Below are 56,002 nucleotides of genomic sequence, written 5' to 3' on the forward strand. Positions count from 1 at the left end.
TTGACGCAACTCTTGTGGGACTATCAGCTTGCAACGTACAGAGATAGTCTGGCTCATGGGCTTATTGTAGTTTATCCAGACTTTTGACCAGCAAAACCTATATGGAGGAGGGCTTTCCTCCCGACACCAAGCCTGCGGCTATGGTGCGGGCCTCCAGCCCGAAAATTTGGTGAATGCGCTGGGGATTTTCTGGCTGAGGGCATTTCCTTCAAAAGCAAGGGGGCGCAGCCCCTAGTGTTCCAAGTCGCAAAAAATAGATATCTACCACTGCTGGCAGTGGCAAAGGGGAGCGTTTAGGGTTTATCCTATTCGCAACATCTGCAAGAGGGCAGGCTGCCATGAAGGGATTTGCGCGCGTACTTGGGGCTTGGGGGATCCTCACCCTGATCGCCGGGATCTCGCCCGGCAGCGCTGTGGGCCAATCGGCCTTGCCTCCTGTGCCCATCATGCCCTCGGATCCCCAAGGTTCGTTTCCCGATCCAGGGATCCCGGCAGCCCCTTCCCCTCCCCGTGAGCCGGTCGGGCTGGATCTCCGCCATCTGGTGGGATTGTTCATCAACGAGTCCTTGGGTGCAGGCAACCAAGCTGCCGCAGTCAGTTACAACGACCTCTACACCCGCCTGTTGGCCCGAAGCTACGGGGATCCCCGCCCCTCTATTGAGGTGGAGTACGAGTTCATTCAAGAGATCCTGCGGGAGTATGGGGATCCCGCCGATCGCTTCTGGGATCCGCAAGCTTTCAAGGACTTGCTCAACCGTCCCCGTCCTCCCGTACAAGCCCGCGGGATCGGCCCGCGCCAGGTTTACTTGGCTGTGCCGGATCTCACCCCGGCCACGGCTCAGCAGATCCGCCAAACCCTCTACACCCAAGACTACAGCCAGGGCATTGTCCTCGACCTGCGCGGAGCTGTGGGCTACGACCCCCAAGTGGTGGCCGATGTGGCGCGCCTGTTTTTGCCCCGCTCCGTCCAGCCGCTGCTGATTACCGAAGACCGATTTGGGCAGCCCACCCTCTGGAACAGCGAAAATCTGCCCATTGCCGCCGGGATCCCGTTGGCCGTTCTCGTGGATGGTAACACCCGCCAGGGGGCCACCCTCTTGGCTGCCCAGTTGGGAGCCAGCGGCAGCACCCTCATTTTGGGGCAGCCCACCCAAGGCAGCGAGCGACAAACCCGCTTCTTTGCTCTCCCCTCCGGCGCGGCGGTAGAACTGGCCGTGGCCACCTGGAAAACAGGGGATGGTCGCTCTTTGGAGCGGGGTCTGGTGCCTTTGCAGACGGTGGAAGGAGATGACAATGCTTGGCTGAATGCCGGCCTGCAAGCGCTGGCCTTGCCCCCCCGGCGACCTGCCCTGCCCCCACGGCCTACCGTGCTGGTGCAAGAGGGCCGAGTTGGCCGCTTTGAGCTGGGCATGGATACCCGCAACGTGGATACCCACCTGCTGGGCAATGTCGATCAGATCCCAGCGGCCTCTGGAGCTAATGTGTTTCAGCCCAACAGCGACCTGAAGATCTTTTACCTACAAGACTACATCCTCTTCACCTACCGTCATCCGGGCATTGTGGATAGCTTTTTCGCCAACCGCATCTACACCACCCACCCGGAAGCCATGACTGGCGAAGGGATCCGCATCGGCTCCACCTATTCGGAAGTGATCGCCGTTTACGGTGGGCCCGGCGAGAACGGCTACAACGAGGTGGTACCCTATCCCAAGGGAAGCCGAGAATATCTGCGCGACGACCGCTACTACGTCAACTACGATGCCCTGGGCCTGGCCTTTGCCTTTGAGGTGGGATCCAACCAGGTCACGGCCATTGGCCTGTTCAAGCCGGGGAGCTGAAGGCGAGGGCAACTGGGGAATCTCTGTTGGCTTGCCAGAGGGTTCGGGGATCCCGCCCATCTCCACGTTGTCCCCTGCCGGAGAAAAGTTAATCGATTGTTAATCTTTTTGTCCTGATCTCTCAACATCGCCCGGAGCGATGCGGTAGATTAGTGCAGCAACCCCCGCAAAGGGGATTTTTTGTGCCATCTACGGACTGTAGGAGAAGCTCTTGGCAAACGTCGTGGTTGTCGGTGCCCAGTGGGGCGATGAAGGAAAAGGGAAGATCACCGACCTCCTCAGTGAAAAGGCCCATGTGGTCGTCCGCTATCAAGGTGGGGTGAATGCAGGGCATACCCTGGTGGTGGGGGGCCAAACCTTCAAGCTACACTTGATCCCCTCTGGCATTCTCTACCCCGACAAACGCTGCATCATCGCCAGCGGCACGGTGATCGATCCCGAGGTTCTGCTGGCCGAGATCGACCAACTGCATCAATTGGGCATTTCCACCGACAACCTGTTCATTGCCGAAACGGCCCACGTCACCCTGCCCTACCACCGGGTCATTGACATCGCAGAAGAGGAGCGGCGTGGCATCTACAAGCTGGGCACCACCGGACGGGGTATTGGCCCCACCTATGCCGACAAGGCAGAGCGCATGGGCATTCGCGTTGTGGACTTGATGTACCCTGACCAGTTGCGGGAACGCCTCAGTTGGGCCATTCCCTACAAAAATGTCTTGCTGGAAAAGATCTATAACTTGCCGCCCTTGAATCCCGAGCCAATTATCGAGCAATACCTGGCCTATGCCGAGCGGCTGCGCCCCTATGTTACCGACGCTGCTCTGCTTCTCACCCAAGCCATCGAAGACCGGGAGAACATCCTGTTTGAAGGGGCTCAAGGCACCCTGTTGGATCTCGACTACGGCACCTACCCCTACGTCACCTCCTCCCATCCCATTGCCGGTGGCGCTTGTATTGGCGCTGGGATTGGCCCCACCAGCATTGACCGGGTGATCGGGGTGGCTAAAGCCTATACCACCCGCGTTGGGGAAGGCCCTTTCCCCACCGAGCTCAAAGATGAGATCGGGGCGTACCTGGGGGCAACCGGTGCTGAATTTGGCACCACCACAGGGCGACAACGGCGCTGCGGCTGGTTTGACGGGGTAATTGGGCGCTACGCGGTGCGGATCAATGGCCTAGACTGCCTGGCCATCACCAAACTGGATGTGCTGGATGGCTTGGATGAGATCAAGGTGTGCGTGGCCTACGAGTACCAGGGGCGGGAAATTCGTCACTTTCCCAGCGATGCCCGGGTTTTCGCCCAGTGCAAACCCATCTACGAAACCCTGCCGGGCTGGAAATGTTCCACCAAAGATTGCCGCTCCATCCAAGACTTGCCCCCCGAAGCCCATGATTACCTGAAGTTTTTGGCGCAGTTGATGCAGGTGCCGATTGCCATTGTTTCTCTGGGGGCCAGCCGCGACCAGACGATCATTGTCGAAGATCCCATCCACGGCCCCAAACGTGCCCTTCTCTATCCCAATGGTGGCAAGCGCGTCCACGCCCTCATGCCCGACTGAGTGGGCCTCAAGCACAATTGGGAACAAGGACAATACTGTAGTGATCAGTAAGTTATAGTCATTTCAGTTTAGGGTGAGACGCCTGAGCCACTGAGAAAGTCTTCCGCCCGAGGGTGGTTGCAGAAGCAGCGTGGAGCATTTTGAAAGCGTCTTAATCTAACTTGAAATAACTGCAATAGGTCAGAAAATCAATGGTTTAGCTAGTCCGCTGGGAAGCCTCGCCCTCTATGCATCAGCATGAGGGTCGGGATGAAAGGCGGTCTTTGTGCTGTGGTCAACCTAGCTGTACAGAACAGCTTTGTTGGAATCTGGTGCAGCTACGCGGTGGGACATCCTGTGTCTGCTCGCTGAGGGTTCTTGCGATAGCTACCCGTTGAGGCGAGAAGCCTGCTCCGTACTACCTAGCAGTCGGAGTCGGGAGTACGTCACGGAAAACAATATTGCCGCAGTTGGGCCAGTTCTGCCTCGCTGAGATCTTGCCACTGGCCGGGAGCAAGCCCCGCCAGAGAGAGGGGCCCCAGTCCAACCCGAACCAACCGCAAAGTTGGGATCCCAACGGCGGCAGTCATGCGGCGCACCTGGCGATTGCGACCCTCCCGCAGCGTCAGTTCCAGCCAGGTGGTGGGGATGGAGCGGCGAAAGCGGATGGGGGGATCCCGTGGCGGCAGGGTGGGTTCCTCAGCCAAGACCTTAACCTGGGCCGGGCGCGTTTTTCGCCCTTGGATGATCAGCCCCTGTTGCAACTGTTGCAGGGCTTGGGGGGTGGGGATCCCTTCCACCTGAACCCAGTAGGTGCGCTCATGGCCGAACTTGGGATCGATCAAGCGGGCATTGAGGCGACCATCATCGGTCAGCAGGAGCAGCCCTTCGCTGTCGCGATCCAGTCGCCCCACCGGATAAACTTTGGGCACCGGGATAAAAGACTGGAGGGTGGGCCGTCCCTCTCGGTCGGTGAATTGGGTGAGCACGCCATAAGGCTTGTAGAACTTGAGATAGCGCATGACACACAAAACAACAAAACTGTGAACCCAACCTTTCCAATCTTTAAGATTTGGCAGAAAGATTTGGCAGAGCGGCTTCAACGGTAAGATCAAGCCTTAAGGAGCAATATCCCTCCATCGCCAGCAGCGTTTGACGGAGCTCAACCCATGACCATAGACAACAACTTACTCTGGGTTTTGGTTGGAACAGCAGGGCTCTCTCTCCTCAGCCTGGTGTACGTGCTGGTGGATGAGGGCAACAAACGTCGCCGCTACGAACAGCAAAAGGAAAAAGAAGCTGCTCAGCCACCTGCGGTTGTTCCTGCAGAAGAAGCCGGGATCCCAGCTGCACCTCCTTCTGCTCCTGAACCTGTTGCTGCTCAGCCCGCTTCAGCGCCACACACTGCTGACGGGTTCCCAGAAGCGTCGCGTAGCGATGACGAGGAGCCAGAAACCTCCCCGGAAGCGGTTCGCGCCAGCAGGACAGAGTCCTTGCCCAGCCCTGAGGACTCTGCTCTCCCCAAGGAGCCGGATACAGGGCCTGACCCCGCAGAGGAAATGCCGAAAGATACCCCATAACAGTTTTTTTCGGTTCTGGGGAAGTTCTGGGGATAGATGGGATCCCCATCCCGCAAGAGGGGAGCTTCATGCCCTCATCAGGGTTTGCTCTCCGTAGCGCAGCATCATCTCCAAAGCCGCGAGACGGTTGCCCCAAACTTGAACTCGATAGGGGTTGCGCAGAGATTCCAGCCGCATCCAAGTGGCAAGATTGGTTTTCAAGTTGCCCAGTTGCTGACGGGCTTGTTCCAGGGCTTCCGGGGTGGGATCCGCTGCCAAGGCCGCCAGGGATCCCTGCACCCGCTCTATTTGCTCCATCCATTGGCTGTGCTCCCACAACCCCAACCGTTTCCGCTCGAGCAAAAACATCCACTCCTGCCGCAGCGCCTGGAAGCGATCCCGAACAGCCCCAAAGGGATCCCGATAGGGAATGCGAGTCGAGGCAATGGCGGAGGACCTGAGGATGGCTTCCAGCTCTGGGGTAAGCTGCCGCACCGAGAATAAAGCAAACCCCCCGGTGGGCAAATCCCGCACCACCTGCAGTTGATCCAAGAACTCGACGGGCGGCAAGTTCAACAAATTAAGGCTGGGGACGAAGAGGGTGGAGAAGCGGCTGACAATTTCCAAATTGGGCTGCACCAGTTGCGCCAAACGCCGTGTATTGCCCGCATAGGTGAGGGGGATCAACAGATCCAGCTCCCCTGCCTGGATCCACTCTTCCCAGTTCTGCTGCAGCCTTTGCAGGCGCTCCTGCTTGGGCAGAGCATAGACAGCTGCCGAGAGGATCACGCGCGGGTTGAGGGAGCGGGCGGTGCGGGCAATGGCCTCCACCACCTCGTTCACCTGCTGGGTGCGGTAGCGGGTCCACAACTGCCAGAGGGAGCGATCCCTCAAGGGATCCAACTCCAGCGGATCGACGCCGGACAACTGCTGAAACCCCTGACGAGCGGCCCGACCGAAGCCAAACACCTGGCGGCTGGCAGCGTTTTGGAAGGGATAGCGGATGTAGTCCAGGTGGATTCCGTCTACCTGGTAGTCTTGCACTAGCTCGCGGGTAAGAGCCAGGAGATAGCTGCGCACCTGCGGATTGGCTGGGTCTAGCCAGGTTTCCGGCTGCCCGCGCGGGAACAGACGGCCACGATTGTCCAGATTGGCCCAATCGGGGTGAGCCGTCAGCACCGGGCCGATGTAGTCTTGGGGCAAGTTGATCTCCGGCAGCAGATTGTGGCGGGTGTTGCCCACCGCAAGAGTCCAAATCCAAGTGTGCAATTCGAGGCCCCGCTCATGAGCCAAGCGCACCGCCGCCCGCAAGGGATCCCAGCCACGGGTGAGGGGGTTCTGTTGGGGGGCGACGCGGCTGGGATGAATGGCAAAGCCAGCATTCATCGTCTCGAAAAAGACGGTGTTGAGGCCAGCCTGAGCCAGGCGATCGAAAATCTGAGCCAGCCCTGCCTCAGAGCCTGCCTCGACAATGGTGCTCCGATCCAGCCAAATGGCCCGTACCTCAGACAAAGCCGTCAACCGATCCACCGGGTAGTGGGCCCACAGATCCGCCCGTGCCTGTTCAAAAGCCTGCCGCGCCTGCTCGTATTGCCCTGCCTCCACCCAGGCCGGTAGCTGTTGCAACACGCTGCGGGCTTGCTCCAAAATGGGCTTGTACTCGGCTGCTTCTACCCCCCCTTGAGTGGCCCGAGCCAGCAACAGGGATCCCTCTACCCGACCCAGCAAGCTCCCCAGCTCTTGGCGCATGGCCAGCAACTCCAGGGTGTTGATGGTGCTCCGCACCGCTGGCAAAGGGGATGGGGTGGCAGCAGCCTGTCTGAGGGCAGCGAAACGGCCTTGGGCCCGGCGCAGAGCCGCTTGCAACCACTCCCGATCCAACTGCGCCGTCTCCTCGGGAAACTCCCCCCAACGCCAACCCAGGTACACACTCTGGCGGCTGGCAATCACCGCATAGGCATTGTCCCCCATGTCCACCTCTTCCCAGACGGCCACCAGACGACTTTCCGGGCCGGTGGGCAAGAGGGCTCCCCCGGCAACCACAAAGTGCTCCGCACCGCTGGCGCGATCGGCCGCCTGAACGCTGCGGGCCCATGCTTCAGCAAACTCTGTCAGGCGCACCGTACTGGCCAGAGGAATATCTCCGCTCCAGTAGGCGCCAATCAGGCTGCGTAAGGGATCCCGTGCCTCAGCAGGGATTTCCAGCGGGCCGCTGACGATCAACTGACCCCCTTCCTGTTGCATCCATTCGGCGAGAGCATGGGCTTGAGCAACGGTTAGGCGATTCACGTTTGGCAAAAAGACTGTGCTGCGCCCCCGCAAACCTGCTGGCTCGATCCGGTCGATCACCTGGTAGCTGAGGCCGCTCTGCTGCAGTTGCCGCTCGATATTGGCCCAGTTCTGCCCTGGCAAGCGTACCACCGTCAGAAGGTGCTCCGCACCGTGGACAGCGCTTTGGCCGTGGGCAACCGGGGATCCCGTCCAAACCAGCAGACCCACCCAGAGGAAACCCAGACAAACTGCCGGGGGCTTGAAGGATCTTAAGATGAACCCCCAGAAACGATCCCTCACCATCCCAGACCAGCCTGCTTGAGGACTCCGTCCCGCCAAAGGACTGGGGAACCGAACCGCCAACAGCATTGGATCTCCTTTCTTTGAAGACCATCCGTCAGGAGCGCGGATATGAACCTGCACCCGCCCAGACCATTCAACATTATTCAATTCAACAATGATGTTGGTGAGGATCCCTGCCAGTGGAAGGGGGAAATCCCCAGGCGGCGCTAGGGCAGGCGAGGGATCCCGTTGCTTGTCCAGGTTGAGAAATAGGGCTTATTTTGGAGTGTGACATACTCCCGCACTCATGCTGACGCAAAGCGCTCCGCGCCGCTAACGCGAAAAGGACGTTTCCTGCGCTTGAGGACTACGTCCCGCTGACGCGAAAAGAACGGGATGCCCCACCGCCCTGTGCTTGATGTTGATGGCCGCATGGTGGTCGCGCTCTAGTTCTAGCCCACAATGGGAACAAGAATGCCACCTGTCTTGAATCGCTTTCGGTACTCTTTGACCGCACCGAGAGCAGTTTTGACTGCTGCCGTTGGGATTCACTGCAATCGCCCTCAGCCCAGCTCTTTCAGCCTTGACTGCCAGCATTTGCAGAAATTGTCCCCACCCAGCATCATAGGTAGATTTTGCTAGTCGGGTTCTAGCAACACCTTTGATATTCAGGGCTTCGTACCCAATATGCTTGCCTTTGCTTACCAGCCAGTTCGCTGTTTTGTCATGAAAATCTTTGCGCTGAGATAGTGGTTAGTGGATAGTCACTATTCACTATCCACTGGTCACTATCCACTAGTCACTAGCCATAGGCGGTTTGACCCTTTCTTCTTGCGAGACACTGCCCGCTGCAGTCTCTTTAACCGCTTTTGGGCTCTGCGGTAATACTGGGGAACTGGAACAGACTCCCCCGCGTCGGTCACCAAAAAGGAGTCCAGTCCCATGTCGATTCCTATGGTGTTCTCCAGTGTTGGCAGGTCAGGGGTAAATACGGGGACAGATGAATCTTGCAGGCTCAAGGTCACATACCACCCGTCTGCCTTGCGGGTGATGGCAGCGGTCTTAATCACAAAGCCCTCAGGCAAAGGACGGTGCTGAATTATCCGAACAGCACCGATTTTGGGCAGATGGATAAACTGCCCGCAAATGCAGTCCTGTTGCATCGGGGGGAAACTGAAGGAGCGATACCGCCCAACTCCCTTAAATCTGGGTTTCCCTGCCCGCTTGCCGTTACCGTCCCCCTTCAGCCACCGGTCGAATGCTTTGTGCACTCGCTCTATGCAGTTCTGGAGGACTTGCGAATGGACTGCTCTGTACTGCGGAAACAGGGCTTTCATCTTCACCAAATCCCGTTTCTGGGGGTAGAAATCGGGATTGTCTTTTAACTCAGGCAAGTGACAGATTAAGGGACAAGCATTGATAGCACAGCGATTGTGTTCCCACCACGCAAAGCGCTCTGCCAAGCGATAGTTATAGTGCTTCCGCAACAACTCTAGCTATTGCTCCATTAGAGCAACTTGGCTAGAGGTAGGGCGTAAGCGATATTGATAGGCAGTTCTCATGATGAGTTTATAAAAGTTCTCATGATGAGCGTATAAAATCCTGCTACGCCGGTCATAGCACCAGTAAGGACAAAGCATCGTGTCCTTGCCTCTCATCCCGACCCTCACCCTGGATAGTGGTGAGTGGATAGTGACTAGCCACTAGTCACTAACAGAGGGTGGGGCTTCCCGGCGGTCTAGCTAACTGCGACCAGGGCTTGATTAGCGCTCCTCCGCCAACCGCACCTGTACCGACTGGCCGTGGGCGGGCAACCCTTCCGCTTGTGTGAGAGCCTGAATGGCGCTGGCCACCTCCCGCAAAGCCGCTGAGCTGTATTGAATCAGACTGGAATGCTTTAGGAAAGTTTCCACCCCCAAAGCCGAGGCATAGCGGGCCGCACCGGCGGTGGGCAAGGTATGGTTGGGGCCAGCCAGGTAATCTCCTACCGCCTCCGGAGTATGGTGGCCCAAGAAAATGGCCCCCGCATGGCGAATGGGATCCAGCAAAGCCCAGGGATCTGCCACCTGCAGTTCCAAATGCTCTGGCGCAAACAGGTTGGACAAAGCCACCGCCGTTGACAGATCCGGCACCACCGCAATCAGCCCGTAATTCACCACCGACTTTTCCACCATCAGACGGTTGGGATGGGCCTCCATCTGGGTGGCCACCGCCTGCTGCACCTGCTGGGCCAGCTGGAGATCGGTGGTCAGAAGGATGGCCGCCGCCAGGGGATCATGCTCGGCTTGGGCCAGCAAATCGGCAGCCACATAAAGGGGGTTGGCGCTCTCGTCGGCGATGATCAACACCTCCGATGGCCCGGCCAGCGAGTCGATCCCCACCGTGCCGTACACCAGCTTTTTGGCCAAAGTTACGTAGATGTTGCCGGGGCCGGTGATCACGTCCACCTTGGGGATGGTCTCGGTGCCGTAGGCCAAAGCCCCTATTGCCTGAGCCCCTCCAACGCGATAGATGGTGTGGATGCCTACTTCTTGGGCGGCCACCAAAATGGCCGGGCTAATCCCCTTGCCCCCCGAGCCGTCGGATCCCGGTGGCGTCACCATCACAATCTCGGGCACCCCTGCCACCTGGGCCGGGATGGCGTTCATCAACACCGTGCTGGGATAGGCGGCCCGCCCCCCCGGAATGTAGAGGCCGGCGCGATCCACAGGGCGGTATTGCTTGCCCAAAACGATCTCAGGGCCGGGAAAGCTCACCCAACTGCTGGGCACCCGCTGCCGGTGAAAAGCCTCAATGCGCTGCTTGGCCAGCCGTAAGGCTGAAAGCAACTGCGGAGACACCGCCTGGTAAGCTGCCTCTAGCTCGGCCCCAGACACCTTCAGTTCGGCAACGCTCAGCTCCACCTGGTCAAACTCAGCCGTATAGGCCAGCAGGGCACGATCCCCCTGACGGCGTACCGCTTGCAGGATCTCCCGCACGGTTGCTTCACGGTGCAGGTTCTGGTCAGCCTGAGTGCGCTCCGAGATCCGTCTAAGCTCGGCTTCAGCCTCGGCTAGCTGGGTGACGATTCTCAGCATGGCAACTCCTTCGCATAGCGCGCCGTAACCCCATACTAACGAGGGATCCGGCGGCATCGCGGTAGCAAAGCGGATCTTTCGCTGGGTCGGCTTGCGGCGACAAGAAGGGACATCCCCAGGCAGGGATCTTGTCTGCACCTGGCGCGATCCGGGTTGATCATGGTCATAGCTTAGCCTGGATTTTCCTCGACCAAGAGCCGGGTAGAGTTCGCCGATAGCCCTACTTAGGAAAAAGCCTGCCCCTTTTTCATAGGCCCAGTTCTGTCGATTTGATCAAGTTGCGAAAATCGTGGATTACCTCTTCACAGCGACGGAAAAAAGCCAGCACCCAATCCCGTAGCACCCTTTGCTGAGATTCGTCCAGTTCCTTGAGGGATCCCCGGTAGTGGATCTGGCCGCTGCGCTCGATCTCGAACTGGTTCAGCCATTCTGCTTTGGATCCCTGGCGTTCCACCACTTCCTGCCGTGCTGCCTTCCAATAGTTGACGATCACCGCCTTGCCCAAATAGCCGGTTGTCATCTGGCAGAGACGGTTCAGAGATTGCACGAAGACATCCATCTCCATGCGCGGGCCCGCCGCAGGAGCGGAACTGGGCTGGGTAGCGTTCCGGCCTGCCTCCGCCTGGCTGGTAAATAGACGAAAGGTGGCCAAGCCCTTTGGCGTATCCTGCTGCAGCTCGGCTCGCAGGCGGTTCACGGCCAAGGTGTAAACCGGCATCACCAGCTCGTCATTCACCGCCACCAGCAGCGCCCATTCCGGCCCGAGGGGGTAAACGAAGACCCGCTGCTCGGCAAACTGAAAATCAAAATAGTCAAGTCCTGGGGGCATGGTCTGCAAAACTTGAAACAGCCCTTCGGTGAGGGCCTGTTGCTGTCGGCTATCCAAATCCTGAAAAGAGCGGTAGAAAAAAGGGCGACCTGTCCGACTCAAGAGCGCCACCCCCATCACCCCGCGGATGGACAAAAAACTGTCGAGCGTTTCCTTCTCCATGCCCACTCAACTTGGGTAACACTCTTATCCTGACTTAGATTGCCCGAGGATGGACGAGCACAACCAACCGCAGTTGCGAGAGGTGGATGCTCGATTTTGGGATTTAGGAAATTCACTGGGACAAAAACGCCTCGATCCGTCCCACCGCCTCCTCCAGACGGGATCCCTCGACCACCAAAGCAAAGCGGACATAGCCTTCCCCACTGGGGCCAAAGCCAGAACCCGGAGACAGGGCAACCCCTGTGGCTCTCACCAAGTCCAGACAAAACTGGGCAGAAGAGCCGCGATAAAACTCCGGCAGAGGCGCCCACAGATACATGGTGGCCTCCGGCAAAGGCACAGGCCAACCGATGCGGTGTAGAGCCGCCACAGCTATATCCCGTCGCTCTCGGTACACCTGCCGCCAGCGCTCCAAAAAACTATCGGGAACTGCCAAAGCCGCTGCTGCCCCCCGCAGAATGCCCTGGTACTGATGGAAGTCGATGGTGGATTTCACCCATCGCAGGGCTCGGATCAGCTCTCGGCTGCCAATGGCGTAGGCCACCCGGAACCCTCCCATGTGATAGGACTTGGAAAGAGAAAAAAACTCGATGGTGCGGGTTTTATCGGGATCCGCCTGCAGCGCGGAAGGGGCTACCTGGCCGTCGAAACGCCAGTCCACATAGGGAAAATCGTGGGCCAGAACGATGTCGTACTGCTGACAAAACTGCAGGGTTTCTTGCCAAAACTCCGGGGTGACGGTGGCAGTGGTGGGGTTGTGGGGGTAGTTCAGCACCAGCAACCGTGCCTGCCGGCAGATTGCCTCCGGGATCCGATCCCAGCGGGGCAAGAAGCGGTTTTCCGCCCGCAGGGGCAGGTAGTAGGGGATCCCGCCCGCCAGATGGATCCCGCCCACGTGAGAGGGATAGGCCGGATCCGCAACCAAAGCAACATCGCCGGGGTTGAGCAGGGCCAGGGGCAAGAGGGCCGTTCCCTGCTGGGATCCGATCAACGGCAGCACCTCTGTTTCCGGATCGATCTCCAGGCCGAACTTCCCCATGTACCACTTGGCGCAGGCAGACCGAAAGTCCGCCGTGTCGTGAAACAGCGTGTAGCCATAGGTAGAGGGATCCGACAGAGCCGATTGGATGGCCGCCAAGGAGTCTGAAGGTGGGGGCAGATCGGAGGATCCCAGAGACAGATCGATCACATCCAGGCCAGAGCGACGAGCCTCTCGCTTGGCTCGATCCATTTGGTCAAACACATTGCCGCCGAGGGGCTGAAGTCGCTGGGCGAGGGGAATCGACATGCAACAACTCTTGCAAAGCAGGGGGGTCTATCCTAGCTTGAGGATCCCCTCAGGGATTGTCGCCAGAAGTGGGGGAAGAAGGTGAGGTTGGACGCGTGCTGGCCGCCGGCCCCCGGTCGAAAATCTCGATGTGCCACTGTCCTTGGCCGTTGCTCTCAAAAGCGATAAACCGGCCATCGCCGCTGATGGTGGGGTTGCGCACATCTCCTGGCACCCGGCTGCTGATGTTTTCTATCCTGCGGGTTTCGCGGTCGTAGAGAAAAATCTCAGACTTGCCCAGAGCATTGGAGACATAGACGATGTAGCGACCATCGGCGCTGATGTCGGGCGAGGTGGCCGCCACGTCGCTGGAGTTGAGGCCGGGCAGATCCACCAAGCGACGTTCCACCGTGTCGTAGAGAAAAATATCCTGGCTGCCGCTGCGGGCCGAGGAAAACACCAGGTAGCGGCCATCTCCGTTGAAAGCAGGCTCCCCATCGGGGAAGATGCTGTTGAGGCCACTGTTGGTCAGGCTGGGACGCGGGGTGCGAAAACCTGCGGGGCTGCAGCCCAACAGCACCAAGCTCAATCCGGCCAGGCCCAGCTTTCTCGCCCACCGGGCCGCGCCAAACAGGATCCGGCCATCGGTCAGCATGGCATCGCCTCTCCAACCCACTTTTCCCATCATACCCAGTTGACAAACTCGGCTCCGGCTAGGGCTCCACCTTGACACCCTTCCAGAAGGCCACATAGCCCCGGATGTTGGCCGCAGCGGGTTTGGGATCCGGGTAGTACCAGGCGGCATCTTTGTTCTCCTGGCCGTTGACCACGAGGGTGTAGTAGCTGGCCTCCCCCTTCCAGGGGCAGGTGGTGTGGGTAGAGCTGGGCTGGAAGTATTCCCGGCGCAGAGATTCCGGCGGAAAATAGATGTTGCCTTCTACGGTTTCGTAGCGGTCTGTCTCCGCCACCACCACCCCATTCCAGATGGCCCTGGGCATGGAAAACCTCCTCTTGCCAAGTTTTGGATATCGGATTTTTGAGTTGCGGATCCCGGCGGCTGAGGCCGCCTTGCTTTGAGCTTAACTCTTCCCTTCCTCTTATGATCGTCTTGTATTGTCCCTTGTATTGTCCGATGAGAAGCTCTCTGTCCGGTGGGGAAGCCTGCCGATCCCGAGAGCAAAGTGGAGTCTTTTAAGGGCTGCTTCCTACCGCTATTGAGCGCTACGGCTATGGCTCGCCGCAACACCCTACAAGATGACCTCAACTACCAACAAGCCAAGCGCAGCCTGCGCCAGTGGGTGGCCCAACTGGATCTGCGCCCCCAAGAGGTCGCGGGCTTAGAAGGGGAGTTGGAGAGCTTGCAAGCGCTCTTGGACAAGCTGGAAACCGAGGTCATCCACATCGCCGCCTTTGGTCTGGTGGGGCGAGGCAAGTCTTCCCTGCTCAATGCCCTGCTGGGCGAGCCAGTCTTTGAGACGGGGCCCACCCATGGCATCACCCGTACCCAGCAAGCGGCAACTTGGAACATCAGCTGGGAAACCCGCCCCCAGTCCTCCTTCTCTGGCACATCCCTGCAGGGATCCCGCCTCCCCCCTTCCTCGGTGCAGTCGGTACAGGTCGCCCATTGGCAGGGATCCCGTCTGGAGCTGATCGACACTCCCGGCCTGGATGAAGTAGACGGCGAAGAGCGGGCGCGGCTGGCCCGAGAAGTGGCGCAGCGGGCGGATTTGATCCTGTTTGTCGTCTGCGGGGATCTGACGCGGGTGGAGTTTGAGGCTCTGGCCACCCTGCGGGAGGCGGGCAAGCCTATGCTGCTGGTGTTCAACAAGATCGACCAGTACCCAGAGGCAGATCGCCAGGCCATCTACGACAAGATCCGCAACGAACGGGTGCGGCAGCTCCTTTCTCCCAACGAGATCGTCATGGTGGCGGCCTCCCCTCGCGTACCCCGCCTGGTGCAAAGGCCGGATGGGAGCTTTGCTGCCCAGATGGAAGTGGGATCCCCGCAGGTGGACGAGCTGCGCCTGAAAATCCTGGAAGTCCTGCATCGGGAGGGGCGTTCGCTGCTGGCCTTGAATGCCCTCCTGTTTGCCGATCGGGTTAACCAGCAGGTAATTGAGCGCAAGCTGCAAACCCGTGCCCAGCAAGCCCAAGACCTCATCGCCTCAGCCGCCCGCACCAAAGCGCTGGCGGTTGCCCTCAACCCCATCACCCTGCTCGATACCTTGGGAGGGCTGGCCATCGATGTCACCCTGATCCTGCGCCTGGCCCGCCTGTACGGCTGGCCCATGAGCACTGCAGGAGCCACACAACTGCTGCAGAAGATCATCCTCAGCATGCTCAGCCTGGGCGCCGGCGAGTGGGTGGCGCTGTTGGGCCTGGGATCCCTGAAAACCTTGCTGGGGGGATTCTCTCTGGGAGCCTACGGTTCCGTGGCCCTGACGCAGGCGGTGTTGGCCGGGTTTTCCTGCTATGCCATCGGCGAGTCCGCCCGCCGCTACCTGGCCCAGGGAGCCAGTTGGGGGCCAGAGGGGCCCAAAGCCGCCATAGCCCAGATTTTGGCCGATTTGGACGAAGCCTCGATTACCGCCCGCCTGCGAGAGGAAATCCGCCACAAAATCGGATTTGCTTTCTCCTGAACCTCTACAATCGCCTCTACCATCAGAGAGCCGAGCCGCATCGTTCGCATGACCTACTGCCTTGGCATCATCACCCGCTTTGGCTTGGTGATGGCGGCAGATTCCCGCACCAACGCCGGGGTGGACTACGTCTCCACCTACCAAAAGCTGTTCGATTTTTCCGTGCCCGAAGAGCGGGTGATCTTGATCTGCACCTCCGGCAACCTGTCCATCACCCAGGGCGTTTTGACCGAAGTGCAGCGGGATCTGCGCCAACCGGAAAGTTCCAATCTCCACACCTTCCCCCATCTCTACGACGTGGCCCGCTACCTGGGATCCAAAATTCGTTACATCCAGGAGCAAGACCGACCCTGGCTGGAAAAGGACGGTATCGACGCCCAGTGCAGCCTGTTGTTGGGGGGACAGATCCGAGGCGAGGAGCCGGCCCTCTTTTTGATCTACAGCCAGGGCAACTGCATCCAGGCCACCCCGGAAACCCCTTTTTTGCAGGTGGGGGAAACCAAATACGGCAAGCCAATCTTGGATCGCACCCTCTCCTACGAAACCTCGCTAGCAGATGCGGCCAAATGCGCTCTCCTCTCCATCGACTCCACCATGAAATCCAACATCTCCGTCGGCCCCCCCATCGATTTGGTGATGGTGCAAGCGGATCAGTTCAAGGTCACCCACCGTCTGCGCCTGCGCACCGGGGATCCCTACCTGGCCAAGATGCGCAAACTGTGGGAGAGCGCCCTCAAACAAGCCTTCGACCAAATGCCCCCCATCGAGTGGGACTACTCGGATCCAGCTGATCGGGAAGAGCTGCTCGACTGAGAAGAGGAGATTGGTAGGATAGGGGTTAATCCATCTCTGCCCAACCCCTGCCATGTCAGCCCACACCTTTCAAGACTTGATCTTTCGCCTGCAACAGTTTTGGGGGGAGCAGGGCTGCTTGATCCTACAACCCTACGACCTGGAAAAAGGCGCCGGCACCATGAGCCCCCACACGTTTTTGCGCGCCTTGGGGCCGGATCCCTGGCGAGTGGCCTATGTCGAACCCTGTCGCCGCCCCACCGATGGACGCTACGGTCAAAACCCCAATCGCCTGCAGCACTATTTTCAATACCAAGTGTTGATCAAGCCCTCCCCCGATGACATTCAAGATGTGTACCTAAATAGCCTGCAAGCTTTGGGCGTGAACCCGGCAGAACACGATGTTCGCTTTGTGGAAGATGACTGGGAATCTCCCACCTTGGGGGCTTGGGGCGTGGGCTGGGAAGTGTGGCTGGACGGCATGGAAGTAACCCAGTTCACCTACTTTCAGCAGGTGGGCGGACAAGATTGTCGCCCGGTTTCTGTAGAAATTACCTATGGGCTAGAGCGCCTGGCCATGTATCTGCAGGGGGTGGATTCGGTTTTCGATCTCTGCTGGAATGAGCATCCTTCTCTGGGACGGATTACCTATGGACAAATCTATTTCCAAAATGAGGTCGAGCAATCTTATTACAACTTCGAGTATTCCGATCCGGAGATGCTACTGGAATTGTTCCGGCTCTACGAAGCCGAGGCCAAGCGTTTGATCGAAACCACCCAACAGAAACTGCAGAAACAGGTGTTGCCGGATCGGTTGGCCGTGTCTCTGCTCCTGCCCGCCTACGACTATGTGCTCAAGTGCTCCCACACCTTTAACCTGCTCGACGCTCGTGGTGTCATTGCTGTAGCCGAGCGCACCCTCTACATTGGGCGCATCCGTAACCTGGCTCGACAATTGGCGGAGCTGTACGTTAGCCAAGCCGATCGACCGGGATCCAGCTATGCCCTGCGGCAACCGGAACCCGCTTTGGTTTACAGGGGTGCCTCTCCCCAGAGTTAATTCTTGAGAAAGGGATCCCACCTTTGGCTATGATAAGAGATTGGTGTCAGCAAGGTGCTGGCTGCCCAAATGGCTCTTGTGGAAAGTCAGTGACCTCGTTTTCATCCTCTTTTTCTGACCAGTTCACCTTACTTTTTCGGAAAAGCTTTATGTTTTACCATCATCCCGTCACTCGGGTTTCCATCTTTATTGATGGCAATAATATGTTTTATGCTCAACAGAAAAATGGCTGGTTTTTTGACCCACGCCGGGTGTTGGATTATTTTGTTAGATCACAGCCAAATGTTGAATTGGTCAACGCATTTTGGTACACCGGCATCAAGGATCCCCATGATCAGAGGGCCTTTCGAGACGCTCTGATCAGCATGGGCTTCACTGTGCGCACCAAGATCCTCAAAGAATATCGAGATGAAGACTCCGGTCGGTACTCCCAAAAAGCAAATCTGGATATCGAAATAGTAATCGATATGTTCAACACCGTTGGCCAGTACGATAGGATCATTCTATTTAGCGGCGATGGAGATTTTGAGCGGGCCGTCGAGCTGTTGCGTTCCAAAAACACGCTGATTACAGTTGTCTCCACCGAAGGGATGATCGCCCGCGAGCTGCGCAACGCCACCGACCGCTACATCGACCTCAATGACATTCGCCCCTACATTGAGAAGTTAGACAAGTAGTGCTTTGGGCAGGGTTCTGGACTGCTTCCTCTGCCGTCGGGTCAGACCCATAGCCTCCTGGCGAGCTGGCGACAACACCGCCCGAGTTCGTTCTGGCTTTTTCCATCTTCACGGATCCCATCCCTGCCACACAAGCGGCACGTCTGTTGTACCGGCTCTAGTCAGCGCTGCCGGAAAGGAGCTGTCCCGGCCAATTCCAGTAGGGTGCTCTGGTGTCCGGCAGAAGGGCTGTGTCTTCTCCCCTTGGCAGCCAACTTCTGGGCAACCTTAGTTCAGGCAGGGGAGCAGAGAGGCTAGCATTGTAAAAAATCTTTGCCCTGATCAGGTTTTTATGACCGGCGTTCCTGTCTCCCGTATTCGCAACTTTTCCATCATCGCCCACATCGACCACGGCAAATCCACCCTCGCCGATCGCCTCCTGCAGGAAACGGGCACCGTTTCAGCCCGCGAGATGAGGCCACAACTGCTGGACAGCATGGAACTGGAGCGGGAACGGGGCATTACCATCAAGCTGCAAGCGGCCCGCATGAACTACCGTGCCCAAGACGGCCAAGACTATGTTTTGAACCTGATCGACACGCCGGGGCATGTGGACTTCACCTACGAAGTCTCCCGCTCCCTGGCCGCCTGTGAAGGGGCGTTGCTGGTGGTGGATGCCTCTCAAGGGGTGGAGGCCCAAACCCTGGCCAACGTCTACCTGGCCCTGGAGAACAACCTGGAAATTATTCCGGTGATCAACAAAATCGACCTGCCGGGGGCCGAGCCGGAGCGGGTGATTGCGGAGATTGAGCAGGTGATCGGCCTCGATTGCAGCGGGGCAATCCTCGCCTCTGCCAAGGTGGGTATTGGCATTCAAGAGATTCTGGAGGCCGTTGTGCAGCGGGTGCCGCCCCCACGGGATACGGTGGCGGAGCCCCTGCGGGCCTTGATTTTCGATAGCTACTACGACGCCTATCGCGGCGTGATCGTCTATGTGCGCATCATGGATGGGGAGGTGAAGACGGGGGACAAGATCTGCTTTATGGCCTCTGGCCGAGAATACGAGATTACCGAGCTGGGGGTGATGCGTCCCAACCAAGAGCCGGTGGATGCCCTACATGCGGGCGAGGTGGGCTACATGGCCGCCGCCATCAAGAGCGTGGAACACGCCCGGGTTGGGGACACCATCACCCTGGTGAATCGCAAAGCTCCTGAGCCCCTGCCCGGCTACAAAGAAGCCAAGCCGATGGTGTTTTGTGGCCTGTTCCCCAGCAGCTCCGACCAGTACGCCGAACTCAAAGAAGCTCTGGAAAAGCTCAAGCTCAACGATGCTGCCCTGTACTTTGAGCCAGAAATTTCCAGCGCCATGGGCTTCGGCTTCCGCTGTGGTTTTCTGGGCCTGCTGCACATGGAGGTGGTGCAGGAACGCCTAGAGCGGGAGTACAATCTCGATCTGGTGATCACAGCTCCGACGGTGGTGTACCAAGTAACCCTCAACAACGGCTCTGTGATTCGGGTGGACAATCCCAGCAAGCTGCCTCCCCCCAACGAGCGCACCAGCATCGAGGAGCCGATTGTCAGGGTAGAGGTGATTCTTCCTGAGGAATTTGTCGGTACCGTGATGGAGCTGTGTGAGACCAAACGCGGCACCTTTAAAGATATGAAATATTTGGCGCAGGGTCGGACTACGCTGGTGTACGAGCTGCCCCTGGCGGAAGTGGTCACCGACTTTTTCGACCAGTTGAAATCGCGCACCCGTGGCTATGCCAGTATGGATTATCAAATGATTGGCTACCGCGCCGATGATTTGGTACGTTTGGACATTTTGATCAACGGCGATGTGGTGGATTCTCTATCCACGATTGTGCATCGGGACAAAGCTTTTTATGTAGGCCGTTCCCTAGTTGCCAAGTTACGAGAGCTGATCCCACGCCATCAATTTGAAGTGCCCATTCAGGCGGCAATTGGCTCTAAAGTGATTGCTCGTGAAACCATACCAGCCCTGCGCAAAAACGTCTTGGCCAAATGCTACGGAGGAGATGTGACCCGCAAACGCAAGCTTTTGGAAAAACAAAAAGAGGGGAAAAAACGCATGAAGGCGGTGGGAACAGTGGATGTGCCCCAAGAAGCGTTTATGGCTGTGCTGAAGCTGCAGAATGACTAGGGCGATGGGCACTCAACTGGGGCGGGGAGAGGTGTTGGCCTGGCTACAGGAGCGGGTGTCTCCTCCTCGCCTCCGCCATATCTTGGGGGTAGAGGGGATGGCCCGACAGCTGGCGGCCCACTACGGGCTGGATGAGCAGAAAGCTGCTTGGGCAGGGCTGATGCACGACTTGGCCAAGGCTTTCCCGCCGGAGCAACTGTTGCAAAGGGTGGCTCAGGAACGGGAGCTGGATGAAATTGAGCGGGCCGAACCTCACATCCTGCATGCTGAGGTGGGATCCCTGGTGGCGCGGGAGCAGTTTCAGGTACAGGATCCGGAGATTTTGGCGGCCATTGCCAACCACACGCTAGGGCAGCCCGGCATGGATCCGCTCAGTTGCGTGGTTTTCGTGGCCGATGCCCTGGAGCCGAATCGGGGCAACAGCCCAGAATTGGAGCGGTTGCGGCAGATGGCTTTTGTAGATTTGTCTAAAACCGTAGTGGGAGTATGTGACTTGAGCCTAAAATTTTTGCTAGACCGGAATCAGGTGGTTCATCCGCGCACACTCATGACTCGGAATCATTTTTTGTTACATCCTTTAGAAAAAGCGGTGTCCTAGGTTAACTCAGTCGTTTCAGGAGGGTTTTAGTTGCTACATCTCATGCCTGCCCCTGCTGGGGATCCCATCTATTGCATGGCGCTGAGTGCAGCTCGCGCGGCAGAAGAGAAAAAAGGTGGCGATATCGTTCTGCTGGATGTATCCCAAGTCTCCACTTTGGCAGATTACTTTCTTCTGGTCAGCGGATACTCGCTTACGCAAGTCCGCGCCATTGCCCGAGCAATTGAGGAAAAGGTTTGGGACGAGTGGAAACAAACTCCGCGCCGCATCGAAGGGCAGGAATCGGCCTCTTGGATACTGATCGACTATGCCGATCTCATTGTCCATGTGATTATGCAACAGGAAAGGGACTACTATGACCTAGAGTCTTTCTGGATCCAGGCTCAGCGAGTCGATCTGCCCATAGCAGGCTAAATCTATTTGTTTTGGATCCCTGGATTTGGCAGTTCTTCAGAGCTTGGAGCCAAGGGAAGAGTTGCTCTTTACAACTCTTTAACTGCCTTCCAGGGACTCCTTGACAGACAGAAGTTTTAGTCAATTGTCAAGAAATATGTAAGTTTCTTAATATTCCCGCAATTTCTTACACAGTCACGTGTTAGGGTAGTGAATGACAAATAGCTGAGTAAGATCTTCCTGCCTTTTGCAGTCGAGTTTCTATAGTCTTTGTTAAACGCTCTACCTTGTTTCTCTTGAACGCTGATAATTCTTCGTTGGTACTGAATACCAGCAAAAAGATTTTCCAGCTGCTGATGGCTCCTATTGGCTGCTTTCAGCGGCAAGTGGAAAGGCAAACGAGGCGAATAGAGGAGGCAAGGATTGGCTGCACAAGAGGATCTTACGAACGAAACCGCAACTTCTTCCCGACGGCAGACTTAACTGCAACCGGCTTAAATGGTCGGCCTGTAGGCAAAATCCGGTGCCAAAAGCAGCGGAGGAAGATGGGGAAGCAGCGTTTTTTGTTTAATGTCTGTTTTTAAGAGCGACAGGGATTTTTAGGAGGGACATTCATCATGGAAAAGATGTTGGTTAATATCGTCGAGTACCTGGCATTGGGAGAACTGGAAACTATCCTCTCCACTGAGCACCCCCATCAACAGGTGTTTTATGACGCTAGGGAGCGGGAAGCGATGATGCAGCAGATCCTAAACCGGGTCCCCGCCATCTACATGTGGCTGGCTGCCGATGAGTGTCCCAGCCGCGATCAACTCAATTCCTCTGAGCTGGAATTGCTGCGGTCGGTAGTGCGGGATGTGGTCAATCAAAAACTCCAACAAGCCTCTTTTGGCCTTGACCCCTATGCGGGATCCATGTCAGAGGTCTTCTACGGATAGAGGGGGCGAGCTTAAGCTACACTGCAAAGGCGTTGCCTTAGCTTGTTGCCTCTGCCCATGTTGCCTGTTTACTATTCCGATATTTTCCTCAGCCACGATACTGGGCCATTTCACCCCGAGCGTCCGGCTCGCTTGCAGTCCATTGTTAAGGCGCTGCGTGGTGCCCCTTTTGCCAACCAGTTGGAATGGCGGGATCCCCCCTTGGCGGAGCTAGCAGAGCTGGAGCGAGTACACTCGCGTCGGCACATCCAACAGGTGGCTGAGTTGGCAACAGCAGGTGGGGGACGCATCGATGCCGACACTGCTCTCTCGGAGAGAAGTTTTGAAGCGGCGCGCCTGGCTGTGGGGGCTTGGGTGGCCGGCTCTGCCTCGGTTTTGACCACCGCTCAGCCAGCGCTGGTGCTGTGCCGTCCACCTGGGCATCACGCAGAGCCAGAACGGGCAATGGGATTTTGCCTCTTCAGCAACGCGGCCATTGCGGCGCTGTGGGCGCTGGATCAGCCGGGGGTAAAGCGGGTGGCGATTTTCGATTGGGATGTTCACCACGGCAACGGCACGCAGGCGGTGGTGGAGCGCTATCCCCAACTGGCCTATGCCTCCATCCATCAGTTTCCCCTCTACCCCGGCACCGGCTCCGCTCGCGAAACCGGGATCCACGGCAACCTCTGCAACGTGCCTTTGCCTGCCGGCTCGGATTGGTTGGCCTACAAAAAGGCCCTCGACGAGAAGATCTTGCCGTTCTTGCAAGCGTTCCAGCCGGATTTGCTGCTGGTGAGCGCCGGCTTCGACTGTGCCAAAGGGGATCCCCTGGCCGGTATGCAGCTAGAGCCGGAAGCCTTTGGCCGCATGGCCCGCCTTTGCCTGGAGCAGGTGACCCGCAAAACCCTCTTCGGCTTGGAAGGCGGCTATAACCTGGACAACCTGGCGCGCGGCTGGCTGAGCCTGGCCCAAGCTTGCCTGGAGAGTTAACCTTTCCACTTCACCTTGGGTAAAATCTGCCGCACATCCACCCGATCCTTGTACTTGAGAGCAAAGTTGAGCAGCGAATCCAAGAGGGAATCGGACAGATAGTGGGGCTGGAGGCCCAGGTCTAGGAGCTTGGTGTTTTTGGCGTTGTAGTAGTGCTCTTCCAGCTCGACGCGGGGGTTCTCCAGGTGGTTGATTTCCACCTTCAGGCCCATGGTGGCTCCCGCCTTTTGCACCAGCAACGCCAGTTGCTCAACACTAAATTGCTCTGTGAACTGGTTCATCACCCGGAATTGGCCCGGCTCGGCAGGGTGAGCAATGGCCAGCTCCACGCAGCGCACCGTGTCGCGGATATCCAGGAAACCGCGGGTCTGGCCGCCCTTGCCATACACTGTCAGCGGATGGCCCACGGCCGCTTGAATGCAGAAGCGGTTCAGAGCTGTGCCGAATACGCCATCGTAATCGAGACGGTTGATCAGCACCTCGTCCATGCCGGTTTCTTCTGTGAGCACGCCGTATACCACCCCTTGGTTGAGGTCGGTGGCCCGCAGGCCCCAGACGCGGCAGGCGAAGTGGATGTTGTGGCTGTCGTGTACTTTGGAGAGGTGATACATGGATCCCGGCTGCTTGGGGTAGGGCAGGGTATCCTTGCGGCCATTGTGCTCGATGGTGATGTACCCCTCCTCAATGTCGATGTTGGGGGTGCCGTACTCGCCCATGGTGCCCAGCTTCACCAGGTGGCAATCGGGAAATTCCTCCTTGATGGCGTAGAGGATGTTCAAGGTGCCCACCACGTTGTTCACCTGGGTCATCACCGCATGCTCGCGGCTGATCATCGAGTAAGGGGCAGAGCGCTGCTCGCCAAAGTGAACAATGGCCTCCGGCGGGAAGCGGCGCATGCAGGAGATCAGGGCTTCGTAGTTGGTAACGTCGCAGACAAAGATGGGAATGTCCTTGCCGGTTAGCCCCTTCCAGCAATCCACCCGTTGCTCTAGCTGGGCAATTGGGGTCAGGGTAGAAACCCCCAGTTGCAGATCCCAGAGGCGGCGGACGTAGGAATCGAGAATGGCCACCTCATAACCCCTGTTGGATAGGTATAGGGCCGTCGCCCAGCCACAGTATCCGTCACCACCAATAACCAAGACTCTCATTAGGGAAGCAAAATTCGGCTGCAGACGAATCTACCAAGTTATGGCACCAAAGACAAACTCTCCTGGGATCCCTTCGGGGTGCTGGATAGCCCCTTATTCGATGCGAGGCGGGTTGTCCAGGGTATAAACCGTGGTCTCGGCGGCAATGGCGCGGCGCAGGTGAGCTGGGACTTGGTAGAGGCCCAGAAGGGTGATGCCATCGATGAATTGCAGTGCCCCTCGCTCGGGATCCAACTGTTGGCTCAGAATCTGGTCGATCTGCTCCGGTTCTGGCCTGGGGGAGATGGGATCCTGAGCTGCCAGGGCAAAACCCAGTGGGCCACCGTAGGTGGGGGCATAGATGGCGTAGGGCTGCACGGCGGCAAACACCGTTTTCAGGGTGCGAACAATGCGGGTGTGTTGATGAAGCTCAACCGGCCCCGTCGGCCCGGCTTGGATGGTGAAAGCCCCATCTGGCTGCAACTTGGAGCGGATCTGGCGGAAAAACTCCTGGGTGAAGAGGCGGTAGGCAGGGCCGGACTCAATGGGATCGGAAAGATCGGAAAGGATCACATCCCAAATGGGGCCTGTTTCCTGGAGAAAATCCAAGGCATCGGCAATCACCACCTCCACCCGCGGATCTTCAAAGGATCCCTGGTGCATTTCCGGCAGGTGCTCTCGGCAGGCTGCCACCACCTCCCCATCGATGTCCACCATCACCACCTGCTCCACCGAGCGCCAACGCAGCACCTCCCGCAGCGTTGCCCCTTCTGCCCCCCCCAACACCAGTACCCGCCGGGGGATCCCGCCCGCTTGGACAACCTGCACCATAGCCGGATGAACCAAAGCCTCGTGGTACAGAAACTCATCCACGGTAGTGGATTGCCAATGCCCATCCAGCATCAGACCCTTGCCGAAGGCCCCCGTCTCGGCGATCAGCATCTCCTGGAAAGGGGTTTTTCGGTAGGCCAAGATGCGCGTGACGGCACGGGCGGTGTAGTCCCAAGGGGTAAAGTACTCCTGAACCCAGAAGAAACTTCTCGGGCTGCTCATAAGCACCTCGCTACAGCTTTTTCCAGCAACATAGACTGACCTCTGGGGTGAATCGGATCCCACCCAGCCTACAGATGGCCCCCATGACAGTTTGGAAAAAGCTGCGATTGGCGAAGATCTCAGCGCCTTCGTCGGCTCGCTTCACAGGTGAGCACCTCAGCTGAGTCTGGGGCCTCTTCCAGGAGTGTCGGTTGCGCGGTGCGGCGGGGCACCTTGCGCAGGGAATATCGTCGCGCTTGAAACACGTCGATCAGATATTCACAGGCCGCTTCCGGTCGGGTGTGGCGACCACAGGTGAACACATCCACCGCCGCGTAGCCCGCTTCGGGCCAGGTGTGAATGGAGATGTGGGATTCCCCCAAAAGAGCGAGGGCTGTAATCCCCTGCGGCTCAAATGGATGGCACAGCTCTCCCAAAAAGGTGGAGTTGGAGCGTCTGGCTGCCTCTCGCAAAGCCTGTTGCACCAGAGAGGCATCATCCAAAAGTTTGGCCGGGCAGTCGTAAAGCTCCAGGATACAGTGGATCCCGATCAGAGCTGGAGACCTATCCCCTAATTGGCCAGATAGTGTGTGCAGCATACTATCCCCTAATTGGCCAGATAGAACTGATTAGAACCAGAGGCTGCACAGAAAGCGCAGCTTTACCATTATCTCACAATTGACATACTCCCCTGCCTAAAGGCAGGGGATTCTGGTTCCTGGTTCTGCGACAGCACTTACCGTGTCAGGTTGCCCCTCCACAGCAGCGGTGCTCATCGCGGCAGCGGGCCGTAGGCCTTTCTCCCCAGGCGTTCCCCCTTTCGGGGCGGTTCCCTTTTGCCCAAAGGTACCGTTGTTCCACTCCTCACCCAACAACTCCAACCCTTTGCGCAGGATGTTGATGGCCGCATTCTCATCCCGGCAAAGTACCACCCCACACTGCGGGCATTGATGGGTGCGACTGGACAGCGTCTTCTTCACCCGGTGGCCACACCGAGAACAGTCCTGACTGGTGTACTGGGGCGGCACGGCCACCACCACCTTGTTGAAGACCTTCCCGTAGGAGTCCAGCCACCCGGTGAATAAACTCCACCCGGCATCGTGAATAGTGCTCCGCACCGCTTACGCGAGCGACTTGGCCAAGTGGTGATTCCGCACCAAGTTCCGCACCTGCAAGTCCTCGTACACCACGACAAAGCGCTCCGCGCCGCCGTAGGCGAGCACCACGCACCGGGCCAACTTCACAGCCCAGTCTCTACGCTGGCGTTGAACCTTCAGGTGTACCTTGCCTAGTCGCTTCCTCTGCTGGTGGTAGTTCTTGGATTGGGGTTTGGCCCCTCTCCGTTCGCGTAAGCGGGACGGAGTCCTTAACTTCCGACTTAACCTGCGTTGCTCTCGCTTTAACCTCCTTTCGGCACGACGCAAAAACTGGGGGCACTCTACCTTGTGGCCGTGGCTGTCGGTGTAGAAGTGCATCAAGCCCACATCCAGCCCCACCGCCTCGCCGGTGTAGCCCACCTTCTCCCGACGCTCCACGTCCAGGCAGAACTGGGCGTAGTAGCCATCGGCTCTCCGCACTACCCGCACCCGATTGATTTTCAGAGTGAGGATGTCCCGCCGCGCCTCGCCGTTGCAGTACAGGGCAAAGGTGCCTGCCTGGAAGCTGTCCGTGAAGGTGATGGACATTCCATCTTGGGAGAGCTTCCAGCCGGAGATTTTGTACTCCACGGAGCGACACCGTTTCTGGAACTTGGGATAGCCCTTCCGGGCTGCTTTCTCCTTGCAGCGGCGGTAGAAGTTGGAGATGGCAAACCAGGCTCGCTCCGCACTGGCTTGCCGGGCAGAGGAGTTCAGCTTCTGGGCGAAGGGGAACTCTCTGGCCAAGTCCTTGCAGAGGGAGTACAACGTGGCCCTGTTCACCCCCTGATGATCCATCCAGTGGCGCAGGCACTTGTTGCGCACGAACTGGGCAGTCCGAATGGCCTCATCCAGGGCTTGGTACTGCTGGGCTGTGCCGTTGAGGAGCTTGGCTTCGAGGACGCGCATGAGCCTACTTTATCAAAGGTCTAGCAAGATAAAAGCCGCCCTGGTCGCGTCAGCGGGCCGTAGGCCTTAGGGCGGGGCTTCAGACCCAGTTTTTTGGTAAAGCCAAACTACCCTCCCCAGCAGCTTTTTTCTTAACCGAAAGTTAACCCTAGGCCCAATCTGGAGCCACTGCACCACCGACACCAGCGCTCCGGGAAGGGGCTGGAGAAGCTAGGGCTGCTGCTCCTTTGAAGAGGGAGAGGGGGGATAGAGCAGGGCTTCCAGCTCCTGCAGCGCTTGCTCCAGGTTGTCGTTGACAATCACGTAGTCAAATTCGTCTTGGGCATCCAATTCCTTGCGGGCCTGCTCCAGGCGGCGCTCGATGCTGGCCTCTGAGTCTTGTCCGCGCTCGCGGATGCGACGTTCCAGCTCTTCCAGAGAAGGTGGACAAAGAAAGATGCGAATGGCATCTGGGTACTGCTGCCTCACCTGACGGGCCCCCGCCAGCTCAATTTCCAGCAGCACATCCTGACCCTGGTTAAGTTTTTGGAACACGATCTCGCGGGGAGTGCCGTAAAAGTTGCCCGCATACTGTGCCCATTCCAACAGCTCGTTGGCTTCAATCAAGTTGAGAAATTCCTCCCGGCTGCGAAAGTAGTAGTTGACACCTTCCTGTTCGCTGGGGCGGGGGGGGCGGGTGGTGACCGAAACCGAGAGATACAGCTCGGGGTGGCGCTGGCGCAACTGGTTGACCAGCGTACCCTTACCCACTCCGCTGGGCCCTGTCAAAACCACCAAGCGACCGCGCGGGGTAGGAGCCGGAAGGGATCCCTGCTGCTGCGTACACTCAGAGGAAACCGGGGTAGGAGAGGTTGGCATAGACAGAGACCGACGCAAGATGGCTGGGCAATTGACTTGTTTGGGTTTGTTTTAGGATATCTCACTTCTGGTTTCTCAAACGGCTCACAGCGATGGGCTTTCACTCGGTTTCGTCTGGCAAACCGGGCTTGGCCGTGAGGAAGCGGTTGGCAACGGTTTCGGGTTGGATGGCGGAGAGGATGACGTGCCCGGAATCGGTGATGATGACAGCGCGGGTACGACGACCATAGGTGGCATCTATCAACTGGCCCCTCTCGCGGGCATCGCTGATGATGCGTTTGATGGGAGCTGACTCGGGACTGACAATGGCGACCACACGCCCAGCGGCGACGATGTTGCCAAAGCCAATGTTGATTAGGCGGGTATCCATGGGGTGATGAGGGAACCTAACGGTTGTCCGGCCAGCAACCTTCATTAAGGTAGCAAATGGGGCTCTTTCGCGGGTTTGCCACAACGACACCTGAGTTCTCGGCCAATTGGGCAGTGAGTTCTGGCGACAAGTCCCGTTCGGGTGAGCCGCAAAAAGGCTGTGGTTGCATAACAAGCTGCACCCTCCCAAACAACTTGCCCTGTTTATCGAGGACGGTAAAATCGTCAACATGAAGCCACTTCAATAGAACTTGAACTGTAAGCCTCAAAGGCCGCCGCTGTGGTAAGCGGTTTGAGGCAGCTCTGAAAACGAAAAGATCGACCCAGCACCCCAAGCTTGAATAGATTTCTTCCTTGCCTATGCTTGACCTGACTTGGCTGGATCCCCTTGTCCAGCACTTTCAACTGGGGGATCCAGAGCCACCCGAAGCCATCCGAGTGGGCCTCATTCACCAAACTTGGAAACTCAACACCTCTGAGGGATCCTTCATCGTCCAGCGCCTTCACCCCCGATTTGATCCTGCTGTCACCGAAGATGGTCAAGCCATCGGCCAATGGCTGAGACAACACGGCTTCCCCGTCCCCCAATTCCGCCGCGCTCGCGATGGATCCCTGCACTTGTCCTGGGCAGAAGGGCTGTGGCGGGTCATGGATTGTCTGCCGGGATCCTGTCACCCAACTCCTCCCAATTGGGGCTATCTGGAAGAGGCGGGGGCAGCCGTTGGACGCCTGCATCGACTCTTGGCCCAGATGGACTATCGTTTTCGCTTCCAGATCCCGCATTTTCACGATACGGCTCACCTTTGGCAACAGCTACGCCAGTATGAGCCGGCCCCAGAAGTGCAGGCAGAATGGCAGTTTTTAATCGAAACTGTGCCCAATCTTCTGCTGCCCTCGGGGATCCCAACTCAAATCATCCATGCCGATCTCAAGTTCAACAACTTTTTGTTCGATGAGCAGGGGCGATTTGTGGGCCTGGTGGATCTGGACACCTTTATGTATCACAATCTCTATGTTGAATTGGGGGATGCCCTGCGCTCCTGGGGCAAACGAGGAAATACCCTTCAGCCAGAGGCGATCCTGGCCGGGTTGCGGGGCTATGCCCAAACCGGGAACTTGCACGCCCTACAACCGGAACTCCTTCTCCAAGGGATCCAACTGATTACCCTGGAATTGGGGATGCGCTTTTTGCAGGATTGGTTTGAAGACGCCTACTGGAATTGGGATCCCCAGCGCTACCCCAGCCGCAAAGCCCATAACCTGGCCCGCTGCCAACAGCAAATTTGCCTCTATCAAGACCTAACCCAGAGGGCACCCCAACTGTTGGAGTCCATGCGCGCCCTTTTGTCTTGTGAGCAGCGGAAAGAGGGAAGGTAGCCAACAGGTTTGCCCAGCTTTTGACAGCTCGTTTTGGGATCTGCTACCGCGGCATAGGAATGAAACATTTCTAAATATTTCTGTGGCATTGCTTCCCGACTCTCCTCCCCCAGCGGGAGAGGGGCTGGGGGCGGTCGCGAAACGCCTAGGAAGTGTCTCAATCTAGTTTCAAATGACGATAACGCTCAATCTCGACTTTGACTTGGATCGCAATGGTCGGGAACACGCTCCAAGCTCCCCTAGGCGGTTTGCACTTGGCGCACCAACCCAGTCGTTTTCAGAGCAGCCAAAGCCCGATCCCGGTAACGGCCATAGCGCTCCTGCTTGTTGCGAAGCTTGCGCCCCTCCAAATCCGGCAACAGCCCAAAATTGGCCGGCATCGGCTGAAAGTGCCTGGGATCGGCGCTGCTGATGAACTGAAACAGGGATCCCATCATCGTCTCGGGGGGCAGCGTGATCAAGGGCAACCCCAGAGCCAGGCGGGCGGCGTTCTGTCCGGCCAACCATCCCCCTGCCACCGCGCAGGCATAGCCCTCGGTGCCCACCAACTGGCCGGCGGCAAACAGCGTGGGTCGGCGACGAAATTGCAAGGTCGGCCACAGAAGCTGGGGCGAATTCAAAAATGTATTGCGGTGCATCACCCCAAAGCGGACAAACTCCGCCTGTTCCAGGCCGGGGATGAGGCGAAAGACCCGCTGCTGTTCTCCCCATTTCAAGTTGGTTTGAAAGCCCACCAAGTTCCACAGCTGCCCTGCTTTGTCCTCTTGCCGCAACTGCACCACCGCGTAAGGACGGGATCCCGTGCGCGGATCCACCAGCCCCACCGGCTTCAAGGGGCCGAAACAGAGGGTGTCTTTGCCCCGGCGCGCCATTTCTTCAATCGGCAAGCAGCCCTCGAAAAACTTGCGCTCCTCCCGTTCAAAATCCTTGAGGGGCGCCTGCTCTGCCTCCACCAGCGCCCGCCAAAACCGTTCGTACTCCGCTTCCGTCATGGGGCAGTTGAGATAGGCTGCTTCCCCCTTGTCGTAGCGGGAAGCCTGAAACACCACCGCTCGGTTCAACGAATCCCCGGTAACAATGGGGCTAGAAGCATCGAAAAAGCTCAGGTACTCCAGGCCCGTAAAGGCTTGCAGTGCCTTGGCCAGGGGATCGCTGGTCAGAGGGCCGGTACAGAGGACGGCAATGCCCTCCGGGATCTCCGTCACCTCCTCCCGACGCAGGGTGATGCGGGGATGGTTTTGAATGGCTTCCGTGAGAGCCTGGCTGAAGCGGGCCCGATCCACTGCCAATGCCCCTCCTGCCGGCACTGCATGGCAATCCGCCGTCGCGATCACCAGGGATCCCAGTTGTCGCAGTTCTTCCTTGAGTAGCCCTGCCGCCCGATCGCTGGCTGCAGCCCCAAAGGAGTTGCTGCACACCAGCTCCCCCAACTGATCGGTGTGATGGGCCGGGCTCTGACGCACGGGGCGCATCTCCGAAAGGATGACAGGCAACCCTGCCTGGGCAATTTGCCAAGCAGCTTCTGTCCCCGCCAACCCCCCGCCCACAACATGGATGGGGGCAAAGGCTCCCGCTCGTGCAAGCGGGCTGCAAGCCCTTGGGTTAGTTGGAGGGTTCATCACAACCTCCGGGAGGGAAGAGAAGAATGGAGCGCACCCTGCTAGGGCCGGAAACGGCTCAGGTCAAACCCACTATGGTGACATACTCCCGCACTCATGCTGACGCAAAGCACTCCGCGCTGCTAAAGCGAAAGAGTGTGAGCTTCTCGCTTCAACGGGGAGCTATCACAAGAACCCTCAGCGAGCAGACACGGAATGTCCCACCGCGTAGCTGTACCAGATTCCGGCAAAGCCGTTTTGTACAGCCAGGTTGATTATAGAACAAAGACCGCCTTTCATCCCGACCCTTACGCTGAGGCATAGCGCTCCGCGCCGCTAAAGTGGTTGCGTCGCGTTGCGTAGCAATAAGGAGGGCGGAGCTTCTGGGCGGATTAGCTAACCCTCAGCATGGCCCGACCTGCACGAGGCAAGTGACCCAGAGGCGGGATACGCTACTATAAGTACCCGCTGACACCCAGGATCCCGACCCATGACGGAAACGGCTGACCTTTGGCCACAGCTTTTGGGGCAGTTGCTGGATCGGCAATCTCTCAGCGAAGCCCAAGCTGAACAGTTGATGAACGGTTGGCTCCAGAACCAAGTGCCAGATGTGGTGTCGGGGGCGATTCTGGCGGCCCTGCAAGCCAAGGGTGTGAGCGCCGGTGAACTGGCCGGCATGGCACGAGTGCTACAGCGGGCTTCGCTGGGATCCCCGCTGGACTTGCCTCTCCTGGTGGATACCTGTGGCACCGGCGGCGATGGGGCCGGCACTTTTAACATTTCCACGGCGGTGGCCTTTGTGGTCAGTGCAGCCGGGATCCCGGTGGTTAAACATGGCAACCGTTCCGCCTCTGGCAAGGTCGGCTCGGCGGATGTGCTGGAGGCCCTGGGGGTGAACTTGGGGGCTGAGCCAGAGCGGGTGCGGGCGGCTGTGGCGGAAGTGGGCATCACCTTTTTGTTTGCTCCCCAGTGGCACCCGGCCATGCGGGCGGTGATCCCCTATCGGCGGGCCCTCAAGGTTCGCACCATTTTCAACCTGTTGGGGCCCTTGGTCAACCCCCTCTATCCCAACCGCCAGGTGATCGGGGTTTACGCCCAGGAGCTGGTGCCGGTAATGGCAGAGGCCCTGCGCCTGTTGGGACGGGAAGGGGCCATTGTGTTGCACAGCCGCGAAGGCCTCGACGAGGCCGGTCTGGATCAACCCACCGATCTGGGCATCCTGTCCGGTGGGCTGGTACGGACGGAAGTCTTGAACCCTGCAGATTACGAGCTGACCCTGGCACCCACCCAAGCTCTCAAGGGGGGGGATGTGGCGGAAAATGCCGCCATCCTCACCCAAGTTCTCCAGGGATCCGGGACGCCTGCCCAGCAGGATGTGGTGGCCTTGAATGCTGCTTTGGCCCTGCAGGTGGCCGGAGTGGCCCCTGATTGGAGAACCGGGATCGCCCAAGCTCGCGAGATTCTCGCCAGGGGTGCCGCTTGGGATCGCTTGCAACAGCTGGTTCATTTTCTCAAGGCTTGATGCCGGTAGGAGCCCAGGAGAGGGCGACAGGGATCCCACCTGAGCCTAGGGCTAAAACTCCCGCCCTCGCCCAAAGGCCAGAACTTCATCCACCCCCAAGCGAGGCTTGCGCGGCAGGTTACCCGCTGCCGCATATCCAACCGCCAGCAGCATCACCGGCACGTAGCGGTCGGCAATGCCGAACTCCCGCTTTACCCCTTCCGGATCAAAGCTGATCATCGGCCCGCTCACCAAACCCTTGGCCTGAGCCGCGATCATCAGCGCCATGGCAGCCATCGCCCCAGAGCGAATCGCTTCATCCCGCGCCAAGGTGGGATTGTGGAGCATGCCTCTAACCCCCAAAACCCTGAACTTTGCTGAATTTACTGAGCTTTAGGCGGTTTGGCAAAAGTCATTGAGAGGGATATAGTAGACCAAGTTTCCCCCTGATCCTTGAGTCCACCGCAACGGTTGCCGGGAAGTGAAGGGGGAAAGCGCTCGGGGGGTATTCCTCAGGGCTTTGCGGGATACCGCCTTCCTGCTCAGAGATAGGCAGGATGCGATCGCTTCTTTCCTGAACCATGTTCAGGAGAGTTCAGCGTGAATGTATCAGATAGGTTGCCTGGGCCATGTTCACCCAGCCTTCCGCTTTTTCGGGCGAGAGGATCCCGGCAGCAACGCTTCTTTGCACAATTTCAGGCAGTTTCTCATACCCCCGCAGATCCCCCAGGATGATAAACACCACCGATGCATCCGCCACCTTCTGTTGGTTGTAGGCCAGAGATTTGAGGCGCTCTTTGTCTTCCGGGTCGGTGACCGCAACAAACCGCCAGTGCTGAATGTTGAAGGAAGAAGGAGCTTCCGTAGCATAAGCCACCAGCTCTCGGATCTCCGCTTCCGATAAACGGCGGCTGGGATCCAATTTGTCGGCGGAAATGCGCTCTTTCAGGGCAGTTAGGGCGTCCATAGGGATCCTCAAGTGTCGGTAGAAAGGCGGCTCCCCCCAAAGGTAGGGGCAGGATTGGCAAATGGCTATACATTCCGTGTTCAAACGGTCTGTCTTCTTTGTTATCTCCCTTTTATCCAGCCTGTGGCAACCGGGTGAGGCACAAACTGGGCCTTGGCAGGGCAGGCAAGCGGGATCCCTAACGCAAAGGCAGGTATGATGGAAAAACAAACTGGTCTCATCTGGGTCGCCCGGTTAATCGTCGGATTGGTGTGGTTGATGGGGAGAAGCAATCGGTGAACTTCGGTCGAGTGCTGACGGCCATGGTTACCCCCTTTACTGATGAGGGGGAGCTTAACTACGATGAGGCCGCTCGTTTGGCCGATTACTTGGCAACCCACGGCAGTGACGGCTTGGTGGTCTGTGGCACCACAGGCGAATCTCCCACCCTAACCTGGCAAGAGGAGTATGAGCTGTTCCGCGTGGTGCGAGATGCCGTAGCCGGTCGGGCTAAGGTGATCGCCGGGACGGGATCCAACTCCACCCGTGAGGCCATTGAAGCCACAAAAAAGGCCGCTCAATTGGGTTTAGACGGCTCTTTACAGGTGGTGCCCTACTACAACAAGCCTACCCAGGCCGGCCTTTATGAGCACTTCAAAGCCATTGCTCAAGCCAGTGACCTGCCCATCTTGCTCTACAACATTCCCAGTCGGACAGGGGCCAGTTTACAGCCGGAGACTGTAGCCCAATTAGCAGAATTGGAAACGGTTGTCGCCATCAAAGAAGCCAGTGGTATGATGGATGTAGCTTCGGAAATTCGGCGACTCACTCCCTCGCGTTTCGCCATCTATTCAGGGGATGACTCTCTGACGTTGCCACTCCTATCTTTGGGAGGCAGCGGTGTGGTCAGTGTAGCCAGCCACCTAGTTGGGTTGCAGTTGCAGGAGCTGATCCAGAGCTACATCAGAGGGCAACACGATCAAGCTTTGGCCCACCACCTGCGCCTGTTTCCGTTGTTCAAGGTTTTATTCATCGAGACCAACCCAGTTCCGATTAAGGCCGCATTGGAGATGCAGGGTTGGCGAGTGGGTCGGGCGCGCCTTCCCCTAGCGCCTCTACACCCCAGTTCTCTGCAGGTTTTGCGACAGGTGCTTGAAGAGATGGGCCTACTGGCTGAATCGAAGGGATCCGAACAAATGGCGACGAAAGTTTCATGATTGCATTTTTAGGCTTTGCTTCTGCCATGACCACGGTTTTCAGGGGTTTGCAAGGGGCTCTTTTGTGGCGTTTGACCTGTGGGTAGGTAGCTTTTTCCTTGAAAAGCTCTTCCCCGGCCTGGGAAATGGATGAGTTGCGGCTTTCGCCCACAACTTTGTCGGGGATAGCTTGTGCCCATTTCTGTTTTTGTTTTTTTACTGTTGAGGATCTAAACCCATATGCCAACACCACGTTCTTCAGTTGCTTCTCGTTCTGTGATCCCACAATCCACCTCTTCCGTTCAGATGATTCCGCTGGGCGGCGAACGGGAGATCGGCAAAAACACATGGGCCTTCCGCTACGAGGACGACATTATCCTTTTGGATGCCGGTTTGGCTTTTCCCGATGAGAGCATGCACGGCATTAACATCGTGCTGCCGGACATGACCTACATCAAGCAAAACCGCGACAAAGTGCGGGGGATGGTGGTTACCCACGGCCACGAAGATCACATCGGTGGCATCCCGTATCACTTGCGGGAGTTCGATATTCCGGTCATCTACGGCCCCAGATTGGCGCTGGCGCTGCTGGAAGAGAAATTGCGGGAAGTGGGCCTGCTCAACCGCACAGAGCTGCGTCCTGTGGGCCCCCGCGAAATCGTTCCCTTGAGTAAGCACTTTTTTGCCGAATTCATTCGCAACACCCACTCGTTTGCCGATAGCTTTACGGTGGCTCTGCACACGCCTGTGGGCGTCATTATTCAGACCGGCGACTTTAAGATCGACCACACGCCGGTGGATGGGGAGTACTTCGACCTGCAGCGGTTGGCCGAACATGGAGAAAAGGGAGTGCTCTGCCTGATCAGCGACTCCACCAACGCGGAAGTGCCGGGGTTTACCCCTTCCGAAGCCTCTGTGGTGCCGGGTCTCACCAAGGCCATTGCCGGAGCCAAGGGACGGGTGATCATCACCACCTTTGCTTCTTCGGTGCATCGTCTCAACTTGGTGCTGCAGATTGCCGAACAGCAAGGTCGGGTGGTGTCTCTGCTGGGCCGCTCCATGCTAAACGTGGTGGCTCATGCGCGGCGCTTGGGCTACATCCGCTGCAAGGACGAGACGCTGCAGCCAATGCATGTGATCAACAGCCTGCCGGATGACCGGGTGATCATCCTCACCACCGGATCCCAGGGAGAACCGCTGGCTGCTCTTACCCGCATCGCCAACGGTGAGCACCCGCAGTTGCAAATCAAGCCAGGAGACACGGTGGTGTGGTCGGCCAACCCGATCCCTGGCAACACCATCGCAGTCTCGCGGGTCATTGACAAGCTAATGGAGCTGGGAGCCAATGTCATTTACGGCAAAGACAAGGGCCTGCACGTTTCCGGCCACGGCTGCCAGGAAGACCAAAAGCTGATGATTGCCCTCACCCGCCCCAAGTTCTTCGTTCCCACCCACGGGGAATACCGCATGCTGGTCAAGCACGCCGAAACCGCCATGAGCATGGGGATCCCGCGGGAAAACATTGTAATCATCGACAATGGCGATGTGGTGGAGGTGAACCGGGAGCGCATTGCCATCACAGGCCGCGTCCCCTCTGGCCTACAGATGATCGCCGCTTCCCACGATGGAGTGGTGATGGATGAGATGATGCAGGAGCGGCAGCAGATCGCCAAAGACGGTATGGTGACGGTGGTGATCAGCCTGGACGGCAGTGGCCAGTTGCTCTGCACCCCGCAGGTGCAAACCTTTGGCTTGGCGGGGGAAGGGAACCAACTCAAGGGATCCGACCTGAAACCCCTTCTGGAGAACACCCTTCGGCAAGCGTGGCCCCAATTTGCTCGCTCGCTGGAGCGGGGCAGCCTGGACATCGACTGGGCCGGCCTTAAGGGCGAAGTGGAGCGGGTGGTGCGCCGTTTCTTGCGAGAACAATTGCCCGGCAAGCCCACGGTGGCGGTTTTTGTGCAATCCCCTGAAGAGGAGTCTGTGTCTTCCCTGAGTGTGGAAACCCAACCGGAGCCGGTAGCGGGTGCTCTGGGCCGGCGGCGGCGTTCCTCGGCAGCGGTAGCTGCTTCCTAAAACTGGCCCGTTCTCCGTGGCTGGATCCTCTAAGCGCCTTTGGGATCCCTTGCCGAGCGCAGGGATCCTTCCTATTGTGCCGGCTTGTACCCATCCGTGAGAAAACTGCGGAGGGCAGACTCTGCCGCCGCATCTGGTTGCAGGGATCCCACCTCGCTAAAGGGAGGGCAGCGGGGTTGGGGAGGGAGCGGTTGCCGAAAGGCGCTTAAGAAGGCATCGGCCAAATCGGCGTAGCCCCGGTCGTTGGGGTGAAACCCGTCGGCCAGCGGGCCGGGAAAGAAGGACTCGCGTCGGTAGGAGCGGGGATCGCAGAGCAAGTCCACCACTGGGATCCCCTGTTGGCTTAAGGGGTTGATGGCCCGTTGCGTGAGGCCAACCGAGATCAGGGAGAGCAGTTGGCGCACGCTGCTGGGTTGCTGCTGACCCAGAGGAATCAGGGCGAAGTTGGGCAGGTTGGCCACCGCCAGGCGAGCTTGAGGGGCACGGGCACGCACCGCTTGCAGCAGGGTTTGGTAATCGGCGGCGAATTGTCGGATCTGCTGATCGACGAAGGGCAAGGGATCCTCACCTTGGAGAGCCCGTTGAGCCGCCGCCAGAGCGATGGCGTTGGTATCGTTTCCGCCCACCCAAATGGTGATCAGGGTGGCATCGGGGGGAAGGCGCGGCACTTGATCCTGCAGCAAATTGGCCGGGATCCCCTGCCTCAGGGCTTGCATGGCGGGGCTGAGCACCGCTCCCGAACGGCCCAGGTTGATAAGCTCCACTGGGCCGGGCAGCAAGCGAGCCAGGCGGGGCACATAGCCCGTTCCATTGGGGCAGTCCAGGGGCTCTGAGCGCTGGGGTCGAGTGCCGGCGGCGTTGGCTGGGCCATCACAGGAAATGGAGGCGTTGTAGCCAACGGCATCGCTGGCTCCCAGGGCAACGTAGCGGGTGAGGGTGGGTGGGCTGGGCACAACAGGGGATCCAGAACTGGCAGAGCAGCCGGTTAGCCCCAAACTGAGTATCAAAATCAGCAGGGAGAGGAGGAACACTCAGCTGTCTTGTTGTCTTGGAGTCGAGTTTTCTGGGGTTCGGGTGCTGGCATCCTTTGCAGAGAGAGGCATGGGAAAGCGGGCATAGATAGGGCGAGGCGGGAAGCACCCCCAGACAGGCTAGCCAAGGATCCCAAAATTGGCGAGGTATGGTGGGAGTATGCCGCTACGGTTTTGCAAGTCCCGCACCTACCACGATCCCCTGCATGGCGCCATTAGCCTGAATGGAGGGGACGCAGTTGAGGCCCTGCTCATTCGCTTGATCGATACACCGGCCTTTCAGCGGCTGCGCCGCATTCGCCAGTTGGACACGGCCTTTTTTACCTTCCACGGGGCAGAGGGATCCCGCTTTACCCATTCGGTGGGGGTGCTGCAGGTAACGCGGCGGCTGTTCGACAAATTGGCCCATCGCCACCCGGAGCTGCGTCCCTATCGGGCGGTAACCTTGGCCTCGGCTCTGCTGCACGACATTGGCCATGCCCCTTTTAGCCATGCCGGGGAAGAGATCTTCGGCTGCCGGCACGAGGTTTGGACGGCCCGCATTCTCCGGGAGGATCCCCAGGTGAGGACGCTGCTGGCGGAGTTTGATTCCCAACTGCCGGCCCAGATGCAGCAAGTGCTGCAGAAGCAATTTCCCCTGCCGCTGGTGGGGCAACTCATCTCCAGCCAACTGGACTGCGACCGCTTCGATTACCTGATGCGGGATAGCCTGCTCACGGGTGCCCAATACGGCCACCTGGACTTGGATCGCATCCTAACGGTGCTGGATTATGACCCGGAGACGGGATCCCTGTCCATCCCCGCCCGCAAAGGCCTGGGGGCCATCGAGCACTACCTGGTGGTGCGCTATTTCATGTACACCCAGGTGTACCAGCACCCCAAGAGCCTCTGTGCCCGTTTTATCTTGGAGCGGCTATTCAGGCGGGCAGAGGCGCTCCTGCAAAGGGGGGAGATTGAGCTGGATCCCATCCTCAGCGCTTGGTGCTGGGCCTCGCTGGCGGCTCAAAAAGGGGATCCCTTCGAGTTGCCGCTCCCCCTCTACTTGGCTGCCGACGATATCATCTTCAGCTACCCCATGCGCCTCTGGGCCATGTCGGGGAAGGATCCCATCTTGGCGGATCTGTCGCGGCGCTACTTGGAGCGGGATTTGTTCAAGGCCCGCAACATTACCCAGTTGTCTGAGGAACAACGCCAAACCCTGGTGGCCGCCGTGCAGGCCAAAATGCTGCAGGACGGGCTGGATCCTGAAAGTTACTTGGGCATCCGCTCTGCCCATGTCCAGGGCTATAGCTTTTATGACCAAGGGATCCAGCTCAAAACCGAGCGTGGCTATGAAGAAATTGCCCATCTTTCCCCTTTGGTGCGTGCCTTGGTGGAAACCCAGCGCCAGGTCTGGCTAATCTTTCCCCGGCCCTATGGCGATATCGTAGAGGGGGTTTTGTCTGCCTAGAAAATCATTGGGCCATCCCAGAGCTAGAGCATTAGAGGTGGGAATCTGTTCGTAAACTACCCGACCCCGACCGCTAAGCGGTACGGGGCGGGCTTTCAGTAGCCCTGAGCCTGCTCTGCTCTACCAGAGAACAAAACAAGCCCGGACCTCTAGGCTGGTTTACGACAGCCCCCAAGAGCGCAATCACATTCGCACCATTCAAATCCGCATCCCCTTCCCATCCACAGTGCCCACACTTAAACGACTTACCACTGCGGTAGGACTTGCCCTGCTCAGGGTGGATGTGCAAACACCGGTGGCAGGTCTGCGACGTGTAGGCAGGCGGCACCAGAATCAAAGCAAACCCTGCACGCAGAGCCTTGTACTCCAGAAATTGACGGAGTTGATAAAACGCCCAACTGTTGGCCCTGCGCCGTTCGGCTTTGCTGCGTGGCTGTTGATTGACCCTTTCCCGGATCCCTGTCAGGTCTTCCAGAGCAATAGCGCTGTTGGTAGCTTTTGCCCTAGAGACAATAGCTTTGGAGATGCGATGATTGACCCACGCTTGAAAGCGTCTCTCCTTGCCAGACAGCCGTTGCAACAGTTCTCTGCATCTGCGCCGCGAACTGCGTGTGCCCTTACTGGCTTTGCGTTGGAGTGCTGCCCTCAGTCGGGAGTAGTGGTCGCGGACTCTGTTCAGCTGCTGTCCATTCCAGTTGTCCCCCTCTGACGTATGGGCGATATCCGTCCTGCCCAAGTCCACCCCGATCACCTTGTCGGTATCTTGTTGCTTGGGTGGCTTTTCCTCTACGCAAATCTGGATGTAGTAGGAGCCATCCTTCCGCTGGACTAGGGTGGCCGATTTGGGGTTAGAGCCAGCCAGCATTCCCCTCTGGTAGTTACCAATGGCTAGCTCAAAGCGTTCTCTCCCTTCCACCGTGGTCAGCGACACCGTCCAGTCTTTCTCGCGAAACGAGAAGATACGTGCATCGTAGGTAACGAACCCACACTTGAACTCTTTAACCGGACGGTTGCGCTGTCTCGCCACTTTGCGAGCGCCCGCCACCCGTTTGCACACCTGTTGAGCCAAGTTACTGGACAAGCCAAACCGGGCGCGAATCTCGTAGTAGCAAAGGGATTGCAGTTTGACCGCGTTGACGATCTTCTCCGGCATGTTTTGGTTGACCCAGTTCAAGGCTTGGCCAAAAGCCTCCATCGTCGCGTCCAATTTGGCGGCTTGCGATGGGGACACCTTGAGCTTACAGGATATGGTCAGGACTTGGCTCATAAGTTCATTGTACTTCAATTGTACTTCATCAAAGCGCATTCCTCCCGGCACTGACCCTACGGGTACAGTGCGGGGCTCCTGCGATTTCTAGCTGAGCACATCTAAACTGAGCACATCTAAACAACGAGGGAAGCAGGAGTGGGGATCCGAGAAATCCTAACGGGGGTATTGTCCTTAACAGCTTTGGCGATTGCCCTAGTGGCTCTGCAACTGAGGCGAGCGTTGCGGGCTTCTCCCTGGCTGAGGGATCCCCCGGCGGAACAGGCAGGGGAAATCGCGGCCGGGATGGAGCGGCTGGCGGTGATCGTGCCCGCCTACAACGAGGCCGAGAACGTGGTGGGCTGCCTGAGCAGCATTCTGGACAGCACCTCTGCCCCTTTACAGGTGTGGTTGGTGGACGATGAATCCACGGATGCCACCTGGGAGCTGGCCCAAGCCCTGGCTGCCGAACGGCAAGATCCGCGCCTACACCTGCTCAAGGGGGATCCCCGTCCCAAAGGCCAAAGGTGGGTGGGCAAAAACTGGGCCTGTGCCCAAGCCGTCGCCCGCGTAGAAGCCGACTACTTGCTGTTTCTGGATTGCGACGTGCGGCTGGGATCCGGTGCCATTGAAGCGGCCTTAGGACATTTGCTGGCAAGCGGCAGCGGCTTGGTGAGTGTAGGGCCGCAATTGGTGTGCGGTTGCCTGGCGGAGTGGCTGGTGCAACCCATCATGATGACCATCCTGGCGGTGGGTTACAACTTTGCCGCCGTGAACGATCCCGACAACCCCAAAGCCTTTGCCTTTGGTCCCTTCCTGCTGTTTCGGCGCTCTGCCTACGAGCAAGTTGGCGGGCATGCCGGAGTGGCCGATGTGGTGATCGAGGATGTGGCCCTGGGGCAACGGATCAAAGCCCAGGGGTTGGGCCTGCAAATTTGCCTGGGAGGGCCGCGGGTGCGCAGCCGCATGTATGCCAACGGGGCTGCCCTTTGGGAAGGGTGGACCAAAAACTGGTTCCTGGGCCTGGAGCGCAACTGGGCCTTGGCGGTGTTGGCAATGGGTACGGTCTTGGGGATCTGCAGCTTGCCCTGGTTGGGGGTGATCCTGGCTGGGGCTACGGGATCCCTGGAGGTGCTGTTGGCCAGCTTGGCAGGGATCCTGGCCCAATTGGCCATCCGGCTTCTGCTCCGGCATTGGGCGCATCTGCCCCTCTGCTACTGGTGGCTAACGGCAGTGGGGGGTTGGGCGACAGCGGCCATCATCTTGGCTTCGGCCATCCGCACCACCACCGGCCGCAACTGGACTTGGCGGGGCCGTTCTCTCGCCGTCCACCGACCGGAGTGCGCCAACACCCCAGAAATGGTACAAGAACATGGTCTAATGGGGGATGTTTGGAAAACAGGCAAGCTGGGTTTAGAAACAGCGGAATAGCACACCATGCAGGCTCTGGTCATCGGATCTGGGGGGCGAGAACACGCTCTGGCCTGGAAGCTGTTGCAGTCTCCCCAGGTTACTCGGATCTACTGTGCCCCCGGCAACGGCGGCATGCAGCAGCTGCCCCGCTGTCAATCCGTGGCTTTGGCGGCTACCGACATTGAAGGCCTGGTGCGGTTTGCTACCGTACAAGGGATCCGCCTGACGGTGGTAGGGCCAGAGCTGCCCTTGGTGCAGGGGATCGTGGACGCCTTCCAGGCAGCAGGGTTGCCCATTTTCGGGCCTAGCCGCGCCGCTGCCCAACTGGAAGGAAGCAAACTCTGGGCTAAGCAATTGATGCAAGAGGCGGGGATCCCGACTGCTCGCGCTACCGGCTTTGCTGAGCTATCTGCCGCTGTGGCCTATCTCGACTCCCAGAGTTTCCCAGTGGTCATCAAAAAAGATGGACTGGCTGCCGGCAAGGGGGTAACCGTTGCCCAAAACCGGGAAGAAGCCGTGCAAGCCCTGGAAGCAGCCCTGGCCAAGCCGGGCGATCAGGTGCTGATCGAGGAGTTTATCCCCGGCCAGGAGGTGTCGGTTTTGGCTCTAACCGATGGCCAGATCTGTGTGCCGCTGCCACCTGCCCAGGACTACAAGCGCCTTGGCGAGGGCGATACTGGCCCCAACACCGGCGGCATGGGAGCTCATGCCCCTGCGGATCACCTGGTCACTCCAGAAGGGTTGGCCCGCATCCAAACCCAGATCCTGGATCCCACCCTGGAGGCTTTGCAACGGCGGGGCATCCGCTACCAGGGGGTGATCTATGCCGGTTTGATGATCACGCCCAGTGGGGATCCCTACGTGTTGGAGTACAACTGCCGCTTTGGGGATCCCGAAGCTCAGGTCATCCTGCCCTTGCTGGAAAACCCTTTGGACGAGGTGCTGCTGGCCTGTATAGAAGGACGGCTGGCCCAAATCCAGCTCAAATGGAAACCCGGCTATGCCGCCTGCGTGGTGATGGCAGCCCCAGGCTATCCCGATGCCTACGAGCGAGGGATCCCCATCTCCGGCTTGGATGCAGCTGCCACCACGGGGGCGTTGGTGTTTCATGCGGGTACCCGCCAGGCAGGCAAGCAGCTCCTGAGCGATGGCGGGCGCGTTCTCTGTCTTACCGGCCAAGGGGCAACCCTATCCGAGGCCCTGCGCCAAGCCTACGCAGCTGTGGAGCAAGTGCAGTTTCCCAAGGCCTACTATCGTTCTGACATCGGCAGCCACGCCCTGGGGCCTGCCGTCCGCCGAGGAGTGATCCCTACCCCATAAAGCCATCCCTTGCCCTCTTAGCTGCAGCCGGATGGAAGAAGCCCCAGAGGGGTCGCTCCTCCAGGGCCCATAAAGCAGCTTTGAAAAAAGCTTTGATGCTTAGACGATAGCGCTTTCGGTAACAAGACGGCAACAGTGATATCAAAAGCTCAACTCTACTTTAGATTCCTTAACAATAGCCCTCTGCTTTGACTAGGCACGGATATTGCTGAGCTGAGTCTCTCCCCTCTCGAGGGGGATCCCCCATTAGCCCACTTGAACTGTTGCGGACCCGGATCCCCTAGAGCAGGCATTTCCTCTCCCAGGGTGGAAGAGGGGTTGGGGGTGGTCGTCTGGGGCAGCGCATGGCAGAGGAGACTATCTCTCTCAAATAGATTCAGAGTAACTGCAATCACCATCCCTCGCCATCTTCAGGCCAAACTCTCGCAGAGCGGGCAAGAAATTTTTGTTTTCGTGATGGGATCGGCTCAACTTCAGCAAGGCAAATCTCTGGATATCGTGCAAGTTTCTCCAGAAATCGAGGGCAAGCCGGATCCCCAGGTCTTGAGCTTTTTGTTGGACAGCCATTGGGATCTGGTTGGGATTTTGCCATTCAGGCTGGGGGTCAATGGGAATCTCTTGCGCCTCTTCGTGGCAGATGGAGCGAACCAAATGGCGCAGATGGTTGCGGAGTTCTTCTAGATCCTGTGGAGATTCAGAGGGCCAATCAACACACTTCCGCCGCTCTTCTAAGGAAAACTTGGCCCATTGATGGAGCTTGAGCTTGATCCCGCACAAATCCAGCTTTAGGCGCAAGGTCATGGGGATGCATCGCAGAGAGTCGGCAAAATCTTGCTCAAACTGAAACAGAGTCATGGGAACCTCGATTAGGAACCAAATCTAGAGTTGAGGGGATTGCTTGAGCGGTGGGTCGGCTTTCTCAAGAGCAACGGCACAGGCTTTTAATTCCGGCTGGCCGGAATCGGGACAACTGATGTCATGGGTAAGGGCATTACACTCGGCTTGTTCTGCCCAGAGGGATCCCCAGTGCATGGGTACAAATAGCGTACCGGGAGCAATGTTGGCAGTTATCTTGGCCGGGAAATAGGCCCGTCCGCGGGCAGAACGCACTTGAACCCAATCTCCATCTTGGATGCCCAGTTTTTCCGCATCGCGAGGATGGATCTCCATAAAGGGTTGGGGGTGCATTTGCTTGATTTTTTCAATCCTGCCGGTGCGGGTTTGGGTGTGCCAATGGCCGTAAAGCCTGCCCGTGGTTAATACGTAGGGAAACTGGGGATCCGGCGGCTCTGCCAGGCCACGGGAATGGTGGGGGATAAAGCGGGCGCGGCCATCGGGGGTCGGGAAACGCCAATCTGTGTAGAGGCGAGTGGACTTAGGGGCCGAGGTTCTTTCTTTGGGATAAGGCCATTGCTGAGGGCCTTGTTCTGCCAAAAGGGCATGGCTGAGGCCGGAGTGATCGCAGAGGCGATTTGCGGTAAGGGCGGCAAATTCTGCATAAACCTCTGCCGCGGTTTGGAAGAAAAATTGCGCTTCAAAGCCCAACCTGCGCCCCACTTCAGCAAAGATCTCCCAATCGGGTCGGGCTTCGCCAGGGGGGTCTCGAAAGGCTTGACAAAGGGTAACCCTGCGCTCGGAGTTGGTCATCACCCCGGTTTTCTCGCTCCACTGGCAGGCGGGCAAAAGCAAATGGGCATATTCTGCCGTTTCTGTAGGGTAATAAGCCTCTTGGTAAACGGTAAAGGGAGACTTTTTCAGGGCTTTTTTGACCCGTTCCAGATCCGGAAAGCTCACCAAAGGATTGGTGGCCACAATCCAGAAGAACTGCAGGGATCCCGTCTCCAGAGCGGCAATCATCTCGGTGGCCCTCAGTCCTGGGTGGGGGGAGATGGAGCCGCCGGGCAAACCCCAAGCCTGCTCCACCTCTGCTCGATGCTGGGGATGGCTCACCAGCCGATATCCCGGCAGCAGATGGGATAACCCCCCTGCCTCTCGACCGCCCATGGCATTGGGCTGGCCGGTCAAGGAAAAGGGGCCGGTCCCCGGTCGGCCAATTTGCCCAGTTAGGAGATGGAGATTGATTAGGCTGGTGATCTTGGCGGTGCCCTCGCTGGACTGGTTTAGGCCCATCGACCAAAGGGAGAGAACCCTTTGGGATCCCTGCCAAAGCTTGGCTGCTTCGATCAAATCCTCGGTGGCAATTCCGCAGCGCTGGGCCACAATCTGCGGTTCATAATCGGCCAGCAAAGCTGCATATTCAGCAAAACCTTGGGTGAAGCCCTCGATAAAATCAGCAGCAATGGATCCCCACTTTAACAACAAATGGGCAATCCCATTGAAAAGATCGATATCCGTACCGGGGCGAATTTTTAAGTGGAGATCGGCAGCTTCTGCTGTCTGAGTGCGCCGGGGATCCACTACCACTATTTTGAGGGGGGATCCGGTCCTGTGCCGCTTCTTCAGGCGATTAAAAAGAATGGGATGGCACTCTGCTGTGTTGGTGCCCACCAGAAAAGCCAGATTGCAGAGATCGAGATCCTCGTAGCAGCAGGGGGGGCCATCGGATCCCAGGGATTGGGTGTAGGCCGAGACGGCTGAGGACATGCACAGGCGCGAGTTGGTGTCAAAATTATTGGTGCCCAGGCAGCCCTTAATGAGCTTTTGAGCAACGTAATAGTCTTCAGTGAGCAACTGCCCCGATCCATACATAGCCATGGAGTGAGGGTTGTCTTTGAGGCAGCGCAGCCGAGAAACCATCTCCTCAAAAGCCTGATCCCAAGAAATGCGGCGAAAGGGCTGATCCAAGCTCTCCCGAAACAGGGGAGAGAGCAGCCGATCTCGACCAACTGCCTCCAGAACCGTAGCCCCCTTTACACAGACCATCCCCAAGCTGGAAGGATGCTCCCGGTCGCCTCTCATTTTCCAGTCACCTGAGGATGTCGAAACCGCCTCCAATCCACATCCCACACCGCAGTAGGGACATAGGGTTTTGATGACGGCTTTTTCCGGCTCCATCGCGGTCACCATGAGTTGGGATCCCTGTCAGGATGGATAAGTGTCTTGCATTTTGGATCCCGATAGGCCATCAGGTTAAGGATCTCTTAGCCGAGGAGATCGGCCACTTGGATCTCAAATCCGGGCAATACAACCTGGCTTTTGGCAGTCTCTTGTTCGGTTAGCCAAAGGTGGCGATCCTGAGTCTGGATAAAAATAAATTTGCTTTTGGGAAAAATCAGCCAGACTTCCAGTACATCGGAGCTGAGATACTCTTGGGCTTTTAGGAAAATATCTTCTCCACAGTCGGTTGGAGAGAAGATCTCCTCAACCAGAGGATAGCTCTGCAGTAGCGTGGCAATATCCTCTCCAAATTGCTGGATTAAATCTGGAGATGAGTAGGCAGCATCAGGTCTTCTGACTTTGCCTTTGGTTTGGCCGGGAGCCTTCACCAAAACCATACCCCCCAATGGCTGACATTCAACATAACCGAGCCAACGGAAGAGAAGTCGGGTTTGGAGCTTTGCATCCCCTAAAGTTTGCCCCACTTTCTCCACAATGTAGCCATCTACCCATTTGGTTTGGGCAACTGGATTGGCCAGATAGTCGGCAAGGGTTTTGGGCAGGGCAAGACCCGCTCCTCCATTGGGAGATCGGTTGGAACTACCTGAACCGGAGCAGCGGCCATCAACTTCCCTCTCCAAGTATTTTGAACCCTAGCTCAATCCCCTCCATGGGCAAAGCGGCGATAGAGGAAGTCAAGGGCGCGGTTACGCAATTCGTAGAACTCAGGCATTTCCATAATGCGGGAGCGGATGCGCGGTCGCTCAAAGGGAATGGTCAAGATCTCACCAATATGGGCAGCGGGGCCGTTGGTCATCATCACCACACGGTCTGACAAGTAGAGAGCCTCGTCGATGTCGTGGGTAATCATCAAAACTGTGCAGCGGTGATCCCGCCAAATGGCCAGCAGCTCATCTTGTAGATCTTCCTTGGTAATGGCATCCAAGGCCCCAAAAGGCTCATCCAAGAGCAAAACTTGCGGACGAACGGCAAGAGCACGGGCAATGGCTACCCTTTGCTTCATGCCTCCAGAAAGCTGCTTGGGCCGCTTGTGGGCTGCTTCCGCCAAACCTACCAATTCCAGATGTTCTTGAACAATTTCCCTTTTTTCCCACCGGGGTTTGGTTGGGTACACCTGATCCACCACCAGATAAATATTTTCAAAGGCAGTCAGCCAGGGCAAAAGGGAATAATGTTGAAACACCATCATCCGATCTGGCCCTGGGGAGGTGATGGGCTGGCCCTTGAGGGCGATGGATCCCGAAGTGGGAGTCGAAAAACCCGCCACCATGTTGATCAAGGTGGATTTGCCGCAACCGGAGTGGCCAATAATGCAAACAAACTCACCGGCAGCCACTTCCAGATTGATATTTTCCAGCGCAACGAAGGGCCCTGCTGAGGTGAAGTAGGTCTTGCCCACATTCTGAAGACAAAGAAGGGGCAGTCCTGCAACCGGAGAAGCAGAAGATAGCGGTGAGGAGAACGTGCGGGAGCTGGTCATCATGGTGTTTTCCAATTGAGAGCCTAAGGTAACAAAAGCTAAACTTCGCTGAGCCGGTACTCCTGCAGCTTCAGATCCTGCCGGATGGCCACAGACTCTAGGTAGGCAACGGGATCCTCTCCGTCAAAGCGGGATCCATCGCCAAAGAGTAAAGCTCCGCGGTCGTGGGCCCGATCCGGAAGGCCCAGTTCTCTGGCGGCTAGGGCGTAGGTTTCGCTGTCCAGAACTTGGTCGAGAACCGAAACCCAATTGCGGGGAAAAGCGCAGAGTCCCCAGCGAGCCATTTGCGTCAGGATCCAGAGGTGTTCCAACCTTTCCGGACAGGTGTTGCGCCCGTTGGCAAACTGGTGAAAACCGGTGAGGGCTTGGGATTCATCGGCAATTCCCCGCTGCAGAATACCCGTCCACCCCGGCTGCAGATCCTCCAGGGCCACGCCCACATACTGGGGCTGAGCCAGCCCCTCCAAGATCTCAGAACGGTGCTGCGGCTGATCGCAGTAGTGACAAGCCTCCAGTAGTGCTTTGACCAGAGCCACGTGGGTGCGGGGGTAGCTTTGGGCCCAGTCCTGGCGCACTGTCAGCACTTTTTCAATGTGGCTGGGTAAGATTTCAGGGGTGGTGGCGACGATAAATCCCAACTGTTCCCGCACGGCGCGGGAGTTCCAGGGCTCGCCCACGCAGTAGCCATCGATGTTGCCGGCCTTGAGATGGGCCACCATCTGCGGCGGCGGGATCACGGTTAACGTGACATCCCGATCCGGATCCACCCCCGCGCTAGCCAGCCAATGGCGCAGCAAGAAGTTTTGCATTGAGGCCGGGTGCACCACCCCTAGGGTATGAACCACGTCAGGAGTTTGCCGGAGGTGTTGGCGCAGATCCCAGGGACTGAGAACACCCTGCAGGCAAAGTCTGCGCCCGAAGGTAATGGCGTTGCCGCCGCGGGAGAGGGTTAGCGCGGTAATCAAAGGCACCGGAACTCCCCCTACTCCCAAGGTGGAAGCCAACGGGATCCCGGCCACCACCATGGCCGCATCCAGCCGACCGGAGCGGATCCCTTCCCAGATGGTCTTCCAGCCTGGCTCCCGCACCAGGGTGACCTGCTCCAGGCCATGCTTTTGAAACAGGCCTTTTTCCTGCGCCACCACCAGCGGGGCGCAGTCGTTGAGGGGCACAAAGCCAACCTCCAAATTGACCTTCTCCAGGCCGTGTTTGGCAATGGCCACGCGAACAGGCGTTTTTTGGCGAGCCCGCTTTTGCTGGTTGAGAAAGTAGATCATCTCTCCCCGCAGGCTGTAGTAGTCGGGGTGACGCACCACTTCCAAACGATGGCGGGGTCGAGGAAAAGGGATCCGCAAAATCTGGCCAATGCGGGCCTCCGGGCCATTGGTCATCATTACCACCCGATCCGAAAGCAGCAGCGCCTCATCCACATCGTGGGTAACCATGACACAGGTGAGCTGCTCCGCCTGGGCAATCTCCATCAGTTGCTCCTGCAGGTTGCCGCGCGTCAAGGCATCCAGAGCGCCAAAGGGCTCATCCAACAGCAGCACCCGCGGACGGATGGCCAAAGCCCGGGCAATGGCTACCCGCTGTTTCATCCCTCCTGACAGATGGGCCGGTCGCTTGTCGGCTGCCCCCTGCAACCCCACACGGCGAATGTGTTCTGCCACAATCCGGTCCCGCTCCGCTTTGGGAAGGGATCCCAGCACCTCGTCCACGGCCAGGGCAATGTTCTCCCGCACGGTCAGCCAGGGCAGCAGGGAATAGTTCTGAAACACCACCATGCGATCCGGGCCGGGATCTGTAACTTGTCGGCCCTCCAGGAGAATGCCCCCTCGGGAAGGCTTTTCCAGGCCAGCAATGATGTTGAGTAGGGTCGATTTGCCACAGCCAGAGTGGCCGATCAACGAGACAAATTCCCCTTTTTGGATCTCCAGGTGGATGTCTTTCAGGACAGGATAGACCTCTCCGTTGTCGAGGAGAAATTCCTTGTCGACATGATCCACTTCAATGTAAGGCTGGGTCTTCATGATTCCCCTGAGATGATTTCTGAGAGCATGGAGAAATTGTCAGCAACCAATCTAAAACTCGGCCAAGCTCATTTAGCGATCCTCAGCCACCACCAGCGAGCCAATCCAAGCCGTGATGCGATCCAGCAGAAGACCCACCATCCCGACATAGATCAAAGCCAGAATGATTTCGCTGATGCGGGAGCTATTCCAGGCATCCCAGATGAAAAATCCAATGCCCACACCGCCAATCAACATTTCCGCTGCCACAATGGCCAGCCAAGACAAGCCCACCCCAATGCGCAAGCCGGTAAAAATATAGGGCACAGTTGCCGGGAAAACGATTTTGAAAAAGTACTTCCAGCCGGACATGCGCACAATTCTGGCCACGTTGCGGTAGTCCTGTGGGATCTGCTGTACGCCGACAACGGTGTTGATCAAAATGGGCCAGAGGGCCGTAATGAAGATTACGAAAATGGCGGAAGGGTTGGCATCTCGAAAGGCAGCCAAAGAAATCGGCAGCCAGGCCAAAGGCGGCACCGTGCGCAGCACCTGAAAAATGGGATCCAAAGCCTCGTACAGCCAGCGATTGACCCCGATGATCATGCCGCCCACAACCCCCACCAAGCCGGCCAGGGCAAACCCAATGAACACCCGCCGCAAGCTGGCCCAAATTTGCCAGAACAGCCCTTTGGCATTGCCGCCATAGTCAAAAAAGGGATCTTTAATGAGGGGATCCCAGGTGTCCTGCCAAACCTGGAGAGGGGTGGGCAAGTTGGCTCCGGGGCGGCTGTAAATGATTTGCCAGAGAATCAGGACGAGCAAAATGGCCGTAGCGGGCAACAGAATGCGACGCAGCGCTTTGTGGATTTGGACTCTTTGCCGCCAAGCAGAAGAAGGTGCAGAACTGGCGGGGGAACCGATTCCGGTACTGGACTGAAGAACAGAACCTTGGCCGGTTTTCAGCAGCCAGTGGCCTAGGCCAACCAGTAGGGGAAGCAGGATCCGAAAGAGGTGGTAGCCCAACTGTAGGGCAGAGTGGAAAATCCTCATGGCTTGCTGGGAGTAAGGTTGAAGTCAACTTAAGAGGATCCCAAGAGAGAAGGGGTTTCAGTTGAACACTCTTTGTGGGGATTCGGGGATCCCTTCTCTCCTGGACAGAGGGTTTGCAGCTAACTTGCTGGGGAAAGTTGGGAAATTAGGCCAGCTTCTTAATCGCCAATTTCTCCAGGTAGGCGGCAGGATTTTCGGGATCGAACTGCACCCCGTCGAAGAAGGTTTCCACTCCTCGAGAGGTGCTGGGGGGAATGGCTGCCCCCTGACCAATGGCTTTGGCAGCTTCTCGCCAGAGTTCTTCCCGATTCACCCGCTCCACCAAGGCTTTGGTATCGGTGTCGGCAGGCAGATAGCCCCAGCGGATGTTTTCGGTCAAGAACCAGAGATCGTGGCTCTTGAAGGGGTAGGAAGCGTAGTTCTGCCAGAACTTCATCAGGTGGGGGCTGTTTTCAACGACCTTGCCGGTGCCGTAGTCAAAAGTGCCCCGAGAACGGCCCAAGATATCGGGCACAGGCACCCCCAGCCAGCGGCGGTCGCCGATGATGCGACACATCTCCTCTTTGTTTTCCATCTGGTCGCACCAGATCTGGGCTTCTAGCACCGCTTTCAACAGGGCAAGGGTGGCTTTCGGGTGCGCATCCACCCAGTCGGCCCGCAGGGCAAAGGCCTTTTCCGGGTGGCCGTTCCACAGCTCGCCGGTGGTGAGGGCACTATACCCCTCTTTTTGGTTCACCAGCTGGGCATTCCAAGGCTCGCCCACACAGAAGGCTTCCATGGTTCTGGATTTCATATTGGCCACCATCTGCGGCGGCGGCACCACAATGATGGAGACGTCGCTAGTGGGATCGATCCCGCCTGCGGCCAGCCAGTAGCGCATCCATAGGTCGTGGGTACCGCCGGGGAAGGTCATCGCACATTTGGGATCCCCGCCGGCAGCTCGGACCTCGGCAAACTTGGCCTTGAGGGGGGAACTATCCAGGCCGATTTGCAAATCCCGATATTGGTTGGAAATGCTGATGCCCTGACCGTCCAGATTGAGACGGGCCAAAATGTACATAGGCACCGGCTTGCCATCGGTAACTTTGCCGGTGGTGATGAGGTAGGGCATGGGGGTGAGGATGTGTGCCCCATCGATGCCGCCGGCGGCGGATCCCAGCACCAAATTGTCGCGGGTGGTGCCCCAAGAGGCCTGCTTGACCACCTCCACGTCTTTCATGCCGTACTTGTCAAAGAACCCTTTTTCTTTGGCGATGATCAGGGGGGCCGCGTCGGTTAGAGCGATGAACCCCAGCTTGGCGCTGGTGGTTTCGGGAGTATCGGCCTGCGCCACCCAGTAGCCTTTGCCCAAGGATTGCGATTGGGCGCGCGGGATCCCAGCCGTGGCCGCCCCAGCCGTGAGAGCAGCCACCCCGGCCAAAAATTGCCGACGGGAGACGGGAGAGGAAGTGCTGAACAGCTTAGACATCGAAACCTCCAAGATTTACAACGACGAAGAAAGAAAAACTTTCAGGACGGCAACAGAACCGCTAGCGGGTTACCAAAACAGAAGCCTGGGCGGCGGACGGATGCTGACGCGGCTTGGCCCCAAAGTGTTCAATGAGCAGCTCCACCAAGACCGGCTTGAGGTCTTCGCAAGGGATCCCTTTGCGCACGCATTTGCCCAGCTTGGCGTCTTTGCCCACCTCTCCCCCCATGTAGATGTCCACGGCCTCCACCACCCTGCCGTCCTTGCGAGCAGTGGTGCCCATAAGGCCGATATCGGCTACTTGGGGTTGGCCGCAGGAGTTGGGGCAGCCCGTCCAGTGGATGCGCACCGTTTGGGGGATCTCCAGCTCCGCCTCCAGCTCCTCCATCAAGGCCACAGCCCGGTTTTTGGTCTCGATAAGGGCAAAGTTGCAGAACTGGTTGCCCGTACAGGACACCAACCCCCGCTGCAAGGGTCCTGGGTTGGGGGAGAACTTCTTCAAGAGCGGCTCTTTGAGGAGCGGGGCCACTCGGGAGTCGGGCACATTGGGGATGAGCACGTTCTGCTCCACTGTCAGCCGCAGCTCCCCGGAGCCGTACACCTCCGCCAAGCGGGCCAGCTCCATCATCTCCAGGGCGTTGAGCCGCCCCACCGGCACATGCAGGCCGACAAAGTTGAGGCCCGGCTGCTTCTGGGCATGCACCCCCAGCAGATCCCGCTTGTGCCAGACCACCTCATCTTTTTCCGCTGCCCTGAGCAGAGGGTGGCCAGTCTGGCGCTCCACAGCCGCCCGGAACTTCTCTAGGCCCCACTCGTCAATGAGCCACATCAACCGCGCCTTTTGCCGGTTGGCCCGCAGGCCGTGATCCCGGTAGACCAGCAGCACCGCCTCGCACAGAGGAACCACATCGCGGGGATCCACCCAGACATCTAGGCCAATTGCCTCGGCGCAGCGGCGAGCCGAGAAAAAGCCGCCCACCAGGACGTTGAAGCCCAGCTTGCCCTCTTTGAAGGCAGGTACAAAGGCCAGGTCGTTGATCTCGGCATGCACGGAGTTGTCACGACAACCGCAGAGGGCGATGTTGAACTTGCGCGGCAGGTTGCTGAAGGAAGGGTTGCCCTCGCCGTTGTTGGTAACCATGTCCTGCACCTTGCGAGTGAGGCCGCGCACGTCGATCAGCTCGTCCGGGTCAATACCGGCCAGAGGGGATCCCGTGATGTTGCGCACGTTGTCCATGCCCGACTGGATGCTGGTCAGGCCTACCTCTTTCAGGTAGCCCAGGATCTGGGGCATTTCCTCGATGGGGATGCCGCGCAGTTGCAGGTTCTGCCGGGTGGTGATGTCGGCTACGCCCTGTTCTCCATAGGGGTGGATGATTGCGCCCAACATGCGCATTTGGCCGCTGGTTAGGATCCCATTGGGCAGGCGCAGCCGCAGCATGAACTGACCTGGGGTGCGCTTGCGAAAGAAGATCCCCAGCCACTTGAGGCGGTGATCCCGGTCGTCTTCAGGAATGTTCTCCCAACCCAGGCGGGCAAACGCTTCCAGCTCAGCCTTGACCGCCAAGCCATCCTTCTCGCTTTTGATGCGTTCAAACTGGTTCGCCATGATCGCTGCCGTGGGGTGAACACTGGCTACCCTAGCGATGACGAACCGTTAACTTTGGTATTGGCCGTTACACTTTGTAACAAGTTATGCTATTTTGTCACCTTCTGATTGCAATTTGTGCATAAGGTCAGGCTTCTAGGAGCAGCAGACTCCCCTCTCCCCTTTGGGAAAGGGGCTGGGGGTGAGGAAAAGCTAGTTGAGAGGGTTGAAAGAGTTGAAAGGCTCCATCTGCCAGAGCAGACGGGGCGGGATCCCCAGCCCTTCGGTGAGGGGTGCGGGCCGTTGGGAAGTTTGGGGATCGCAGTCGTAGAGAGCGGTGGTGTAGCGATAGGTGCGGGGGGGGCCACCGTTGAGGCGAATGCCGCTGATCTCGAAGGTGTAGTTGCGATTGGGCTGGATCGAACCCACGGAGTAGGTCAAAGTTTCCAGGCCAAAGGCGGGATCCCCCACGCGGAGATCTCCAACAGGCACCGGCTCGCCGCTGAGGGCATCGGTGATGCGGACTTGGGCTTGGCTGAGATCAGCCTTGCCGCCACGGCTGGGCACCGAGAAAGACCAGCGGTAGGCAGACAGGGGCTGGCCGGAAAACCCTTCTAGGCGGTAGAGGTAGCCGTCTTTCTCCGGGAAGGCGATGAACTCTGGATCTGGCACCGACTCGTCAAAACCGAAGATCCAGTTGGCGTTGGCCTGGGTCACCCGTCCAGCCCGTGGGTCAAAGACAATGCCGTAGGCCCCCTGGGCGTACTGAGGATACAGGTTCCAGCGGCGATGCCCCACATCCACAAAGTTTTCTCGACCTGGCTCGGCAAAATAGATGTCCACCTGCCGCGCCAACACCCGGCCTGGATCGGGGCCGTTCAGCTCTAGGATGGGCCCAACCGCCAGGTTGCTGAAGCGGGATCCCGCCTCCCCAGCAGGGGTAAAGCAGCGCCAAGAAGGGGGCGGCTGGTGGCTGAGAGTACCATTGGCTACCTGCATCAAGGCCGCTTGCTGGGCGGCTTCTAGGAACTGAGGATTGAGCTTCACCGGCGGTAACTGGTGCAACAGCCGTAGAAAATTCAGCCGATCCATCATCTTTTGGGCTGCTGCAGGCGTAAGGCGACCGGGGTTGCAGGTAACAACCTGGGGCTGTTCGGCGTAAATAGGCCCCGTGAAGCTGCGGGTCTGGCGATCCAACCGGCACAGGAAGCTGGCAATCGGCACTTCCCCTGCCCGCGGTGGCTCCATCGAGGTAGGGGATCCTCCACAGGCCGCCAGCAGACAAAGACAAAAGATCCCCGCGATCCTCAAAGCCCAAAGCTGAACCAACTTGGGCAACCGCTGCAAGGGCATGCAAAAACCAGCCGAATTATGAGCCGGTGGGGGTGGGGGTGATGCTGGGGGGGCTGACGGTGCTGCTGCTGCTCTCGCCACAAGCAGGCAACAAGCCCAGACAGGCAAACAGGGCTAAGGCCGCCAAAAGCTGGTGGGTCACTTTGGGTTGCAACGTAGCCATGACAACAAACCTCCCAAATGCTGCTGGGTTTGACCCTGTTCTATCACCTGGCCGAGTGGGCCACAGCGTCAAAACTCATGCCGACAAGGGTATAACGTGACATCCTCCCGACGCTGACCCTACGGGTACAGCGCGGGCTTCCTAACCTCACGGTTAGGCATTCCTGCCCCACGCCACTTATCTAGGTCATA

At 58.2% G+C, this 56,002-nt stretch carries 46 protein-coding genes and 2 pseudogenes; 19 read left to right on the forward strand and 29 right to left on the reverse strand.

Annotated elements, in window-relative coordinates:
• Positions 1-338: 338 nt before the first annotated feature.
• Together ACVWZU_RS07910 and ACVWZU_RS07915 are read left to right on the forward strand one after the other, a co-directional pair.
• The gene (locus ACVWZU_RS07910; RefSeq protein WP_457444249.1) at positions 339-1,838 is read left to right on the forward strand and encodes a S41 family peptidase; all 1,500 of its coding nucleotides are present in this window, start codon (positions 339-341) and stop codon (positions 1,836-1,838) included.
• A 211-nt stretch (positions 1,839-2,049) separates the two neighbouring features.
• Positions 2,050-3,399: an adenylosuccinate synthase gene (locus tag ACVWZU_RS07915; protein WP_457444251.1), complete on the forward strand. Its 1,350-nt coding sequence runs from the start codon at positions 2,050-2,052 to the stop codon at positions 3,397-3,399.
• Positions 3,400-3,824: 425 nt separating this feature from the next.
• Here the strand turns inward: ACVWZU_RS07915 and ACVWZU_RS07920 are convergent, their stop codons facing one another.
• Complete coding sequence (locus ACVWZU_RS07920; RefSeq protein WP_457444253.1) at positions 3,825-4,400, reverse strand: pseudouridine synthase; 576 nt, start codon at positions 4,398-4,400, stop codon at positions 3,825-3,827.
• A gap of 147 nt (positions 4,401-4,547) precedes the next feature.
• On the opposite strand from ACVWZU_RS07920, the gene ACVWZU_RS07925 reads away from it, so the two are divergent.
• The gene (locus ACVWZU_RS07925) at positions 4,548-4,958 is read left to right on the forward strand and encodes a hypothetical protein (RefSeq protein WP_457441520.1); all 411 of its coding nucleotides are present in this window, start codon (positions 4,548-4,550) and stop codon (positions 4,956-4,958) included.
• Positions 4,959-5,024: 66 nt separating this feature from the next.
• On the opposite strand, the gene ACVWZU_RS07930 is transcribed toward ACVWZU_RS07925, so the two are convergent.
• From ACVWZU_RS07930 to ACVWZU_RS07960, 7 genes and pseudogenes are all read right to left on the reverse strand, one after another.
• Positions 5,025-7,436: a glycoside hydrolase family 10 protein gene (locus tag ACVWZU_RS07930; protein ID WP_457444255.1), complete on the reverse strand. Its 2,412-nt coding sequence runs from the start codon at positions 7,434-7,436 to the stop codon at positions 5,025-5,027.
• Positions 7,437-7,823: 387 nt separating this feature from the next.
• Positions 7,824-9,052 (reverse strand): annotated as a pseudogene (locus ACVWZU_RS07935) (RNA-guided endonuclease InsQ/TnpB family protein).
• 201 nt (positions 9,053-9,253) lie between these two features.
• Complete coding sequence (hisD, locus tag ACVWZU_RS07940) at positions 9,254-10,567, reverse strand: histidinol dehydrogenase (protein ID WP_414422451.1); 1,314 nt, start codon at positions 10,565-10,567, stop codon at positions 9,254-9,256.
• A 247-nt stretch (positions 10,568-10,814) separates the two neighbouring features.
• Positions 10,815-11,558 (reverse strand): hypothetical protein, encoded by a 744-nt coding sequence (locus ACVWZU_RS07945; RefSeq protein ID WP_457439430.1) that lies wholly within the window; start codon positions 11,556-11,558, stop codon positions 10,815-10,817.
• Between the two features lie 112 nt (positions 11,559-11,670).
• Entirely contained in the window at positions 11,671-12,846 is a 1,176-nt protein-coding gene (locus ACVWZU_RS07950; RefSeq protein WP_457439432.1) for an LL-diaminopimelate aminotransferase, read from the reverse strand.
• 49 nt (positions 12,847-12,895) lie between these two features.
• Complete coding sequence (locus ACVWZU_RS07955) at positions 12,896-13,480, reverse strand: TolB family protein (RefSeq protein ID WP_414407272.1); 585 nt, start codon at positions 13,478-13,480, stop codon at positions 12,896-12,898.
• 58 nt (positions 13,481-13,538) lie between these two features.
• The gene (locus tag ACVWZU_RS07960; RefSeq protein ID WP_414328853.1) at positions 13,539-13,823 is read right to left on the reverse strand and encodes a DUF427 domain-containing protein; all 285 of its coding nucleotides are present in this window, start codon (positions 13,821-13,823) and stop codon (positions 13,539-13,541) included.
• Positions 13,824-14,054: 231 nt separating this feature from the next.
• Here ACVWZU_RS07960 and ACVWZU_RS07965 point away from each other — a divergent pair, with 231 nt between their 5' ends.
• The 9 genes from ACVWZU_RS07965 to ACVWZU_RS08005 all read left to right on the forward strand — a co-directional run bounded on the left by ACVWZU_RS07965 (position 14,055) and on the right by ACVWZU_RS08005 (position 23,034).
• Positions 14,055-15,464: a DUF697 domain-containing protein gene (locus ACVWZU_RS07965; RefSeq protein WP_457444280.1), complete on the forward strand. Its 1,410-nt coding sequence runs from the start codon at positions 14,055-14,057 to the stop codon at positions 15,462-15,464.
• Between the two features lie 48 nt (positions 15,465-15,512).
• The gene (locus tag ACVWZU_RS07970) at positions 15,513-16,277 is read left to right on the forward strand and encodes a peptidase (RefSeq protein ID WP_414387909.1); all 765 of its coding nucleotides are present in this window, start codon (positions 15,513-15,515) and stop codon (positions 16,275-16,277) included.
• A gap of 52 nt (positions 16,278-16,329) precedes the next feature.
• The gene (gene glyQ, locus ACVWZU_RS07975) at positions 16,330-17,316 is read left to right on the forward strand and encodes a glycine--tRNA ligase subunit alpha (RefSeq protein ID WP_414328660.1); all 987 of its coding nucleotides are present in this window, start codon (positions 16,330-16,332) and stop codon (positions 17,314-17,316) included.
• Positions 17,317-17,465: 149 nt separating this feature from the next.
• Positions 17,466-17,993: a low amplitude/bright protein LabA gene (locus ACVWZU_RS07980; RefSeq protein ID WP_011431737.1), complete on the forward strand. Its 528-nt coding sequence runs from the start codon at positions 17,466-17,468 to the stop codon at positions 17,991-17,993.
• 331 nt (positions 17,994-18,324) lie between these two features.
• Entirely contained in the window at positions 18,325-20,136 is a 1,812-nt protein-coding gene (gene lepA, locus ACVWZU_RS07985) for a translation elongation factor 4 (RefSeq protein WP_011431736.1), read from the forward strand.
• Positions 20,129-20,734 (forward strand): bis(5'-nucleosyl)-tetraphosphatase (symmetrical) YqeK, encoded by a 606-nt coding sequence (gene yqeK / locus ACVWZU_RS07990; RefSeq protein WP_457384668.1) that lies wholly within the window; start codon positions 20,129-20,131, stop codon positions 20,732-20,734. The genes lepA and yqeK overlap by 8 nt, the downstream gene beginning before the upstream one ends.
• A 42-nt stretch (positions 20,735-20,776) precedes the next feature.
• Entirely contained in the window at positions 20,777-21,148 is a 372-nt protein-coding gene (gene rsfS / locus ACVWZU_RS07995; RefSeq protein ID WP_011431734.1) for a ribosome silencing factor, read from the forward strand.
• Positions 21,149-21,744: 596 nt separating this feature from the next.
• Positions 21,745-22,065: a hypothetical protein gene (locus ACVWZU_RS08000; protein WP_011431733.1), complete on the forward strand. Its 321-nt coding sequence runs from the start codon at positions 21,745-21,747 to the stop codon at positions 22,063-22,065.
• 57 nt (positions 22,066-22,122) lie between these two features.
• Positions 22,123-23,034, forward strand: coding sequence for a histone deacetylase family protein (locus tag ACVWZU_RS08005; RefSeq protein ID WP_457444258.1), 912 nt, complete (start codon positions 22,123-22,125; stop codon positions 23,032-23,034).
• Here the strand turns inward: ACVWZU_RS08005 and ACVWZU_RS08010 are convergent.
• The 6 genes and pseudogenes from ACVWZU_RS08010 to remA form a co-directional block, all read right to left on the reverse strand.
• Positions 23,031-24,182: an NAD-dependent epimerase/dehydratase family protein gene (locus tag ACVWZU_RS08010; RefSeq protein WP_414328669.1), complete on the reverse strand. Its 1,152-nt coding sequence runs from the start codon at positions 24,180-24,182 to the stop codon at positions 23,031-23,033. The genes ACVWZU_RS08005 and ACVWZU_RS08010 overlap by 4 nt on opposite strands.
• A gap of 93 nt (positions 24,183-24,275) precedes the next feature.
• Positions 24,276-25,214, reverse strand: coding sequence for a fused MFS/spermidine synthase (locus ACVWZU_RS08015; protein ID WP_414356308.1), 939 nt, complete (start codon positions 25,212-25,214; stop codon positions 24,276-24,278).
• Between the two features lie 119 nt (positions 25,215-25,333).
• Positions 25,334-25,792, reverse strand: a complete 459-nt coding sequence (speD, locus tag ACVWZU_RS08020) for an adenosylmethionine decarboxylase (protein WP_414342990.1) — start codon at positions 25,790-25,792, stop codon at positions 25,334-25,336.
• Between the two features lie 96 nt (positions 25,793-25,888).
• Positions 25,889-27,238, reverse strand: a pseudogene (locus tag ACVWZU_RS08025) (RNA-guided endonuclease InsQ/TnpB family protein).
• A 210-nt stretch (positions 27,239-27,448) separates the two neighbouring features.
• Positions 27,449-28,096, reverse strand: a complete 648-nt coding sequence (gene gmk / locus ACVWZU_RS08030) for a guanylate kinase (RefSeq protein ID WP_369791759.1) — start codon at positions 28,094-28,096, stop codon at positions 27,449-27,451.
• Positions 28,097-28,196: 100 nt separating this feature from the next.
• Positions 28,197-28,466, reverse strand: coding sequence for an extracellular matrix/biofilm regulator RemA (remA, locus tag ACVWZU_RS08035; RefSeq protein ID WP_414382990.1), 270 nt, complete (start codon positions 28,464-28,466; stop codon positions 28,197-28,199).
• Positions 28,467-28,825: 359 nt separating this feature from the next.
• Between remA and ACVWZU_RS08040 the strand changes: the two genes are divergently transcribed.
• Positions 28,826-29,842, forward strand: a complete 1,017-nt coding sequence (locus ACVWZU_RS08040) for a phosphotransferase enzyme family protein (RefSeq protein ID WP_187147247.1) — start codon at positions 28,826-28,828, stop codon at positions 29,840-29,842.
• Positions 29,843-30,081: 239 nt separating this feature from the next.
• Here ACVWZU_RS08040 and trmFO read toward each other — a convergent pair whose 3' ends face one another.
• Positions 30,082-31,461, reverse strand: a complete 1,380-nt coding sequence (gene trmFO / locus ACVWZU_RS08045; protein WP_414329729.1) for an FADH(2)-oxidizing methylenetetrahydrofolate--tRNA-(uracil(54)-C(5))-methyltransferase TrmFO — start codon at positions 31,459-31,461, stop codon at positions 30,082-30,084.
• Positions 31,462-31,930: 469 nt separating this feature from the next.
• On the opposite strand from trmFO, the gene trpD reads away from it, so the two are divergent.
• Entirely contained in the window at positions 31,931-32,962 is a 1,032-nt protein-coding gene (gene trpD, locus ACVWZU_RS08050; protein WP_457444262.1) for an anthranilate phosphoribosyltransferase, read from the forward strand.
• Between the two features lie 51 nt (positions 32,963-33,013).
• Here trpD and ACVWZU_RS08055 read toward each other — a convergent pair whose 3' ends face one another.
• Together ACVWZU_RS08055 and ACVWZU_RS08060 are read right to left on the reverse strand one after the other, a co-directional pair.
• Positions 33,014-33,289: a nitroreductase family protein gene (locus ACVWZU_RS08055; protein ID WP_457444264.1), complete on the reverse strand. Its 276-nt coding sequence runs from the start codon at positions 33,287-33,289 to the stop codon at positions 33,014-33,016.
• Between the two features lie 247 nt (positions 33,290-33,536).
• Complete coding sequence (locus ACVWZU_RS08060) at positions 33,537-33,908, reverse strand: nitroreductase family protein (protein WP_457384674.1); 372 nt, start codon at positions 33,906-33,908, stop codon at positions 33,537-33,539.
• Between the two features lie 275 nt (positions 33,909-34,183).
• Between ACVWZU_RS08060 and dapA the strand changes: the two genes are divergently transcribed.
• Together dapA and ACVWZU_RS08070 are read left to right on the forward strand one after the other, a co-directional pair.
• Entirely contained in the window at positions 34,184-35,104 is a 921-nt protein-coding gene (gene dapA / locus ACVWZU_RS08065) for a 4-hydroxy-tetrahydrodipicolinate synthase (RefSeq protein WP_457444266.1), read from the forward strand.
• 219 nt (positions 35,105-35,323) lie between these two features.
• A complete protein-coding gene (locus ACVWZU_RS08070; protein WP_457405017.1) occupies positions 35,324-37,159 on the forward strand; it encodes a ribonuclease J in 1,836 nt (611 codons plus the stop codon).
• Positions 37,160-37,230: 71 nt separating this feature from the next.
• Here the strand turns inward: ACVWZU_RS08070 and ACVWZU_RS08075 are convergent, their stop codons facing one another.
• Positions 37,231-38,190, reverse strand: a complete 960-nt coding sequence (locus ACVWZU_RS08075) for an SGNH/GDSL hydrolase family protein (RefSeq protein ID WP_457444268.1) — start codon at positions 38,188-38,190, stop codon at positions 37,231-37,233.
• Between the two features lie 160 nt (positions 38,191-38,350).
• Between ACVWZU_RS08075 and ACVWZU_RS08080 the strand changes: the two genes are divergently transcribed.
• Positions 38,351-39,640, forward strand: coding sequence for an HD domain-containing protein (locus ACVWZU_RS08080; protein WP_414349558.1), 1,290 nt, complete (start codon positions 38,351-38,353; stop codon positions 39,638-39,640).
• 73 nt (positions 39,641-39,713) lie between these two features.
• Here the strand turns inward: ACVWZU_RS08080 and ACVWZU_RS08085 are convergent, their stop codons facing one another.
• Positions 39,714-40,907, reverse strand: coding sequence for an RNA-guided endonuclease InsQ/TnpB family protein (locus tag ACVWZU_RS08085; RefSeq protein WP_457444270.1), 1,194 nt, complete (start codon positions 40,905-40,907; stop codon positions 39,714-39,716).
• 138 nt (positions 40,908-41,045) lie between these two features.
• Between ACVWZU_RS08085 and ACVWZU_RS08090 the strand changes: the two genes are divergently transcribed.
• A complete protein-coding gene (locus tag ACVWZU_RS08090) occupies positions 41,046-42,317 on the forward strand; it encodes a glycosyltransferase (protein WP_457444272.1) in 1,272 nt (423 codons plus the stop codon).
• Positions 42,318-42,323: 6 nt separating this feature from the next.
• The gene (purD, locus tag ACVWZU_RS08095) at positions 42,324-43,619 is read left to right on the forward strand and encodes a phosphoribosylamine--glycine ligase (RefSeq protein ID WP_414332286.1); all 1,296 of its coding nucleotides are present in this window, start codon (positions 42,324-42,326) and stop codon (positions 43,617-43,619) included.
• Between the two features lie 366 nt (positions 43,620-43,985).
• On the opposite strand, the gene ACVWZU_RS08100 is transcribed toward purD, so the two are convergent.
• From ACVWZU_RS08100 to ACVWZU_RS08145, 10 genes are all read right to left on the reverse strand, one after another.
• On the reverse strand, positions 43,986-44,474 hold the full coding sequence (locus tag ACVWZU_RS08100) for a nitrate reductase associated protein (RefSeq protein WP_414357823.1): 489 nt from the start codon (positions 44,472-44,474) through the stop codon (positions 43,986-43,988).
• Positions 44,475-44,498: 24 nt separating this feature from the next.
• Positions 44,499-46,634 (reverse strand): molybdopterin oxidoreductase family protein, encoded by a 2,136-nt coding sequence (locus ACVWZU_RS08105; RefSeq protein WP_457444282.1) that lies wholly within the window; start codon positions 46,632-46,634, stop codon positions 44,499-44,501.
• An 86-nt stretch (positions 46,635-46,720) separates the two neighbouring features.
• Entirely contained in the window at positions 46,721-47,317 is a 597-nt protein-coding gene (locus tag ACVWZU_RS08110) for a Uma2 family endonuclease (RefSeq protein ID WP_099812404.1), read from the reverse strand.
• A 17-nt stretch (positions 47,318-47,334) separates the two neighbouring features.
• Positions 47,335-48,177, reverse strand: coding sequence for an ABC transporter ATP-binding protein (locus ACVWZU_RS08115; RefSeq protein ID WP_457444284.1), 843 nt, complete (start codon positions 48,175-48,177; stop codon positions 47,335-47,337).
• Positions 48,178-48,215: 38 nt separating this feature from the next.
• On the reverse strand, positions 48,216-50,207 hold the full coding sequence (locus tag ACVWZU_RS08120; RefSeq protein ID WP_457444274.1) for a nitrate ABC transporter ATP-binding protein: 1,992 nt from the start codon (positions 50,205-50,207) through the stop codon (positions 48,216-48,218).
• Positions 50,208-50,279: 72 nt separating this feature from the next.
• Positions 50,280-51,239 (reverse strand): nitrate ABC transporter permease, encoded by a 960-nt coding sequence (gene ntrB / locus ACVWZU_RS08125; RefSeq protein WP_011431708.1) that lies wholly within the window; start codon positions 51,237-51,239, stop codon positions 50,280-50,282.
• Between the two features lie 145 nt (positions 51,240-51,384).
• Entirely contained in the window at positions 51,385-52,707 is a 1,323-nt protein-coding gene (locus ACVWZU_RS08130) for a CmpA/NrtA family ABC transporter substrate-binding protein (RefSeq protein WP_457388132.1), read from the reverse strand.
• A 61-nt stretch (positions 52,708-52,768) separates the two neighbouring features.
• Positions 52,769-54,316 carry a ferredoxin--nitrite reductase gene (locus ACVWZU_RS08135; protein ID WP_457444276.1) on the reverse strand — a complete coding sequence of 516 codons (1,548 nt, stop codon included), beginning with the start codon at positions 54,314-54,316 and terminating at the stop codon, positions 52,769-52,771.
• 192 nt (positions 54,317-54,508) lie between these two features.
• A complete protein-coding gene (locus ACVWZU_RS08140) occupies positions 54,509-55,648 on the reverse strand; it encodes a CAP domain-containing protein (protein WP_457444278.1) in 1,140 nt (379 codons plus the stop codon).
• 16 nt (positions 55,649-55,664) lie between these two features.
• Positions 55,665-55,811 carry a hypothetical protein gene (locus ACVWZU_RS08145; RefSeq protein WP_187147246.1) on the reverse strand — a complete coding sequence of 49 codons (147 nt, stop codon included), beginning with the start codon at positions 55,809-55,811 and terminating at the stop codon, positions 55,665-55,667.
• Positions 55,812-56,002 lie beyond the last annotated feature (191 nt).

It is taken from the genome of Thermostichus sp. MS-CIW-26 (assembly GCF_054059115.1).

Excerpts from the sequence above, each read along its gene's own strand:
- ACVWZU_RS07910 (WP_457444249.1), top strand. The coding sequence starts at position 339 with ATGAAGGGATTTGCGCGCGTACTTGGGGCTTGGGGGATCCTCACCCTG.
- ACVWZU_RS07920 (WP_457444253.1), bottom strand. The coding sequence starts at position 4,400 with ATGCGCTATCTCAAGTTCTACAAGCCTTATGGCGTGCTCACCCAATTC.
- ACVWZU_RS07925 (WP_457441520.1), top strand. The coding sequence starts at position 4,548 with ATGACCATAGACAACAACTTACTCTGGGTTTTGGTTGGAACAGCAGGG.
- hisD (WP_414422451.1), bottom strand. The coding sequence starts at position 10,567 with ATGCTGAGAATCGTCACCCAGCTAGCCGAGGCTGAAGCCGAGCTTAGA.
- ACVWZU_RS07945 (WP_457439430.1), bottom strand. The coding sequence starts at position 11,558 with ATGGAGAAGGAAACGCTCGACAGTTTTTTGTCCATCCGCGGGGTGATG.
- ACVWZU_RS07950 (WP_457439432.1), bottom strand. The coding sequence starts at position 12,846 with ATGTCGATTCCCCTCGCCCAGCGACTTCAGCCCCTCGGCGGCAATGTG.
- ACVWZU_RS07955 (WP_414407272.1), bottom strand. The coding sequence starts at position 13,480 with ATGCTGACCGATGGCCGGATCCTGTTTGGCGCGGCCCGGTGGGCGAGA.
- ACVWZU_RS07960 (WP_414328853.1), bottom strand. The coding sequence starts at position 13,823 with ATGCCCAGGGCCATCTGGAATGGGGTGGTGGTGGCGGAGACAGACCGC.
- ACVWZU_RS07965 (WP_457444280.1), top strand. The coding sequence starts at position 14,055 with ATGGCTCGCCGCAACACCCTACAAGATGACCTCAACTACCAACAAGCC.
- ACVWZU_RS07970 (WP_414387909.1), top strand. The coding sequence starts at position 15,513 with ATGACCTACTGCCTTGGCATCATCACCCGCTTTGGCTTGGTGATGGCG.
- glyQ (WP_414328660.1), top strand. The coding sequence starts at position 16,330 with ATGTCAGCCCACACCTTTCAAGACTTGATCTTTCGCCTGCAACAGTTT.
- ACVWZU_RS07980 (WP_011431737.1), top strand. The coding sequence starts at position 17,466 with ATGTTTTACCATCATCCCGTCACTCGGGTTTCCATCTTTATTGATGGC.
- lepA (WP_011431736.1), top strand. The coding sequence starts at position 18,325 with ATGACCGGCGTTCCTGTCTCCCGTATTCGCAACTTTTCCATCATCGCC.
- yqeK (WP_457384668.1), top strand. The coding sequence starts at position 20,129 with ATGACTAGGGCGATGGGCACTCAACTGGGGCGGGGAGAGGTGTTGGCC.
- rsfS (WP_011431734.1), top strand. The coding sequence starts at position 20,777 with ATGCCTGCCCCTGCTGGGGATCCCATCTATTGCATGGCGCTGAGTGCA.
- ACVWZU_RS08000 (WP_011431733.1), top strand. The coding sequence starts at position 21,745 with ATGGAAAAGATGTTGGTTAATATCGTCGAGTACCTGGCATTGGGAGAA.
- ACVWZU_RS08005 (WP_457444258.1), top strand. The coding sequence starts at position 22,123 with ATGTTGCCTGTTTACTATTCCGATATTTTCCTCAGCCACGATACTGGG.
- ACVWZU_RS08010 (WP_414328669.1), bottom strand. The coding sequence starts at position 24,182 with ATGAGAGTCTTGGTTATTGGTGGTGACGGATACTGTGGCTGGGCGACG.
- ACVWZU_RS08015 (WP_414356308.1), bottom strand. The coding sequence starts at position 25,214 with ATGAGCAGCCCGAGAAGTTTCTTCTGGGTTCAGGAGTACTTTACCCCT.
- speD (WP_414342990.1), bottom strand. The coding sequence starts at position 25,792 with ATGCTGCACACACTATCTGGCCAATTAGGGGATAGGTCTCCAGCTCTG.
- gmk (WP_369791759.1), bottom strand. The coding sequence starts at position 28,096 with ATGCCAACCTCTCCTACCCCGGTTTCCTCTGAGTGTACGCAGCAGCAG.
- remA (WP_414382990.1), bottom strand. The coding sequence starts at position 28,466 with ATGGATACCCGCCTAATCAACATTGGCTTTGGCAACATCGTCGCCGCT.
- ACVWZU_RS08040 (WP_187147247.1), top strand. The coding sequence starts at position 28,826 with ATGCTTGACCTGACTTGGCTGGATCCCCTTGTCCAGCACTTTCAACTG.
- trmFO (WP_414329729.1), bottom strand. The coding sequence starts at position 31,461 with ATGAACCCTCCAACTAACCCAAGGGCTTGCAGCCCGCTTGCACGAGCG.
- trpD (WP_457444262.1), top strand. The coding sequence starts at position 31,931 with ATGACGGAAACGGCTGACCTTTGGCCACAGCTTTTGGGGCAGTTGCTG.
- ACVWZU_RS08055 (WP_457444264.1), bottom strand. The coding sequence starts at position 33,289 with ATGCTCCACAATCCCACCTTGGCGCGGGATGAAGCGATTCGCTCTGGG.
- ACVWZU_RS08060 (WP_457384674.1), bottom strand. The coding sequence starts at position 33,908 with ATGGACGCCCTAACTGCCCTGAAAGAGCGCATTTCCGCCGACAAATTG.
- ACVWZU_RS08070 (WP_457405017.1), top strand. The coding sequence starts at position 35,324 with ATGCCAACACCACGTTCTTCAGTTGCTTCTCGTTCTGTGATCCCACAA.
- ACVWZU_RS08080 (WP_414349558.1), top strand. The coding sequence starts at position 38,351 with ATGCCGCTACGGTTTTGCAAGTCCCGCACCTACCACGATCCCCTGCAT.
- ACVWZU_RS08085 (WP_457444270.1), bottom strand. The coding sequence starts at position 40,907 with ATGAGCCAAGTCCTGACCATATCCTGTAAGCTCAAGGTGTCCCCATCG.
- purD (WP_414332286.1), top strand. The coding sequence starts at position 42,324 with ATGCAGGCTCTGGTCATCGGATCTGGGGGGCGAGAACACGCTCTGGCC.
- ACVWZU_RS08100 (WP_414357823.1), bottom strand. The coding sequence starts at position 44,474 with ATGACTCTGTTTCAGTTTGAGCAAGATTTTGCCGACTCTCTGCGATGC.
- ACVWZU_RS08105 (WP_457444282.1), bottom strand. The coding sequence starts at position 46,634 with ATGGAGCCGGAAAAAGCCGTCATCAAAACCCTATGTCCCTACTGCGGT.
- ACVWZU_RS08115 (WP_457444284.1), bottom strand. The coding sequence starts at position 48,177 with ATGACCAGCTCCCGCACGTTCTCCTCACCGCTATCTTCTGCTTCTCCG.
- ACVWZU_RS08120 (WP_457444274.1), bottom strand. The coding sequence starts at position 50,207 with ATGAAGACCCAGCCTTACATTGAAGTGGATCATGTCGACAAGGAATTT.
- ntrB (WP_011431708.1), bottom strand. The coding sequence starts at position 51,239 with ATGAGGATTTTCCACTCTGCCCTACAGTTGGGCTACCACCTCTTTCGG.
- ACVWZU_RS08130 (WP_457388132.1), bottom strand. The coding sequence starts at position 52,707 with ATGTCTAAGCTGTTCAGCACTTCCTCTCCCGTCTCCCGTCGGCAATTT.
- ACVWZU_RS08135 (WP_457444276.1), bottom strand. The coding sequence starts at position 54,316 with ATGGCGAACCAGTTTGAACGCATCAAAAGCGAGAAGGATGGCTTGGCG.
- ACVWZU_RS08140 (WP_457444278.1), bottom strand. The coding sequence starts at position 55,648 with ATGCCCTTGCAGCGGTTGCCCAAGTTGGTTCAGCTTTGGGCTTTGAGG.
- ACVWZU_RS08145 (WP_187147246.1), bottom strand. The coding sequence starts at position 55,811 with ATGGCTACGTTGCAACCCAAAGTGACCCACCAGCTTTTGGCGGCCTTA.